The following is a 56639-nucleotide window of genomic DNA, read 5'->3' as shown; positions in this document are numbered from 1 at the left end:
CGACTCTGGTGCTCCGATGAGCACTGGGCCGCCGCGGACAAGGTGATGAACAAGGGCAAGTAGCCCCTTCCCGCCGCCCCTTCCCGCCGAAATGGCATTCCGGCAGACAAAGTTCGACTACCGGCCTGCTGGAATGCCGTTTCGGCGGGGGTCAGCCCAACTCCCGGACCGGATCGGCCCCGTCCCAGGAGGCAGCCTGCTCACGGACGTAGGCGCCCATACCGGCGGAGGCCTCGGTCAATTCCATGATCTCGACGATCGCGGCCCCGGTCGGCGGTTCGAAGTAGGCGAAGCGCACCCCCTCCCCCTCGCCGCCGGACCACACCTGCGGCCAGCCGGCCCCGGCCAGCTTGGCCATCACAGCGTCGAAATCTTCTGCCCAGTAAGCAAGTTGGTGAAATCCACCGCCGGTGGCGGTCAGGAACTCGGTGAAGATGCTGGGCGTCTCGTCCAGTTGTTGGATCAACTCGACCTGTAGGTCACCGCTGTTGGACAACGCGAGGGACAGTTTCACCTCGCACGGCGCATCCCGATAGGTCACCCGCTGCGGCAGGTTGCGGATCACGAACCACGGGCCGACGCCCATCTTGAGCCAGCCGGCGATGGCGTCGTCCAGGTCGGTCACCACGTACCCGATCTGGCGGACCTCGCCCGGTAGAACCTCGCCCATGCCGCCTCCTTGTGTCCGTGCTGTCTCAGCTGCGGTTTGCGAGCTTACCGAGAGCAGGTTCTCACTAGACGAGAATTGCATTTCCAGTTATCGTCAGCGACGTGTCAACACAGATTGCTCTGGCGCCCGAGATTTCGACGTGGCCGGACGCCGAACCTCAGCTGATCGGCAGCCGCTGCACCGACTGCACGGCCACCACCTTCCCGGCCCAGGCCCGCTGCCCCAAGTGCTCCGGCAGCAACACCGAACAGGTGCGCCTGCCCCGCCGCGGCACCGTCATCGCCTGGACCACCCAGGGATTTCCGCCCGGCGCCCCCTACAAGGGGCCCACCGGAAAAGCCTTCGTGCCCTTCGGCGTCGGACTGGTCGAACTCGCCGACGACACCGGCCCGGTGATTCGTGTCGAGGGCCGGCTCACCGAAAACGACCCTGCCAAACTGCAATTCGGCATGGACGTCGAACTCACCATCATCCCCTTCACCACAGACGAAGAAGGCAACGAGATTGTCACCTTCGCCTTCCAGCCCGTCTAGAAAGGCCGCGCAACATGACCAACGATGTAGCCATCATCGGCGTCGGCCTGCACCCGTTCGGCCGCTTCGACAAGACCGCGATGCAGATGGGCGCCGAGGCAATCCAATTCGCCCTCGAGGACGCCGGCCTGGAGTGGAAGGACATCCAGTTCGGCTTCGGCGGCAGCTACGAGGTGTCGAATCCCGATGCGGTGACCCGCCTGGTCGGGCTGACGGGCATCACGTTCACCAATGTGTTCAACGCATGCGCCACGGCCGCCAGCGCGATCCAGCAGACCGCTGACACGATCCGGTTGGGCAAGTACGACATCGGGATCGCGATCGGCCTGGACAAGCACCCGCGCGGCGCGTTCACCGACGACCCGGCCAAACTCGCCCTGCCGCAGTGGTATGCCGAGAACGGCCAGTTCGTCACCACCAAGTTCTTCGGCATGAAGGCCAACCACTACATCCACAAGCACAACATCTCCGAGGAGACGCTGGCGCGGGTGGCGAACAAGAACTTCCGCAATGGCGAGAAGAACCCGAATGCTTTCCGGCGCAAGGAGATTTCCGTCGAGGAGATCATGGCCTCGCCGGTGCTGAACTACCCACTGCGGCAGTACATGTTCTGTGCACCCGACGAAGGCGCTGCCGCGGTGATCATGTGTCGCGCCGACCTCGCGCACAAATACACCGACAAGCCGGTGTACGTGCGGGCCAGCGAGATCCGGACCCGGACCTTCGGCGCGTACGAGGTACACGCCACCTCCGCACCGCTCGACGAGGATCCCTCACCGACGGTATTCGCCGCCAAGGCCGCCTACGAGGCGGCCGGTATCGGGCCCGAGGACGTCGACATCGCCCAGCTGCAGGACACCGATGCCGGCGCCGAGGTGATCCACATGGCCGAGACCGGGCTGTGTGCCGATGGGGAGCAGGAGAAGCTGCTGGCCGACGGTGCCACCGAGATCGGCGGGTCGATCCCGGTCAACACCGACGGCGGCCTGATCGCCAACGGCGAGCCGATCGGCGCCTCGGGCCTGCGCCAGATGCACGAGTTGGTGCGTCAACTCCGCGGCGAGGCCGGCGAGCGCCAGGTGCCGGGCAACCCCCGCGTCGGGCTGGCCCAGGTCTACGGCGCACCGGGTACGGCCTCGGCCACCATCCTGTCGCTCTAGCCGTCCAGCCGTGAATGCCCCCCGCAACCACCGGTTCGGGGGGCATTCGCGACCGTTCGCGCAGGGGCGGGCCTCAGGCCGGCAGTTCCAGCGGCTGCGGCTCGCCTTCGAGGCGCCGCAACCAGTCCTCGCAGAACTTCAGCACCTCGGCGTGCCCCGCCGTCATGCCGAGCGCCTGCTCCATGACCATCACCCGCGACACACTGGCCGCGATGAACGTCCACACGATCGGCGGCACGTCGGACGCGTCGACGCCATAGCGCCGCAGCGCCCCGTCGATCGCCTTGGTTTCCGCTTCGCGGAACATCTCGGCGTAGCGGCCGATCTCGGCCCGCAGCGCAGGTCGGTGGTTGGCGAGCCCGGTCATCTCCATCGTCAAGCGCGTCGCGCTCGGGTCGGTGCTGAACCGCCACAGCGCCCACAGCGGCTGCGGCGAGTTGAGGGCCTCGGCCTGCGCCACCAGCCCCTCCTCGGCACGCCGCACGAACACTGCCAAGAACAGGTCGTCCATGGTGCGGAAGTAGTAGTGCACCAGCTGGGGCTTGAGACCGGCCCGCTCGGCCACCCGACGGGACGTGACCGCGACGTACCCCTCTTCGATCATCAGCGCCTCGGCGGCGTCGAGCAGCACGATCCGGTTCTTCGCGTCGGGCGCCCCGATCCTTCGCGCCGATGCCATCGATCCTCCTCACGACATGTCCACGACAACGTCTGGCTGATCGTAACTTTCGCCCAGCCAGGTGACCTTGACCACGACTCTAATGCCATGCTAAGCAGGTGCTCAGCAATTTTCGAGATTTTCTTCGCGCGGAGCAGCCCGTCGCGAAACCACCGCAGCGCATATCGATTTCGGGAGGCAGCCCACACCATGACCGATCCCAGCACCACCGATTACGACACCATCGACTACTTCACCGACCAGTCGCTGGTACCCGATCCGCACCCGTATTTCGACCACCTGCGCAGCAAGTGCCCGGTCGTGACGGAACCGAACTACGGCGTCATGGCCATCACCGGGTTCGAGGAGGCCACCACGGTCCTCAAGGACACCGACACGTTCTCGTCCTGTATCGCGGTGGCCGGACCGTTCCCGCCACTGCCGTTCACGCCCGAGGGCGACGACATCACCGAGCAGATCGCCGCGCACCGTGCCCAGATGCCGATGTTCGAGCACATGGTCACCATGGACCCGCCCGACCACACCAACGCCCGTTCCCTGCTCAACCGACTGCTCACACCGCGCCGACTGAAGGAGAACGAGGACTTCATGTGGCGACTGGCCGACCAGTGCCTCGATGATTTCATCGCCGACGGCAAGTGCGAGTTCCTCAGTGCCTATGCAAAGCCCTTCTCCCTCTTGGTGATCGCCGACATGCTCGGCGTACCGGAGGAAGACCACGAGGAATTCCGCACGGTGCTGGGCGCCCCCCGGCCCGGGGCCCAGGTCGGCTCCCTCGACGGCGACCTCGTCGCCAGCAATCCATTGGAATGGCTCGACGAGAAGTTCATCAGCTACCTCGAAGACCGGCGGAAGGAACCCCGTGACGACGTTCTGACGGCCCTCGCCACGGCGAACTACCCGGACGGATCCGTGCCGCCCGTCATCGAGGTGGTTCGGTCGGCGACCTTCCTCTTCGCGGCAGGTCAGGAGACCACGACCAAGCTGCTCTCGGCCTCACTGCGGGTGCTCGGCGACCGTCCCGACATCCAGCAGGCCCTTCGCGATGACCGTAGCCGGATCCCGACCTTCGTCGAGGAAGCCCTGCGGATGGACGCCCCGGTCAAGAGCCAGTTCCGGCTGGCCAAGAAGAACACCAAGCTCGGCGACATCGACGTGCCGGCCGGCACCACCATGATGGTGTGCCCGGGCGCGGTGAACCGTGACCCGGTCCGCTTCGAGGATCCACACACCTTCAGCCTGGATCGCAAGAACGTCCGTGAGCACATCGCGTTCGGCCGCGGCGTGCACAGCTGCCCAGGTGGCCCGCTGGCGCGCGTCGAGGGCCGGGTGTCGTTGGAGCGAATCCTGGATCGGATGGCCGATATCGGCATCGACGAGGCGTTCCACGGCCCCGCAGACGATCGTCGCTACAACTACGAGCCGACGTTCATCCTGCGCGGGCTCACCGAACTGAACATCACGTTCAAGCCCGTGCGCTGACGGACCGCACGACAGACGATTCCCGGGATCTCGCCTTCGCTGTATTTGTTATTCTCCGAATGCGAGAATCATAATCTCGCTGGCGAAGACGAGATTCCGGTTTCGACACGGTGGAGCCTGATCCCGTTCTATAGTCAGCCGACCAGTGCTCGATCCGTGGAGGTGTGCCTGTGAAGTCCAGCTTGGTCCGCGTGGCGATGAGTGCCGCGCTCGGGTTGGGGACAGCGATCGCACTGGCACCGCCGTCGCAGGCCATGTATTTCGGCAACTACAACCTGAACATCCCGGACCGCAGGGATTTCCACACCTGGATCTGGTCGGCGATCACGCCGTGCCGCGACCCGGGGTCCGACGTCCGGCAGACCGACTGCATCACTATCCGGACGATCCCGCAACCGGTCGCCAAGGCGGTGCCCAACACAGGAAACGCGAGGCTGGTCGACGGCCGGTACACGTTGACGATCGATGAGTTCTACGGTCTTCGGTGCGGAGATATCTACTACGGGCCGACCATCCCGACCCACGACGTCTACACGTGGGATGCCAACACCCTCGCGGGCGAGATGGTCTCGTCGTTCGACGCCGGTTGCGACGGCGCTCCCGGTGGCTCGTTCACCTACCCGTTCACCCTGACGAGGATGTGATCGATGCGCCACCCGACCAGCCGAGCCCTGACCATCACGATGGCCGCCGCGCTGGCGGCCGGTGCAATCGCCACGGCCGCACCGGCATTGGCCGACGATCCGCCGCCGCCCGGTCCGCCGTTGCACCACGTGCAGTACACCGTGACCGCCGATGCCCCGTACTGGGTTCACATCTACTACCGCGACTCCGAACCGGTGCAGTTCTCGGATTACAGCCACAATCCGTACGAGTTCAGTCCACGGGCCGACGTGGACGTTGCACCGGACAAGCCGTGGGTGCTCGACGCTCAGCTGGCCGATCCGGACCTGTGGGCCATGGTGCTGGTACAGAGCGGTGAGTCACCGAACTTTCCGACTCCCGGGTTCAACTGCAAATTGGCAGTCGACGGTGTGGTGGTCAAGACCAACAGCGGCCCCAAGGGCGCGCTGTGTTCCATCCGGAACTGGTAGACCCCAGCTCAAATCCGAAATGTCTTGGGGGGCGACGCGTTTCGCGTCGCCCCCCAAGGCATTTCTACAGTTCGTGACTCAGGCGTCGCCGCGAAGCCATCGCGTCTCGCCGTTCATCGGCACGCAGCTCAGGAACAATCCGTCGGGGGCCTGGGCCACCGAGTTCTGTTCGTTGATGCACAGACTGTTCTCGTCCCGGATACCAACCATCGGTGGAGACCGGAACCACCGCGGCTCATACCGCCGCGGCGAGCCGCAGAACACCAGCCGGCCCCACCCGTTGCGGGCGTCCACGCCGAACACGTAGTAGGAAGTGTTGTCACACGGGGCACCGAGCACCGCGTTCGGGTTGATGCCCGGCGTGCAGAAAGCGTCATTACATGTCTGCGGTCCCGCGTTTGCCTGCGGAGCAGCCAGCATCCCGGCGACAATCACTGAAGCGGTCGCCATTACCGTCACACGCACGTTGCTACTTTCGCATAGCTGGAAATTAAACTCTCAGTTTTGGAGAATATTACTACGAACGATTAGGTCAAGGCCCTGCCACCACCGGCCACCACATCGGAGCCACCGCGGAATCCATCGTGGACCAGGCACCGATAGTGATATTCTCCCAAACTGAGAACATGGCTACCGCATGACCAGGTCGGCCAGAAGGAGCAGTTCATGTCAGTCTCCCGGGTAAGTGCCGTTGCGGTAGCCATCGCCGCCGCGACAACCGTCGGCCTCAGCGGGGCGGCCCCGGCCAGTGCGGGCGAGCAATGGGGCATCAACGGCACCTTTGCCACATCGTCCAACGGCGAATGGGCCAGGATCAACGACCGCTACGAGAATCAGCCCTCGACCCGCAGCAACTGGACCATCTCGACCCAATGCATCTCGCCCACCGAATGCAGCGGCACGGTGAACAGCGACGCGGGCTGGTCTGCGCCGATCTACACCACGAACGGCCTCTGGTACGTCAAGCGGGTGGTACCCAACTGGCGTTTCTGCGCCGACGGCACACCCGTAGAGGGCATGCAGGTGTACAAGATCTACCCCGTGGGTTTCGACGGCCACGTGGACCTTGCCTCGAGCGAATACACCGGCGAGGACGTGACCACCGGACCGAGCGGTTCGTGCGGGCGTAATCAGTGGCCGGCCGTCCGGATGCCGTTCTATATGCGGCCCGCCTAGCCGAAAACCTAAGACAGACAAAAGAACCGGCCCCGGGCGATCGCCCGGGGCCGGTTCTCTTCGTGGTGACGCTAGGTCGGCATCAGGTCCTGCCACGTCTTCGGCGTGGACACCAGATCCGTCTGCTTGTACAGATTGCCGTCACTGCCCATGTACTCCCCCGTGCGCGGGTTGTACTTGGCGATCGCCACCGACGGCCCATTTCCAGCACCGCCTTTGAACGCACTCGGGGCAGCGCCGGGTTGTGTGGGCATGGGAAGCTCGGGAGCATCTGGAAATACCCCCTGTCCGTGGGGAACAGGCGGAAGCTCCGTCGCTTGCGGCTGATCCACGGCCGGCACCGGCACCGCGTTGGGATCGCCCGGCGGTGGCGGTGGCACGCCGGGCACCGGGGGCTCCAGGTACATCGGCTGCCCCGGCAGCATCGGCCCGGGATTGGTCCCGGCGAAGTTCGGTGCCGGCTGCGGTTCGGGCGCTGCGCCCGGCGGTGGGACGGTGACACCCGGCGGCAACGGCGTGCCTCCGAGCGGCCCGAAGATCTTCTCGTCCGGCAGCACCCGGGTATCCGGGGGAATGCCCTGGGCGATCAGATTGGGGTCGAGCGGATACGGCCCGAGCGCATGCTGACGCTGCGCCAGCGGCTGAAACCCCTTCGGGTCGTTACACAATTCGACCGTAGGAGCCCGCTTCCCGGGATGCCCCATGCACGGGTAGTTGCGGGCACCGCGCACGCCGATCGGTGAATCCTGCGGCAGCTTGCAGTAGATGTTGTCAGGGGTATCGATCACCGTGGTGTCGGCCGGTGAGCGCCAGGCCGACGGCGGCAGGAAGCCCACGGTGCACGTCGGCGGATCGCCCAGACCCAGTGAGAAGTCGGCCATCGGCAGACCGCTCGTGTTGTTGGTCGGCGCGTAGGTCTGCAACTGGGCGACGTACGGCGGCAACAACACCAGCAGCTGCTCGATCGACGGGTTGTAGGTGACAGCGATCTGACCGAACGTGGTCAGATTCGCCAGCAGGACCGGCAGTGTCGGCTTGATCTGCTCGAGCAGCTTGGTGGTCTCCTGGGCGAAACCCGGACCGTTGCGCAGCAGCGACCGGACCTCGGGATCGTTCTCGGCGACCTGCCCGGTGATACCGGCCATGCTGGCAGCCCAGGTCTTGATCGAATCCGTGGTCTGCGCCTGCGCGTCGAGGAAGGGCTTGGAGTCGTCGATCAACGCCCGCGTCTGATCGGAGACCGCATTGGAGTCCCTGGTGATCGTCGATGCCGAGTCGAGCAGCGAGCCGAAGTCGTAGCCGGTCCCGTTGAACGCGTCATAGGACTCGTCGAGCAGCTGGCTGAGCTTGTCCTTCGGGATGGTGTCCACGAGTGCGCTCAGCTGATCGAGCATCGGACCGACCTGCTGCGGGATCTTGGTGTTCGACAACGCGATCACCGAGCCGTTGTCCAGGTATGGCCCAGAGTTGGTGCGCGGCAACAACTCGACGTACTGCTCACCGACAGCCGACATGCTCCGAACCTCGGCCGCCAGATCGGCAGGCACCTTCGGAGAGCGGTCCAGGGACAGCGTCGCCTCGGCTCCCTTCTCGGTCAGCTCGACCGAGGTGACCTTGCCGATCTGCGAACCGCGATAGGTGACATTGCTGAACTGGTAGAGGCCACCGGTCGCCGGCAACTCCATCTTCACCGTGATGCGACCGATGCCGAGCAGAGTCGGCACCTGCATATAAGCGAACAGCATGACGGCCACGCCGACCACCGAGGCGACGGTGAACAGGATCAGCTGAGTCCGGATGAAGCGGGTGAGCATTTATCCGCCACCCCCTGTCGGTGGAGTAGGTGCAGTGGGCGCCGGCGCCGGATCCGCTGAACCGCCTTGCTGCGCATAAGGTCCGGCGAAGATCGATGTCGATCCGGCGGGCGGGGCCTCCGGTTGCGGCATGCCTCCCGGCATGGTCAGTGGCGCCGGTGGCACCACCGGGAGCACCGGACCGGAGTAGGTCGGCGCCGGGAGGCCCGGTGGAGGTGGTGCGTCGGGAGCCGGCGGGAACGCATCGGGCGGCGGCGGGGCAACGCCCGTCTTGAGCGGGTCGTAGGTGTAGTTCAGGTAACCCGGGTCACCTGGCACCGGAACGTTCTGCGCGTCGCCCTGCTCCCAACGGGTACCCATCATCAGGCTGCGTTTGAGATGCGGGATGGTGAGGTCGAAGTACGCGAACAGGTTGTAGTAGTCGCCGCGGATCACCCGGTCCATGAAGCTCTGGGTGAACGGGAAGTGCGGCGCGTATTCAAGCGCCGCAGTCAGGTCCGGCCCCACGTTGGCCAAGGCCTTCAGGGCGGGCTCCAGGTTCTTGAGGTTCCTGACCAGATCGGCCTGCGATTCGTTGACGAACTGGTTGGCAGTGGCGCTGAACGTACCCAGCTTCTGCAGCGCGGTGGTGAACCGCGGCCGCTCCTTGATCAGCACGTCGAGCGCGGGCGGGATCTTTTCCAGCGCCCGGGTGATCACATCGCGTTGCCCGGCAAAGGTCGAGGCGAGTTGGTTCAGGCCCTGGATGGAGGCAACGATGTTGTCTCGCTGGGCATCCAGTGCACCCACAAAGGTGTCCAGCCTGGTCAGCAGATCACGGAAATCAGTTTCCCGGCCGTTGATCGCGGCGCTGAAGTTGTGGATGATATCGCCCATCTGCCCCAGGCCGCCGCCGTTCACCACCGCGGCCAGCGAGGACAGCGTCTGCTCCGTCGTCGGATATGTCGACGAGTTGTTGAGTGCGATCGTGGCGCCCGGCGCGAGCTTCCCCACGGGCGCCTGACCGGACGGCGGGTTGATCGCCAGATGCATCGACCCCAGCAAGCTGGTCTGTCCGATGCTGGCCACCACGTTGGCGGGCACCACGACACCCGGCTTGACCGAGAATTCGACGTCGGCGTGCCAGTCCTTCACCGACAGGCTGCGCACGCTACCGACCACGACATCATTCATCATCACCGGCGAATTGGGTTCCAGTGTCGCCACATTCGCGATCTCGACGTGATAGACGCTGGAGTCCGCACCGCGGCCCACTGCCCCCGGCAGCGGCAGCGAGTTCACGCCTTGGAAGGCGCACCCGCTGGTGGTCAGCGCAATGCAGGATCCGACGGCGATCGCCAGTCGTACCGGCCTACCCCTGCTCATGCTGGTGGCGTCCCTTCTGCTGGTGACGGTGCCGCGGGCGCCGGGGCTTCGGCAGCCAGCGGACCGGGCGCAGGACCCGGCGGCGGACCCGGTTGTCCCCCGGTCGGATTGAGCATGTCCGACACCGTGTTCGGCATGTTGGGTGGATAGAACTCGCCCCCGGGCAGCAGCTGCTGAGCCCCTGGTGGCGGCTCCCCCGGCGCCCGACCGGTGAACGGCGGCGGCGGTTCGGGACCGGGGTTGTACGCCGAGATCGACGGCGGGGTCTCGGGCGGAGTGGGCTCCCCGCCCTCACCACCTGGTGCCAGCCGCGGCTCGGAGTACTCGATCTGCTCCGGGCTTGCCGACGGCATCAGGTACGGCGAGATCGGGAACGGCAGGTAGTTGAAGTTGATCAGCCGCAGCGCCGGCCCGAGGTACTGCGAGCAGAGCTTCGCGGTCTCCGGTGCCGTGGTGTTCTCCACGGCACCGATTGCGCCGCAGATGAACTCGACCGGGTTGGAGAAGTTGTTCATCACGAACTGGCCGACAGCGCTACCCGTGTCCGGGTTGTAGATGTTGTAGCCGTTCATGAACGCGTTGGGTGCGACGTGAAGCAGCTGCTCGATGTGCATCTTGTTGTCGACCAGGTTCTGCGTGACATTCGCCAGCCGTTGTACCTGCTCCGAGGTCTGATCGCGGGTGCCCGCGACGAACCGCTGCACCTCGACGACTGCCACCGACAGGTTGGTCAGCGCCGCGTCGAGGTCCCCTCGGCTGCCGTCGACCACGCTGGTCAGGGTGGCCAACCGATTCTGGAACTGCACCACCTGCTCGTTGCTGTCCCGCAACGCGGTGACGAACGTCTGCAGGTTCTTGATGATGTCGACGATGTTGCCGCTGCCCTCGGCCAGGACTCGGGCAACGCCCGACAACTGCGAAATCGTCTGGCGCAGTTTGTCACCGTTGCCGGCCATCGCATCGGCCGTACTGTTGATGAACCGGGACACCGAGGTCCCGTCGACACCGCTCTTGGGTCCGAGGTCGCTGGACAGCCGCATCAGCTGTTCCTTGACCTGATCCCACTCCACCGGAACGGCGGTGCGGTCCAGACCGATCTCCGCGTCGTCGGGCAGCGTCGGTCCGCTCGACCGGTAGGCGGGTGCGAGCTGCACGTAGCGGGCGGCCACCAGATTCTGGGCCACGATCACCGCTTTCGCGTCCGCGGGGATCGGCACGTCGTGGTCGACCTTGAGGGTCACGCGGGTCTGGGTGCCCTCCGGCTTGATCGATTCGATGGTGCCGACCTTGACCCCGGAGACCCGGACATCGTCACCCGGGTAGACGCCGGTAGCCGAGGTGAACAGTGCGGAGATGGTCTTCTGCCCGAAGAAGGCCTGACGCAGCAGCACTGCCGCACCGACGACCAGCAGTGCCACCAGCGCCACCGCAAGCCACTTACCGAGACGACTGCGGTTCATCAGCGTGAACCTCCGGGAATTCCGTTGTAGGGCAGCGGCAATTCGGCCCGTGGGCCGGCATTGTCGGGCGGTTGGCCGGCATTCGTCCCGCGCCGGAACCCGAACGCGTAGTCGAAGAACGGCTGCAACAGCTGAGCGGGCTGCAGATTGGGAACGTAGGCGTTGTAGTACGCGCCGTTCGCCAGAGTTTCCGCCTGGGACAGCTGGAACTTGTTCATGTTGGGCAGTGCCTTGGTGATGTTGTCGCGGTTGCGCTCCAGCATCGCGGTGACCGAGTTCAGCCGTTTGAGCGTCGGCGCCAGCTGCGCCTCGTTGTCTGCCACGAGACCACTGAGTTGCTGCGACACCGCCGAGGTGTTGGCCAGCAGGTCGACGATGGCCTGTCGCCGGTCGTTGAGTACACCGAGCAGATCATTGGCGTTGAGGATCAAGGTGTTCAGCTGATCGCTGCGCTGTGACAACACCACGGTCACGTCGCTGGCACTCTTGAGCAGGCTGGCCAGACTCTCGTTGCGGCCGTTGATCGATTTCGACAGCCGGCTCAGGCCGTCGAACGTCGGCCCGAGCTTCGGTGCGACCTGGTCGATGGTCGCCGACAGCGTGTCCAGCGACTGGTTCAGCGAAGCCGTGTCGGTACCCGCCGAGTTGGTGGTCAGATCACTGACGGCATCGGTCAGTGAGTACGGCGACGACGTACGCGACGTCGGAATCACGTCGGTGGTGCGCAACGTGCCGGCGCCGTCGGACTCCAACGTCAGCACCCGCTCACCCAGCAGCGAACCGGTGCGGATGTGCGCGGTGGTCAGCGACCCCAGGGGGTACTTGCCCTCCGTGGTGAACGTGACCAACGCGTCACCGTTCTGAAGCGAAACGTCGGTGACCGAACCGATCTTGATTCCGGAGAGCGTGACGTCGTTGCCGGTGGTGATCCCGCCGGCCTCGGTGAACAGGGCCTGATGGCGCACCGACGAGGCCCATTGCTGCAGCCGTTCGGGCTGTAGCCCGACGGCGATGATGAGCATCATCAGCACTACGCCGATGAAACCTGCCTTGATCAGGTTTGATTCGCGGTACTTAAGCATCAGGGCTCCGCGCACCTCCCGCCTTCTTGTTTGATCATCGGGAAGTGCGCTGTGCGCCCCTGCAGATCGGTGACACGGATGGAAAGTCCGCAGATGTAGTACATGATCCAGCTGCCGTAGGAACCCAGCCGGGCCAGTTTGCGGAAGTTGTCGGGAGCCTTCTGCAGGCCCCGATCCAGGACGATCTGGTGGTCGTCGAGCAACGGCGCCAAGCGGTTCATCTGGTCGACGGTGCCCTTGAGCGGCGGCCGCGCCTCGGTGAGAAGGCTTGCCAGCGAGGCGGTTCCGTTGTCGAGCTGGGTTACCGCTGTGCCCAGCGGGTCACGATCCTGCGACAGGCCGCTGATCAACTGCTCGAGACGATCGACCGTTCCGTCGAACTTCTTGCCGTCCTTGGCCAGGGTGCCGACCACCGAATTCAGGTTGTCGATCAGCTGCTGGATGACCTGGTCGTTGTTGGCCAACGTATTCGAGAAGGACGAGGTCTTACTCAGCAGCGAATCCAGGGTGTCGCCCTGCCCCTGGAAGATCTGGATCAGCGAGGAGGTCAGCGCGTTGACGTCCTGCGGGTTGAGGCCCTGGATCACCGGGCGCAGGCCGCCGAGCAACAGATCCAGGTCCAATGCACTTGCGGTGCGGTCCTTGGGGATCTGTGAGCCGGCGGGTAGGAGCTTCGTCGAGCCTGGGCTGTCGATCAGTTCCAGATATCGGTCGCCGACCAGGTTCAGATACCGAACCGCGACCTTGGTGCTGGTGGTCAGAGCAACGCTGCGGTCGGTGTCGAAGTCGACCTTGACTGACTTGTCCGATTGCAGCGAAACGTTTTTCACCGTTCCGACCCGAACGCCGGCCACCCGCACCGAGTCTCCGGCCTCCAGTCGTGAGGCATCTCCGAAGACCGCCGAGTATCCCGAGTAGGTACCGCCCCGGTACTCCGAGAACGTCATGAACAGGAAGGCCGTGAGGACGGCCATCACCACCGCGAAGGACGCGAACTTGATGAATGTGCTTCTGCCGCGCTTCATCCCGGTTGTCCGATCTGCATGGTGTTACGGGGCGGCCCGTCGATCGGGCCGAACAGCATCTGCTTGAGCCCGTCCGAGTTGAGCAGGATGCCCTGGTTGCCGTACTTCCACGGGTTGGCGTTGGTGTCGGTGACGAGGTACTTGGCCTTGTTGCCGAATCCGATGTACGGCAGGCCCATGCAGTGCGGGCCGCCCTTGGCCGCCACCTTGGGCAGGTTCTGCGGGTAGCGGTAACGCTCGATGCCGAGGGTGAAGGCCACGTTGACCACGACACCGGGTTCCATCTGGGGCGGCTGGTGGTAGAGGTACATCATGCCCTTGAGTCCGCACTCGATTCCGGGTGCGTACTCGTTGAGCAGATCGGTGGTGGGCGCCAACAGATTCAGCGTGGTGCTCAGTGCCTGCCGGTTACCGCCGATCACGTCGTTGCCCGCGTCGGCCAGGCCGATCGAGCTGACCAGGAAATTGTCGAGGTTCTGCTGCTCGGCCACGATGCTGTCGCTGAGCCGGTTGGTGTTGTCGACGGTCTTGAGCAGATCCGGCGCCGCGTCACCGTAGGCGCGCGACACCGCAGCCATGCTCTCGATGTCGCCGGTCAGGTTGGGCAGGCTCGGCTCGATCTTCTTCAGTACCGCGTCGAAGTCGGACAGGGACTGCCCCATCGCTTCACCGCGTCCGGAGAAAGCCGAGGACAGCGCGCCCAAGGTCTCGTTGAGCTTCGCCGGGTCGATCTTGTTGAGCACGTTGGTGAGTTGCTGGAAGACCGTGTTCATCTCGACGGTGACATGGTCGCCCTGCAGGGTCTGGCCGGGACGGAGCTTCTCGGACGAGGGATTCTCCGGTGCCACGAGTTGCACGTACTTGGCGCCGAACACTGTGGTCGATGCGATGTCGGCCTGAACGTTGCCGGGGATCAGGCGCAGCTGTGCGGGATTCATCGCCAGGTGAAGCACGGCCTTGCCGTCGGGACGCTGCTCGATCGAGCTGACGGTGCCGACCTGCACGCCGCGCATCTTCACCTTGGCGTCCGGATTCATCACCAGGCCGGCCCGATCGGAGATCAGGGTGATCGGCTCGGTCTTGGTGAAGCTGCCGCGGAACAGCGCGACCGCGAGGCCGAAGATCAGACCTATCGCCACGACGGTGGCCAGCCCGGCCAGTGGCCGAGCGGAGCCGCTCGCGCCGAAGCTGCGGCCGGGCCGCGCTGCCACCGGCGCGGCGCTACTTGTGGTTTCGGACCGGTGGGCTGGGCCCGGTCCAACGTTTCGTGTCAACTCTTCTCCCTAACCCGACAGGTTGAAGTTTCCGTTGGAGCCGTAGACCGACAGTGACACCAGCAGGGTCACCGAGACCACGACGATCAGAGACGTGCGCACCGCGTTGCCGACGGCCACCCCGACCCCTGAGGGCCCGCCGGAGGCGAAATAGCCGAAGTAGGTGTGGATCAGCAGGATGGTGATGGCCATCAGCACGGCCTGCAGGAACGACCACAGCAGGTCGATCGGATTGAGGAACGTCGTGAAGTAGTGGTCATAGAGACCACCGGACTGGCCGAGCAGCACCACGGTGGTGAACTGGGACGCCAGAAACGACAGGATCACCGCGATCGCGTACAGCGGGGTGATCGCGATCATCCCGGCCACGATCCGGGTGGACACCAGGTACTCCACCGGCCGGATCGCCATCGATTCCAGGGCGTCGATCTCCTCGTTGATCCGCATCGCGCCCAGCTGCGCGGTCACACCGGCACCGAAGGTGGCGGCCAGGCCGATCCCGGCCACCACCGGCGCGGCGATCCGCACGTTGATGAACGCCGCCAAGAACCCGGTCAAGGCTTCGATACCGATGTTGCCCAGCGAGCTGTAGCCCTGGATGGCCAGCACTCCACCGGTGGCCAGGGTCAAAAACCCCACGATCACCACCGTGCCGCCGATCATGGCCAACGTGCCGGCACCCATCGAGATCTCGGCGATAAGCCGGACCAGTTCCTTGCGGTAGTGCATGGCCGCGTGCGGGGTGCCCGCCAGCGCTTTGAGATAGAACAGCGTGTGATCGCCGATGCGGCTCAGTGTCGACACCGGCTTGTTGAACTGCCGGGTCACCCGCGGGTAGGTCGACCGCAGGATCGTCATGGTTCCCATTGCGTCCCCTGCCTCAGTGCGCCGTCATACGGATACCGATGGCCGTGACGACCACATTGATCACGAACAACGCCATGAAGGCGTACACGACGGTCTCGTTCACTGCGTTGCCCACCGCCTTGGCCCCACCGCCGCTGATCGTCAGCCCGCGATAGCAGGCCACCAGCCCGGCGATCAACCCGAACAACGCCGCCTTGACACACGAGATGATCACCTCGGGCACCCCGGTCAGCAGCGTGATCCCGGCTGCGAACGCGCCGGGGTTCACATCCTGGATGAATACCGAGAACACGTAGCCGCCCAGGATGCCGATGATCACCACCAAACTGTTGAGCAGCAGCGCCACCAGACCCGAGGCCAGCATCCGCGGAGTCACCAGACGCTGGATCGGGTTGATACCCAACACCTCCATCGCGTCGATCTCCTCGCGAATCGTGCGGGAGCCCAGATCGGCACACATCGCCGTCGCACCGGCGCCGGCCACGATCAGCACCGTCACCATCGGACCCAACTGGGTCACCGCACCGAAGGCCGCACCCGCACCCGACAGGTCGGCCGCACCCAACTCCCGCAACAGGATGTTCAGCGTGAAGCTGACCAGCACGGTGAACGGAATCGCCACCAGCAGCGTCGGCGCCATCGACACCCGCGCCACGAACCAGCACTGTTCCAGGAACTCCCGCCCCTGGAACGGCCGCTTGAAGATGAACCGGAACGCGTCCAGCGACATCGCGAACAAGGCTCCGACTGCCTGCATCGGACCCGAAATACTGCGCAGCGATACCCCGGTCGACCACTTATCCGCCATGAGCGCTCCTGTCCCGCCTGGTAGCTGCCGACGCCGCGTTCGGTGCGCCGATGTTAGGTGCTTGACCGCGCGGGTGCTCAGACAGCGCTACTACGTACGGTGCGGCCTGCGGCCCCGGCGGGGTCATGCCGCAACCTCGGACCCAGCGCGTGCCAACCGGCCGGTCGGGAGCCCGTTCGCCAACGAATCCATATGGGGCACAAAGCCTTTCGAGTGCCGGTCGATCCACGAACCGTCCAGCTCGGCACAGACTGGCAAATGCGAGGTGCGCTCGGACATTTGACGCACCTCCTGCTTCCCGCGGATCTTGTTGACTCCACCGGACCCACCGGTGAAGCCGGACAGACTCGTCCCCATGACCGCCCCCCGACTGCCTGATGCTATCGGACCCGCTATCTGTCGCGAGGGCAAATAACGCAGAACTTGCTCCGGTAGTTGACAATTGGGGCTGGCCTCGGCGGACGGTGGCACCGTGCGACCGTCCGCGCCGTGGGCTGCGACGGCAGCCGACGACGGACGAAGTGCGATGGCGACGATCGATGACATCTCCGACGGCAGCCTAGGTGACAGCGCCGGCGGTCTTAAGTTCGATGATGCGATCCCAGTCCAATCCGAGTTCGCCCAGGATGTCGTCGGTCTGTTCGGCGAATCCCGGCGCCGGCCCGGTGCTCGGCGCCGTGACGTCGAATTGCACTGGGTTGGCCACCAACTCGAGTTCGCCGGCCTGCACCAGGTACTCGTTGGCCCGGATCTGGGCATCCTGTGCCGCCTGCAGGGTGTCCTGCACCGGCGCCCACGGGCCGGCCAGCGTGGCGAATCGCTCGCTCCACTCTGGCAAAGTGCGCTTCTTCATCGCCTCGGTGAGGATCTCGACCGCATCGGGCGTGTTCTGCGCGAACGATTCGGCGGTGGCGAACCTCGGGTCGTCGATGTATTGCTCGAGGTCCATGTGCCGGCAGACGTCGGCCCAGAACTTGGTCGGTTGCATCATCACGAACGAGATGTAGCGATCGTCCGCTGTCCCGTAGAGACCCACGAGCGGATTGATCGGCGAGCCGTGCACGCCGGGCGGTGGGGTCACCATCAGTTGGTTCAGATGCTGGGTCAACGCCACGGTGTGACCCATCGACCACAGGCCGCTGCCCAACAGCGAGACGTCCACGATCGACGGCTCCCCGGTGCGTTCGCGCTTGAACAAGGCTGCGGCGATACCGCCGGCCAGGTTGGTGCCGGAGATCGTGTCGCCGTAGGCGGGTCCCGGCGGCGCGATCATTCCCTCCATGCCGGCCGGCGTGATCGTCGCCGCGGTGCCGGCCCGGCACCAGAAGGCGGTCATGTCGTAACCGCCCTTGACCGACTCCTCGCCGCGGGGGCCGAGGGCGCTACCTCGGGCGTAGATGATCTTCGGGTTGACCGCGCGGATGTCGTCGACGTCGATGCCGAACTTCTGCCGGTGCCCGGGCAGGAAGCTGGTGAGGAACACGTCGGCCTTCTTCGCCAGCTCGAGCAGTACCTCACGGCCCTCAGGCACCGACATGTCCAGCCCGATGCTGCGCTTGCCGCGGTTGGCGTGCTCGATGTTCGGGTTGGGATCGCCTTCGACGCGCAGCGGCCCGGTCTGGCGCAGACCCCGTTGCGGGTCGCCGGTGACGGCGTGCTCGACCTTGATGACGTCGGCACCCCACTCCCCCAGCACGGCTCCGGCCGAGGGGACGAATCCGTACATCGCGACCTCGAGGACGCGGATGCCCTGCAGTGGGCCTGTCATGGCAACACCCGGGCGAAAGTCTTGGCCTCCATGAACTCTTCGAGTCCCGCGGTGCCCATCTCCCGGCCGATACCCGACTGCTTGTATCCGCCGAACGGACTGTCGGGACTGAAGTAGTTGCCGCCGTTGATGGAGAAGGTCCCGGTCCGGATCCGACGGGCCACGGCCAGCGCTCGGTCCTCGCTGCCGAACACCGCGCCGGACAGCCCGTAGATCGAGTTGTTGGCGATGCGCACGGCATCGTCGTCATCGTCATAGGCGATGACGGCCAGCACCGGTCCGAACACTTCCTCCTGGGCGATCTCGCTGTCGGGATCGACATCGGCCAGCAAGGTCGGTGTGTAGAAGAAGCCGGGGTCGACCTTCTCGCCACCGGTGACCAGGGTGGCACCGGCCTCGACGGCGCGCTTGACCATGCCGTCGACCTTGTCGCGCTGCTTCTCGCTGATCAGCGGCCCCATGTAGGTCTTGGGATCGGTCGGGTCGCCGTAGCGCACCAGGCCGAAGTTGTTCTTGATCAGCTCGACGATCTCGTCCTTGTGCTTGGCAGGCACGAGCAGCCGCGAGGTCAGCGCGCAGCCCTGACCGGCGTGGGTGACCATGCTGAAGGCAGAGAACAGCGCTGCGGTGTTGAAGTCAGCGTCGTCGAGCACGATCGCGGCGGACTTGCCACCGAGCTCCAGGAACACCTTCTTCAACGTCTCGCTGGCCGCGGCCATGATGCGTCGGCCGGTGGGCGTCGAGCCGGTGAAGGTGACCATGTCGACATCGGGACTCGTGGTGAGCACCGCGCCCACCTCGGGGTCGGCGCCCGACAGGACGTTGACGACGCCGGCCGGGATGTCGGTGTGATCGGCGATCAACTCACCGAGCGCCAGCGTGATCAACGGGGTGTCCGGAGCGGACTTGAGTACGACGGTGCAACCGGCGGCCAGCGCGGGCGCGAGCTTGGCCAGGGCCAGCTGGTTGGGATAGTTGTAGGCGATGATCGCGGCCACCACTCCGGCCGCTTCCTTCTCGACCCACCGGTGGTGCTGCATGCCGCGGCTCTCGATGTTTCCGAGATCTTCGGTCAGCGGGTAGGTCTTGAGCAGGTCCGCGTAGTACCGCACGATGTCGATCGGACCGTCGAGCTGCGCGCCGGCGCACAGCGCCGCAGTGGCGCCCACCTCGGTGGTGGTCAGTGCGGCCAATTCGTCGCGATGCTCGACCAGGGCCCGGTGCAGCTGTTCCAGGCAGTGGACCCGCAGTTCGGTGTTGGTGGACCAGTCGGTGTTGTCGAACGCCTGCCGGGCCGCGGCCACGGCGGCCTGGGCGTCGGCGACCGTGGCGTCCGGCGCGTAGCCGAACACCTCACCGGTAGCTGGATTGACGGAAGGAAACGTCCGCGGCGTCTCGCGCAGCGCTCCGCCGATCAACAACTTCCGGTCAGCCCGCTGTTCTTGCGCGATGGTCGGCGCTTCCTTCTGCATCATCCTCCTCAGGCGATTCCCTACTGTGATGGAAACTGCATTCTCATCACCGGCGAATCATACATTCGCTCGATGAGAACTCAAGTGAAAGCTAGATCAGCTAGTCATGCCCTGTTCGCTGCGGATCCACCAGCTGCGCAGGCAGCATGCAGGTTACGCCCAGATCTTGCGGCGGGAGCCGGTCCGAGAGTACGGTTCTCATAATCGGAAGGATGATTCTTGAGCCTTGAGAAAGCCCGGCTGCGCCCGGCGACCGGAGAGCTGTCATGAAGAATGCCGTTGTCACCGGAGGAGGATCGGGTATCGGAGCGGCCATCGCCGCCCGGTTGCGCGCCGACGGCCTCAACGTCGCGATACTCGACCTGCAGCCCTCGGATGACGAATTCGCCCACGTCGCCGATGTGACCGACCGGGCCGCCGTCGACACCGCGCTCAACGCGGTTCGGGCGCAACTCGGCCCGATCTCGGTATTGGTCAACGCCGCCGGCCTGGACTGCTTCAAGCGCTTCACGGACGTCTCGTTCGAGAAGTGGCAGCAGATCATCGACGTCAACCTCAACGGCGTATTCCACTGCATCCAGGCGGCATTGCCCGACATGCTCGAGGCCGGCTGGGGCCGCATCGTCAACATCTCGTCGTCGAGCACGCATTCGGGCCAGCCCTTCATGTCGCCCTACGTCGCGGCGAAGTCAGCGGTGAACGGCCTGACGAAGAGCCTGGCGCTGGAACTCGGCCCAAGCGGCATCACGGTCAACGCGGTCCCGCCGGGCTTCATCGACACCCCCATGCTGCGCAAGGCCGAGGGCAAGGGCTTCCTCGGCGACACCGACAGGCAGATCGAGCAGACCCCGGTGCGGCGAATGGGCAAGCCGGAGGACATCGCCGCCGCGTGCGCATTCTTCGTCTCCGAAGAGGCGAGTTACATCACCGGCCAGATCCTCGGGGTCAACGGCGGCCGGAACACCTGACCCGCAGGCGCACCCGAACATCATTGAACGAAAGGACATATGCAGTGGGACGTGTAGAGGGCAAAGTCGCATTCATCACCGGCGCGGCACGCGGCCAGGGCCGCAGCCACGCGGTCCGGCTGGCCGAAGAGGGCGCTGACATCATCGCCGTCGACATCTGTAAGAACTACGACACCGTCGGCTACCCGATGGCCACGGCGGAGGATCTCGAAGAGACCAAGAACTACGTCGAGAAGACCGGCCGGCGCATCGTCACCGCCCAGGCCGACGTCCGCAACGAGGCCGAGTTGCGGGCCGCACTGGAGTCCGGGCTCGCGGAGTTCGGCAAGCTCGACATCGTCGTGGCCCAGGCCGGTATCGCGGCGATGAAGGGCCAGCCCGCGATGCAAGCCTGGACCGACGGCATCAACACCAACTTCGTCGGCACCATCAACGCCATCCAGGTCGCCCTGCCACACCTCAAGGAGGGCGCGTCGATCATCGCGACCGCATCGGCCGCCGCGCTGATGGACGCCCACAGCAAGCCCAACCCTGGCGCCGATCCAGGCGGCATGGGCTACATGATCTCCAAGCGGCTCATCTCCGAATACGTGCATGCACTGGCCACCGAACTGGCCGTGCGCGGCATTCGCGCCAACGTCATCCACCCCACCAACTGCAACACCAACATGCTGCAGAGCGAGCCGATGTACCGCTCGTTCCGGCCGGATCTGGAGAACCCGACCCGTGCCGACGCCGAGCCGGTGTTCGGTGTGCAGCAGGCCATGAAGGTGAACTTCATCGAGCCCGAGGACATCAGCAACGCGGTGCTGTGGCTGGCCTCCGACGAAGCCCGTTACGTCACCGGCATGCAGCTGCGGGTCGACGCCGGCGGCTACCTCAAGTGGTACGACTACCACGTCTGATCCGCGTTCAGTGATTCGAAAGGAGTTGTCGTAGTGAAGGTTTCGGTCGATGCCAGCCGTTGCCAGGGCCATACCCTGTGCTCGATGATCGCGCCCGACTCGTTCGTTCTCGACGACGTCGATGGTCACGCGTCACCCGTTTCGGACCTGGTACCCGCGGATCAGGAGGACGCGGTCCGCGAGGCCGCGCACTCCTGCCCCGAGCAAGCCATCGTCATCGAAGATTGATGCAGACCCGAATACTAAGGGAGACAACGCCGTGAGCACCGATGAGCCGCTTGCGCGAAGAGAGTTGAGCACAGTGGATGTCACGACCGACGACGACCGTAAGAAGAACAAGTACCACTTCGACCGGCATACGCCGGAATACCGGTTGCAGTTCGAGAAGATCACCGAGGAGATGCAGTCCCGCTGCCCGATGGCCTGGACCGACGTCTACAACGGTCACTGGGTGGCGGCCGACAGCAAGCACGTGTTCGAGCTGGCCCGCTGCCCCGTCGTCTCGAACCATCACGACATCAGCGGGGAGACGCCTTACCAGGGCATCACCATCCCCAAGGCCAGCCGCGCCACCGTCGTCCGCGGCGGCATCCTGGAGATGGACGAACCCGAGCACAGCGCCTACCGCGGTGCACTGAACCCGTATCTGTCGCCGGCCGCGATCAAGCGGTGGGTGCCGTTCGTCGACGAGATCACCCGGGCTGCCCTCGATGAGCACATCGAATCCGGCGAGATCGACTTCGTCGAACATCTGGCCAACGTGGTACCCGCGGTGTTCACCCTGGCCATGATGGGCATCGAGCTCAAGAAGTGGAACGTCTACAGCGAGCCCACCCACGCCTCGGTGTACACGCCCGAGCACTCGCCCGATCGCGAGAAGATCAACGAGCAGCATCGCGAGATGGGCATCGACATCATCAACAACATGATGGAGATCCGGGAGACTCCGCGGCCCGGGCTGGTCAACGCGATGCTGCAGTTGCGCATCGACGGTGAACCGGCACCGGACATGGAGATCCTCGGGAACCTGGGTCTGGTGATCGGCGGCGGGTTCGACACCACGACCGCGCTCACCGCCCATGCCCTGGAATGGCTGGGCGAGCATCCCGATGAACGCACCCGGCTGAGCAATGAGCGCGCCACCCTGCTCGACCCGGCCACCGAGGAGTTCCTGCGCTTCTTCACCCCCGCACCCGGGGACGGACGCACGTTCTCCGAGGACGTCGAGGTCGAGGGGCAGCAGTTCAAGCAGTACGAGCGGCTGTGGCTGTCCTGGGCGATGGCCAACCGCGACCCGTCGGTGTTCGAGAAACCCAACGAGATCGTCCTGGACCGGAAGGGCAACCGGCACTTCAGCTTCGGGATCGGCGTGCACCGGTGCGTGGGGTCGAACGTGGCACGCACGGTGTTCAAGTCGATGCTCACCGCGGTGCTCGACCGGATGCCGGACTATGTGTGCGATCCCGAGGGCACCGTGCACTACGACACAATCGGCGTCATCCAGGGCATGCGGAACCTCCCGGCCCGGTTCACCCCGGGCAAGAAACAGGGCCCCGGGCTGGACGAGACCCTGGAGAAGCTGCAGCGCATCTGCAATGAGCAGGAGCTGGCTCGGCCGATCACGGAGCGTAAGGAAGCCGCCGTCATCGACTGAGGCCGGTTTCGCGAGGACGCCTTGTCCGTCTGCCGCCTGTTAACCTCGAATGAGGTCGGGTCCGGCAAACGTGCAAGGCGTCGCCTTTTTGGGCGACCAACATGGGGGTTCCAACACGTGATCAAGTCTTCTCTCAAATACGTCGCCGCCGCTATCGGCGGGCTGGCGCTGTCCGTTCCGCTGGTCACGGGGGTGGCGTCCGCCCAACCCGATTTCAGCGGCGTGGTCAACACGACATGTAGCTACGAGCAGGTGATGGCGGCGCTGAACGCACAGCGTCCCGACCTGGCTCAGCAGTTCAACGCTTCCCCGTTCGCCCAGGGCGCGTTGCGCAACTTCCTGGCCTCCGGGCCTGCCGAGCGTCAGCAGACGGTGGCCCAGCTGCAGGCCAGCCCGGCCGCTCAGGAGTACTTCGGGCCGATCAACTCGATCGCGGGCAGCTGCAACAGGTACTGATCTCCGCATCGTCGCGCTGGAGTGGCCCGAACTCGACCGCCACTCCAGCGTGCCGGCTATCTCGGCTGGTTCGGGACCCCGGGGAACAGCTGCTCGGTCGTTCCGACGGTCACCCAGCCGCCCAGTTTGGTGACCAGGTGCGGCGCGAAGACCGCACCGTAGACCGCGTGCCCGACCACGACGACGGCGATCACCGACAGCACCGCTGACTGCAGCCGGGTCTTGGAGATCTTGTCGGCCCACATCTCGATGACGTTGCGGCCCGCGGAATCGGTGCGACCCAGCAGGTAGGTGAACACCATCATCTGGATGCCCATCGCGATGGCGTCGTAGATCGGGTACTGGTGTTTGGTCCCCTCCCACAGGCCGAGCCCCTCGATCACGTAGCCGTAGTAGAACAGGCCGAGCCGCGCGCCGATGATCGCGTTGAAGAACAGGGCCCAGCAGAACCCGACGGCGAACCCGACCAGCAACAACGTCTGCGGCCGGCGCCAATTCCACTTTCCGCTCGCCCGACGCCCGAGTGCTGCGCCGATGATGGCCGGCAGCACGAAGTACCCCATGTAGCCGACGGGGACGGCCGACGGCAGCCCGCCCCAGGTCATGTCGAGCGGCCACCACGCAGGCATCCGCGGCAGCGCGGGCGGAAACTGCGCATACATCGCCCAGTCGTACGGCGCCTCGATCCAGGAGAACGAGAGCGCCGAGATACAGAGCAGCAGCAACGGATGCAGGCGCCCGCGCCGGTAGCTCAGGTAGATGCCGATCGCCAGGAAGCCAAGGCCCGTGAGATAAGCGAACGTGACACCGGCCTTGATCAGAAGGTCGACACTCACTTCTCGACCTCCTGGCCCGGTGCCCGATGCGCTTCAGGATCGAAATGCAGCACCAGACCCACGATCAGGGCGATCAGGACGAACAGGCTGCCGAGCATGATGATTGCGCCCACTGCGCGTTACCGCCCAGGTCCGTTGGGCCACTTGAGCAGTGAGCCCGCATCCACGCGGATTTGTTGTCCGGTGATGTAGCGGCTGTCGTCGCTGGCGAGGAACACGCCGAGGTTGGCCATGTCCTCGGGTTCGATGTACGGAATCGGCATCGCTTGGAAGATGGTGAACAGTGGCTCGGCATCCTCGCGGGTGGCTTTCTTGCCCTGCTCGGTGAGATCGGGCCGGAACATGGAATACATGCCGTCGTTCTGCAACAGGTGCGTGTTGCAGTTGGTCGGGTGAATCGCGTTGACCCTGATCATTTTCGGGGCCAGATGCAGGCTCATCTCCTCGACGTACTCGATGACGACGCGCTTGCTCCACCCGTAGCCCGCCCCGCCCGGACCCATGTTGGGGTTGTCGGTGGTACCCCGGATCATGCCGGCGGTCGAGCCGGTGACGATGATCGACGATCCGTCGGGAAGGTGCGGGACCGTGACCGCGACGGTGTTCATCACGCCGACGAGGTCGACGTCGGAGGCGTCGACGAACTGCATCGGGTCCGGTCGGCCCATCGCCATCGGCAGGATGCCGGCGTTGGCGACCACGATGTCGATCTTGCCGAGGTCGGCGATTCCGGCCTCGACCGCGTCGCGCAGTTCGTGGCGCTCGCGGACGTCGGCCACGCGAGCGACGACGCGTCGGCCGAGTTCTTTGATCGCCCTTTCGGTTTCGGTGAGGTCGTCGGGAGTGGCCAACGGATAAGGGTTGGACGGGATGTCACGGCAGATGTCGACCGCGATGATGTCGGCGCCTTCCCGGGCCATCGCGATCGCATGTGCCCGACCTTGCCCGCGGGCGGCTCCGGTGATGAAAGCGACCTTGCCGTCGAGCTTTCCGGTCATGTGTGCTCCTACCTGTGCTGGCCGGTCAGGCGGCCGGTTTGAATTCGATGTGCAGTTCGCTGAGCCCGCGCATGATGAACGTCGGCTCATAGGTGTACCGACGGTCCTCGGCGGGGCCGTGATGCTCGGTGGAGATCGTGATGTCGGACATCCGGTCCAAGATGCGGTTCAACGAGATCCGGCCTTCCGCGCGGGCCAGTGGTGCGCCCGGGCACGAATGCACACCCCGGATGAATGCGATCTGTTCGCGCACATTCGTCCGGTCGGGGTGGAACACATTGGGGTCGGGGAACTTACGTTCGTCACGGTTGCATGCCCCAGGCAGCACCATCACGGTGGTCCCGGCAGGCACCTCGGTGTCACCGATGCTCGTGGTCCGGCTGGCCATCCTGAAGTGTGATTTGACCGGGCTCTCCAACCGCAACGTCTCCTCCAGGAAGGACGGAATCCTGCTCCGGTCGTCGCGCAGCATCGTCTCGAATCCCGGGTTGTCTCCGATGAATCGGACCGCCGAGCTGACCAACTTGGTCGTGGTCTCCGTTCCCGCCGCGAACAGGAACGTCGACAGGTTCATGACGTCCTCGATCTCGGGGGTCGATCCGTCTTCGTACTTCGCCTGGGCCAGCCCGGTCAGCACGTCGTCACGCGGTGCGCGCCTGCGGTCCTCGATGTAGGCGTAGAACTTGTCGTTGAGCCACTGCAGGGGATTGTGCGTCGTCGGTGCTTCCTTGCCGAGCTCGCCGACGGTCTCCAGCGCGAACGCCGCCTTGAACTCCTCGTGGTCCTCGCCCGGGACACCCAGCAGGTCGGCGATCACCAGAAGCGAGAACGGCTTGGCGTAGTCGGCCAGGAACTCGGCCGATCCGCGGTCGACGAACGTGTCGAGTTGCTGATCGGCCAGCCGCCACATGAAGTCCTCGTTCTCCTTGAGACGTTTGGGAGTGATCAGCTTGTTCATCAGCCCGCGGGTGCGGGTGTGCAGCGGAGGATCCTGCGACGTGATGTGCTCGCCCATCGGCACCGCGAGCCGGTGCTCCTCGATCAGATCCGAGACGTCGTCACTCTCCCCCGGTCCGAACGGCAGGCCGGAGAACGGCCCCGCCACCGAAACACACGACGAGAACGCCGGGTCCTTGTAGACGGCCAGTGCCTCGTCATAGCCGGTGACCGCCAGTACGTTGAACGGAGTGGCATGGGAGACGGGACACTTCGACCGCAGATGATCGAAGTAGGGATACGGGTCGGGCACCAGGGCCGGGTCGGTGAAGAAATCCACTGTCTCGAAATCGGTCACATCAGGTTCCTTTCTCCTCCGCGAGCAGACGCAAAACTGCCCAAAATCACGCGATTTCGTGCAGTTATGTGTCTGCTCGCCAGAGTTGTCATCCGAACAGCACCGGTAGCGATGTCGGCGAACGGAAGACCTGGCCACGGATGTGCGGATCGTCTCCGTCCGGGTCCAGCCGCAGGTTGGGCAACCGGTCCAGCAGCAGGTTGATGGCAGTGCGCATCTCGAGGCGCGCGAGGTGCATTCCCAGGCACACGTGCACACCGTGGCCCCAGCCGAGATTGCCCTTGGCGGTGCGGAAGATGTCGAACTCGTCGGGGTTTTCCCACCGATCTTCCTGTCGATTCGCCGAACCGAGCATCGGCATCACCGAACACCCCTCCGGGATGTGCACCCCACCCAGCTCGGTGGCACAGGTCGTGGTGCGGGTGATGGTCAGCAACGGCGGGTTCCAGCGCACAGCTTCCTCGATGGCCTGCGGCAGCAGCGATCGGTCGGCCCTGACCGCGTCCAGCTGCGTTGTGTCCGAGAGCAATCCGAACAGCAGGTTGCCCAGTGACCGGTATGTGGTCTCCACACCCGCGGGCAGCAGCAGTCGGAGGAACGAGAAGATCTCTTCGTCGGTGAGCTTCTCGCCGTCGATCTCCGCCTCGGTGAGCAGGCTGATCATGTCGTCCTTGGGCTCGGCACGACGGGCCTGCAGGATCGGTGCGAAGTACTCACACAGCGCAGCCGACGCCGCCAGCCCACGCTCCGGGTTCATGATCCAGCTCAGCAGCGAGATGGACCAGCGCTGGAACTGCGGATAGTCCTCCTCGGGCAGTCCCAACAACCCGGCGATGATGCGGCTCGGATAGTCGAACGTGAATTCCTTGACCAGGTCGACCTTGCCCCTGGAAGCGAAATTGTCGATGAGCTCGTTGGCGACGCGGCCGACAAGCTCGTCTTCCCAACGCGCCAAGGCCTTTTGCGAGAAGGCCTTCGATACCAGCGAACGCAGCCGGCCGTGCACCGGCTCGTCCATTCCCAGCATCACCCGCTCGCCGAGCACCGGGCCGAACGCCGCGATGACACCCGACGACGAGAACGTCAGGTTGTCGCGCAGCATCTGCTGGGCGTCCTCGTAGCGGTACACGATGAAGACGGGCTTGCCTTCCTCCCCCGGCATCGCGGACATGTCGATCCGCTGGATCGGTTCCTCGCGCCGAAGCCTTGCGAGTTCCGGGAACGGGTCCCGGACGTCACCGGAGACGGCGTCGTCGAACGAGCCGAAGTCCTCGAGGTCGTCAAAAAGCTGTTCCACAGACGTTCTCCTCTACTGCGCCGGGTAGGCGACTGATTTCACCTCGGTGTACTGGCTGAAGCCCACGACCCCGTTCTGGCGCCCGACGCCGCTGTTCTTGTAGCCGCCGAACGGGGTGTCGGCGCCGTATCCCGCGGTGCCGTTGAGCCCGATGAACCCGGCGCGGAGCCGGCGTGCGACGGCCAGCGACCGGTCCAGCGAGCCGGACATGACGTTGCCGGCGAGTCCGTACGGGCTGTCGTTGGCGATTCGGACGGCGTCGTCTTCGTCCTCGTAGGGAATGACAACGAGGACCGGTCCGAAGATCTCCTCCTGGGCGATGGTCATCGAGTTGTCCACATCGGTGAAAAGGGTTGGGTTGACCCAGAATCCCTTGGTATACAGATCCGATGCCGTCGGCGCTTCCGTACTGCCGACGAGCATGGTGGCGCCTTCGTCGACGCCGGTCCTGATGTAGCCAAGGATGCGGGACTGCTGTTTGGCCGAGATGACCGGACCGCAGAGCGTTCCGGGATCCTGTGGATCACCGGGGGCGATGTTCTCGTAGATGGCCTTCAGGATCGCGACACCCTCGTCGTAGCGCGAGCGCGGCAACAGCATTCGGGTGGGAGCGGCGCAACCCTGCCCGGCGTGCAGCAACGGGCCGATACCGATCAAACATGCAGAATTGAAGGCTGCGTCCTCCAAATCCTCCAACACGATGGTGGCGGACTTGCCGCCCAGCTCGAGAAACAGCCGCTTCATGGTCGCGGCACCTTTCTCCATGATCCGCTTGCCCACGGCCGTGGAGCCGGTGAACGAGATCATGTCGACCTTCGGCGACAGCGTCAGTTCTTCGCCGACCAGGTGGTCCGACGCCGTCACGACATTCACCACACCCGCTGGGATATCGGTGTTCTCGGCGATGAGCCGGCCGAGCCGGGTGGCGTTGAACGGTGTATCGGGCGCGGGTTTGAGCACCACTGTGTTGCCCGCAGCCAACGCCTGCCCAAGCTTGTTGACGGCCACCTCGAACGGGAAGTTCCACGGCACGATGGCACCGACCACACCGACCGGCTCGTGCCACACCTTGCGGGTGGTGTTCACCCCGGTGACGGATACCACCGTGTCGCCGAGATCGGTTTCCCACGGGAATGTCTCGATCAGCCGGGCCGGGTATTTGAGGCCGTCGGCGAGCGGGGCGTCGAGTTGCGGTCCGTGCGTCACCGCACGCGGGGCGCCGACCTCGCAGATGAGCTCCTCGCGCAGCTCCTCCACCTCGCGTTCGAGGGCCTCGTGCAGTTGTTCGAGGCACCGCTTGCGGAGTTGATGGTCGGTCGACCAGGCAGTGTCGTCGAATGACCGGCGGGCCGCGTCGATGGCCCGGTTCATGTCCGCCTTCGATGCGTCCGAGACCTCCCCCAGCACGTCTTCATTGGCCGGGTTGATGTTGGTGAACGTGCCGGCCTCGCCGTCGACGAGCTTGCCGTCGATCAGCATTCTCGATTCGAAGTGGACTCTTGACTGCTCAGCCATGGCCCGGGTTCTCCCCTCGTAGTGCGCCGAACCGCGGGATCCCCATCATCAGCCGGGTCATCTGGTGCAAGCCCGCCGTGGGCAGCAAGCGGTTGGCGATCAACAACATTCGTGCGTCCGGGCCGACAGCGGCCTTGACGAACGGCCGTCGGCTGTCGAGGGCTCTGGCCAGGCCCGAGGCGAACTTCTCGGGGGGCCGAGCGGCGCTCTTCATCATGGCCCGCCCCCGCTTGTCCATCGTGCGGTGATGCCGGGCATAGGGTCCGTCCAGGTCGCGGACGTCTGTCGTGCCCGCGTCGGTGATGATCTCCGTGTCATAGGTCCCGGTGACCAGAATCGTGACGCCGATCCCGAACGGGGCGACCTCCCCCGCCATCGATTCGCCCCACCTTTCCAGCGCCCCCTTGACCGCCGAATACGGTGCGGTTGCCGGCATTCCGCGTACACCGGCAGCACTGGAGATCAGCACGATGCGGCCCCGCCCAGCCTCTCGCATCGATGGCAGCAGCGCCTTGGTGAGCATCACCGGGCCGAAGACGTTGGTCGCGAACATCCGCTCCCACAGGTCTGGCGGCGTCTCTTCGACCATTCCCGCCGCCGAGATCCCGGCGTTGTGCACCACCGCATGTGGCGCGCCGACGGTTTCGGTGATGCTCTTCGCCGCCGCGGCGATCGATGCGGCGTCGGTGAGGTCGAGCTGGATACCGATGAGCCGCTCGTCGTCCTCGGCGGCTCCCGTCGCCGCCCGCAGCAGTGCCATTCCCCGATCCGGCGAACGCATCGCAGCCGCCACGCGCCACCCCTCGCGATACAGGCGCGTGGCGGATGCGAAGCCGAGCCCACGGGACGCGCCCGTGATGAGGACTGTCCGGGGCTCAGCCATTCTGGTTCCCCGTCGCGCACCGGTTGCTCTTCGACCCCAACTCGACGTCGGTGTTGCGGGCCGGGCCCTGCTGCCAGGTGGACCACTTGCCTACCGAATAGGGTCCCTCGGCTCCGTTCGCCCGGTAATAGCCCTGCGGGTCATAGATCTTCGCTTCGGGATACGGCCACGGACATGCCACCGAGGTGGCCAGCCCGCTGGCCTTGATCGCCCAGAACCAGCCGCCGTAGGCGAAGTACGACACGTTGATGATCGCGAACATCACCAGGAATGTGCCGAGCACGGGCTTCGACGGAAAGAGCCTCGCCTTCGCAGCGAGCTTCTCCGCCACCGATTTTCCCGTGTCGTCCCGGTACACCAGAATCGCCGCCGGGACCATCACGAAGGTCACCGACAGGGACTCCCAGATCAGCGGGAACTGAAAGGTGCTGCCGGGGAACAGCGTTCCGAACGGAATCGCCTGCGAGTAGATGTACAGCCCGGTGCGGACCAGGCTGACCTCGAGGATGGCGTCGAAGATGAAACCGATGACCAGTACCAGCGCGCCCAGGCTGATCAGCGGGTGCCGGGTGACGAACGCCTCCGGACCGTGTTTGGCCTGCAGCTTGCGCAGAATCCAGATCCCCGGGAAGTACGGCCCGAAGTAGAACAGCACGTAGCCGAAGACGATGAACGGTTCCACCGTCGGCGACATCATGACGAGGTACCAATTCTCCGGCCAGTGCAACAGCATCGGGTTGTAGACCGCGTACGGCGACCAGTTCATGATCGGGTCCTGCCAGACGATCAGCGTCGTGCACAGCACCATGAGCAGCACCGGGCTACCGGGGTTCTTACGCCAGCCGACGATGAACATGACGGTGAACACCACGACGATGATCACCGCGCCCACCTGCGGAATGATCTGCCAGCTGTCGAACGCGGTCAGGAACCCGACGGGACGTGGTCGGCCCTCGACGTTCGGATTGGCCACCCGCGGGTCGACGTCCGTACGCCCGACCGCGACGAACAGGCCGAGAAAACCGAGCCACGCGAGCAGTGCGATCATCCGGCCCCAGTTCGGGCCCTTGCGCACCGGCCGCTGCACCCGCGTATCGGGTGGTAGCGATTCCTGTGTGGTCATGTCACTCCTCCCCGAAGCGATCGACCAGGCGCGAATTGATGCCGTCCGCATCGAGCGTCCGGGCGACCAGGTAGCCCGATCCCATCCATGCCCTCCGGGTCCACTTCCCGAGGGACACCCGGGTTCCGGGCGCACCGGAAGCGGCCGGCATCATCTTCACGCGCTCGAGCGCCTCCTTGACCCCGCGCGGACTCAGCGGATGGGCATCGGTGAAGGCACGCACCAGCGTCGCGGCGACGTCGTGGTTGACCACCGTCACGCAGTACTCGGGACGACTTCCGTTGTACCGCTTGGCGTATCTATCCATCCAGGCCTGTCCGACGGGGTTGCCCTCGTCGTACTGATCGACCCCGATCCAGCCGAGGAACGCATTCCACATGATCGGGTTCACCCAGGCGTTCTGGAACGCGGTGGTGGTGAAGCGCGGCGGATCCCAGTTGACGGCCTCAAGCGCCGGGTTGATGAAGACGATGCCGAAACCGAACCCGAGATGCACGATCGCCTCGGCCTTGGCTTCGTGCAGTGTGCTGACCGCGGCGTTGATGTCCTGGGCGGTCTGCGCGATCGCCGCTTCGGCGACGATCCGAATACCCTTGCGGGCACATGCGGTTCGCAGATTCTTCAGATAGCTGTCGCCGATGAGGTTCTGCTCCACGAGCACACCGATGTCGGTCAGCCCTCGCTTCGCGACGAGATCCGCCAGAAAGATCGGTTCGTCCGTCATCGATCCCTGCGGGAAGGCGAACGTCCACTCGCCGAGCCAATCGTCGGTTCCCGTGACGCTGATCGCCGGCACCTTGAAGCGCTCTTCGATCGCTTCCCGCAGCGGCACGCAGTTGTCGGTGATGTTCGGCCCGAACACCACCAGGCAGCCCTCGTCGACGAGCTCGCCGTAGGCGTCGATCACGGCCTTCACCGAACCCTTCGGCAGCCCTTCCACCTCGCGGTAGATCATCTGCACCGGCCGGTCCATCAACCCTTGCTCGACGGCCTCTTCGAACACCAGGTCAAACGTCCGGGTGAACGAGGCCCGCAGTTCTTCCGGGAACCCGGGCGGCAACGTGAAGTCCATCAGGTAGCCGACCTTGATGGGCTCCGCAGTGCTCTCGTACGACATCTGACCTCCATGATGCGGCGTCCATCGCAGGGACCACCGGGGTCGACCTAATATTTGTTCTGAACGTAACGGGGCTGGCCCACCGCGTCAATCACCGGCTGCCGATTCGCCCAGGTAGACATCGATCAGCTCGTGCAGACCGCGGCTCACCGCAACGTCATCGGTCAACGGCCCGGCGATCGCCACCCTGGCCGCCACGGCGACGGGCAGGCCTTCGGCTATCAGCCGCCCGGCCGCGATCAGCACGCGGGTCGAGGCGACTTCACGCATGCCGCTGGTCTCCAGCCGCCGGATGGCCTGTCCGAACCGCACCAACTCGGCGGCCGTGCGCTGATCCACCCCCGCCTCGTGGGTGATGATGCCCTCTTCGACGTCGGGGGCCGGGAAACCGAACTCGATGGCCACCATTCGCTGCCGGGTGGAGTCCTTGAGGTCCTTGAGGACACTTTGGTAGCCCGGGTTGTACGACATCACCAGGCCGAACCCCGGCGCCGCGTCCAGCGTGATGCCCAGGCGCTCGATCGGCAGCTGGCGGCGGTAGTCGGCGAGTGGGTGCAACACCACCGTGGTGTCCTGGCGGGCTTCGACCACCTCGTCCAGGTAGCAGATCGCCCCCTCGCGCACTGCGCGGGTGAGCGGCCCGTCCACCCAGACGGTCTCGTCACCCCGGAGCAGGTACCGACCGACAAGGTCGGCGGTGGTCAGGTCATCATGACAGGCGACGGTGATCAGTGGCCGACCGAGGTCGTGAGCCATCGCCTCGACGAAACGCGTCTTGCCACACCCGGTCGGCCCCTTGAGGACAAGCGAAAGACCTTGGCGATACGCCGCCTTGAAAACGGTCTCTTCATTGCCGACGGGCTTGTAGTAGGGACGCTCACTCAAGGCCTGCGAACTGGCACCGTTCTGGTGAGCGAGCCCGGACTCGTTGACCATCGACACACCTTTCGTCGTATCCGCAACGCTGCGGTACTCCACGAGCCTAACGCGGAACAGATGTTTGTTTCAACCGTTTCCCGCCACGGCTGGCATCCACCGTCGACTCCAATGGCATTCCGGGACTTGACATCACGACACCCGGCGCCGAACCTCTCCGGAGCGGATCGCCGAGCGGAACATCGGGCCGATGACACCGGCGAGCTGATCGGGACCGGAGATGGTGGCGTGGGCGGTACTACCGAACACCCGGCGCAGCGACTCCACATCGGTACTGGCACCGATGGTCAGGCACACGGCGCCGGTACCTCGGCGCCGCGCCTCGGTCAGGGCGCGTCGCGCATCGGCGGCGCCGTACGCCCGCTCGTATCCGTGGTCGTAGGCCAGCCCGTCGGACAGCACCACCAGCAGTCGCCGCGAGGTGCCACCGCGCTCCTCCAACACCGCCGAGCCGTGCCTGATCGCCGCCCCGAGTCTCGAATACGAGCCTGGCTCAAGGCTGTTCAACCGCCGGATCACCTGCGCATCCAGATGGTCGTCGAACCGCTTGACCGGAACCATGGTCACCGCCGACCGGCCCTGGGAATAGTAGGCGTACAAGGACACCCGGTCGCCCAGATCGTGCAACGCCGCCATCAGGTGGGCGACCGCCGTGCGCTGCTGCTGGTGCACCGTACGGCCGACGGTGCCCGGCTCCGCGGTCGAGCCGGAGACATCGAGCAACAGCAGGACCGACAGGTCCCGCCGGCGCCGCAGACTGTCCAGGTACACAGCCTCGTCAGGGACCGATCCGGCCCGGACTTCCACGCGGGCCTCCAGCGCGGCGTCGATGTCGATGTCGTCGCCCTGCGGTTGGCGGTGGCGCCGATGCAGCCCCATGCCGAGGCGCGCCAACGGACGGCGCACGCTGATCGCATCCTCGATCTGCTGGGTGGCGTACGGCTTGATCTGCGGATCAGCCTCGCGAACCGTGCACCAGTCGAGCCGGTACACCTTGCGCTCGGCGTTCCATTCCGGGTACTTCACCCCTTCGGTCTTGATGTCGACGACTTCCTCCGAAGGGGTGGTGGCCAACGACGAGACCGCGTGCACCCCACGCTTCGTCGAATTGGTGCGGTGGGTCGGCGAGTCGGCACCGGGCGGCCCCCCGCCGTTGCCCCCCGTCTTGCGTGCCGAGGACAACAGCTTCTTGAGCCATTTTCCGATCGCCCCGCCGCCGCCGACCGGGCTGGAGAACAGATCGGGGTCATCGGAATCATCGATGTCGTTGTCGTCGAGTTCCTCAAGGTCCTGGTCACCTTGCCGCCGCGGGATATGGCCGACCGAGTGTTCATCCGCGGGCCTGGCCGCCGCGCATGCCGCCAGTACCTTCTTGGCGCGGATCACCCCGAACGCCGCCGGAGGGTCGGTCACCACGTCGCGGCCGCGGGCGAGCTCCAGGGACGCCGCCGGCGTGTCAGTGCGCTCACCCATGCTCCGGTCAACCAGGGCAGCAAGGGAATTCGGCAACAGGGTGCGATTGGCCAACAAGGCTCGATGGCCTTCGATCGCAAGGTAGCGCTTGGCCAGGCGACGATGGCGAACGAGTGCGCCGATCACCTCGGGGTCCAGGCTGCCTGCGGCGATCAGCGACGCCTGAACCGCCACCGACTCAAGCCGCGCGGGTGCCGGCGCAGCCGGGTCGACGAACACCGTCTCGCCGTCCGTCCACGGTCCGGTACCCGCATCGACGGCAGCCACCGCGACTGGGCGTGCCGCCAGCGCCGAGGCCAGCATGCCCAACCCGGAGAATCGATCCTTGCCACCGCCGTCCGACACCTGACACCCCCGCACCACTCGCACGCGTTGACCAAATATCTGTTCCACCGTAGAGTTCGGTCCCACCGGAGTCAATCGAACGAGCCGGCAACATCAACTGGCAAGGGCGGCAATGTGATCGACTTCAATACCCAGGTAGCCATCGTGACCGGCGCCGGGCGCGGTCTTGGCCGGGTTTACGCGCTCGAACTGGCACGGCTCGGGGCCGCTGTCGTGGTGAACGACCTGGGCGGCACGATGGCGGGCCAGGGCTCGGACGCCGCAGTGGCCGACCAGGTGGTAGAGGAGATCACGGCGGCCGGCGGCACCGCGGTCGCGTCCTACGACTCGGTCGACACCCCAGAGGGCGGTGCGGCGATCGTCCGCACCGCGGTCGAACGGTTCGGTCGGCTCGACGCCGTCGTGAGCAACGCCGGCATCTTCAACAGCATCCCCTTCGACGAACTGACCCCCGAGGATTGGCGACGCATGCTGAGCGTCCACCTCGACGGCGGCTTCTACCTGGCCCAGCCCGCGTACCGGGTGATGAAGAGCCAGGGCTACGGCCGATTCGTCTTCATCGCATCGTCGGCGGGAATGTTCGGTCAGCACCTGGAGGCGCATTACGCGGCCGCCAAGGCCGGCCTGGTCGGGCTCACCAACGTGATCGCCCTCGAGGGAGCTCCGCACGGCATCCTCGCCAACACCGTCCTGCCGTTCGGCATCTCCCGAATGGTCAGCGAGACCCTCGGCGACCCGAAAGTCCTTGAAGACAACGGATTCTTCAACGCGATCCGACCGGAACTCGTCGCACCGCTGGTGGTGTACCTGGCCAGCCGCGACTGCACGCTCAGCCACCAGAACTTCTCGGCCTGCGCGGGTCGATTCGCCCGCGTCTTCATCGGTTTGAGCGAGGGCTGGATGGCGCCGCCGGGCAGCACCCCCAGCGCTGACGACGTCGCCACCCGCCTCTCGGAAATCGCTGCGACAGAGCCGTTCACGATTCCGGGGTCGATCTACGACGAGGTGTTCGCGGTGACCGAACGGCTCGGCGTCACCACGTGAGCCCGGCCCGGCGTGATGAGCGGCCCGTCCGGCGCAACCTTCGTGAGGTCGGACGCAGCTGATCTACCGGCGCATTCGGCGGTCCGGGATACCCGGTGCACCAGCGCCGTTCTGGTAGCCTCTAACCAAATATTGGGTCAGACACCCAAATCGTATGACGGGAGCCAGCAATCATCGTGGAGCCGCTGTGGGCCGTCCCCAGGTAACGCCTGGGGAGCGCAAGACGCTCAAGCGCACCCCAGGTCGCGCAGCTGATGTCGGTGCCGCAGCCGAGGACCGCACGCGCCGCACCGAGATCCTCGAGACTGCCGCGTCGCTGATCGCCACGTCGGGCCTCCGTACCTCCCTGCAAGAGATCGCGGATTCGGCCGGCATACTTCCCGGCAGTCTGTACCACCATTTCGAATCGAAGGAAGCGATCCTGGTGGAGCTGCTCGAGCGGTATCACGAGGATCTCGACCGCATCGCCGAGCACGCGCAGACCCGGCTGGACGGTCCCGATCCGGCGTCGCCGTTCGACCGCATCGCCGCCCTTGGCTCGGATATCGCGCGCTGCGCTGTCGCCCACCGCGCGGCACTGCAGATGTCGTTCTACGAGAGCCCGAGCTCCAACCCCGACCTCGTCGCGCTGGCGCAGCGCCGGCCGACGGCGACGCTGGATGCCATGCAGCAGACCCTGCGGGCCGCCCGCTGGGCCGGTTACCTGCGCTCCGACGTCGACCTGGCCGTTCTGGCCGACCGGATCTGCCAGTCCATGCTGCAGGTCGGCCTCGATGTGATGCGCCACAACGCCGCACCGGAGAAGGTTGCCACCCTGCTGTGCCGGATTCTCCTGGAAGGCTTGTCGACCGGTCACCCCACCGACGCCGAACTCGATGCGTCCGTCCCGTTCGCGGCAGCCGATGCCGTGGTCCGCAGCTGGATCGAGGAGGCCCGGTCCGAGGCCGACGACAAGACCGCGCACATCCGGGCCGTGGCGCGGGCCGAGTTCGGCCGCCGCGGCTACGAGAGCACGACCGTGCGGGACATCGCCTCCGCAGCGGGCATGGGTACCGGCACGGTCTACCGGCTCATCGGGTCGAAGGACGAACTGCTCGCGGCGATCATGCAGTCTTTCGGCGAGAAGATCGCGGTGGGCTGGACAGAGGTCCTCGGGTCCCAGGGCACGACGGTCGAGAAACTCGACGCGCTCAGCTGGATCCACACCAACGCGCTCGACCAGTTCGGAGACGAATTCCGCATCCAACTGGCCTGGATGCGTCAGTCGCCCCCGGACACACCCAACCCCGGGTGGTTGTTCACCAAGCGTGTCAAGCAGGTGAAATCGCTTCTCGCCGATGGGATCAAGGCCGGCGAGATCAGCATCGACAGCCCGTCGAACGAAATGCTGGCCCGGTCGGTGATCGGGGTCGGCTGGATACCCGAGAACATCCTGCGAGAGCTGGGCACGCGCGCATCACAGATTCACGTCCGCGACACCAGCCTGCGCGGTGTGGTCGCGCGCTAGTCGAAAACAAACCGCGGCAACGTATTCGGGATATCGAGCGAGCTCAACAGGCCGGCAGGGGCATCGACGACGTAGGGAATCGCGTTGACCACCCGCATCGCGGTGGCGGCCATCGCGGCCCGCCCGGCACCGTGGCCTTCGTCCTCCCCCAGGTTCATCGCGCAGTGGATGTCAGGGTCACCCCCGATGTCCACCCGGTAGGTGGCGTCGAATTCCGACGCCGGCCAGTCGGGCGCGACGTCGCGTGACATCCGGATGACGTGTTCGATGACGATGGCCTCGCGCCCGTTCACCACGCCGGCCGCACGCGTGCAGACGGCTCCGCACGTCCCCGCGGCGATCGTGCCGAACGCCACCTCGATGTCGCGCTCGGTGATCCGCCGGTCCAGGGAGCCGCGAATCTCGGACACCTCGGCCCCGAGCGCATCGGCCATCAGGTGAATCGGCGCCTTCCACGCCATCTCGATGAATCCCGGTGTCTTGAGCATCGGTTCGAATTCCAGCTCGCGGCCGAATCCCATCCCGTCCATCATCACATCGGCCACCGGATAGTGGTCATTGAGGGACACCTCGGTAACCGTGATGCGGTCGATCTTCTTGGACTGTGTCGCCAGCGTGAGCGCCAGCTGATCTGAACCGAACCCGGGAAAGACTCCCGACGCGAAGAACGACGAATCGCCCGCCTTCGCCGCCACCTCCATTTGGTCGCGCCACTCAACGGAGTAGTAGGCGGGCGGGTACACAAGCCCGGTCGATGTCGTTGACACCACGTTGATCCCGGCGTTCAGCAGACGCAGATAGTCCGGCACCGCGCCGCCGTCACGGTCTGGCCCACTCGCCGCGTACACCACGCAGTCGGGGGCCAACTCGATCAGGGCGTCGGCGTCGTTGGTCGCTTGCACGCCGAGCGCGGCGCGCCCGGCCAACACGCCCGCGTCCTGTCCCACCTTCGCCGCCGAGTGCACCCAGACGCCGGCCAGTTCGAGATCCGGACGCCCGGCGATCGCGTCGATCGCTATCGATCCGACGCCGCCCGTCGACCAGACGACGATTCGCAAAGGTCTCGGCACCGAGTACTCCTCACTGTGCTGTTCGAGCAGGTCCGCCCGCATGCTCGACGGCGACCCCAGAGCAGCAGCAGTGCCAGCCGCTCATCGGCCGGCTGGCGGTGCGTGCCCTTCTGCACAACGGAGGCGTATCGGCGCTGCAGAGGTCAGGCGTCGGGATGTGCGCCGCACGCATGTCGAATCGCAGCGCGAACATCACGCCGACCATAACCTAAGTTTTGTTCCGCGTCACCCAAAAGTCGCGAGCAGACGCAAAACTGCCCAACTTCCGTGGAAATTGGGCGGTTTTGCGTCTGCTCGGCGGAAGAACTCAGCGCCGCGGCAAGCCGAGCACCTGGGTGGCGATGATGTTGCGCTGGATCTCGGAAGTCCCACCGGCGATGGTGCCGCCGAAACTCCTGGCGTAGCGCTCGAACCAGCTCGCGAAGTAGTGGTCGAGGTTCATGTGCTCGTACGGACCCGAGGTGGTCGGATGGATCAACCCGTCCGGGCCGGCCGCGGTCAGCGCGTTCTCGAACGCGTTGCGCTCGGCTTCGGAGCCGAACAGCTTGAGCACCGACACCGACGCGGTGTCCGCCTCGCCGCGCGAGGCCTTGGCCAGCGCCGCAGATCCCATGGCGCGCAAGGCCTGATAGTCCATGATCGTGGTGGCGTACTGGTCACGTTCCAGTTCGGTCTTGGGCTGGAAGTCGGCCAGCATGTTGTCGATCCGGTCGGCGAAGCCGAGCCACATCATGGTGCGTTCGTGGCCCAGCGATCCGTTGGCCACTCCCCAACCGCCGTTGAGCGGACCGACCAGGTTCTCGGCGGGGACCCGGGCGTCGGTGAAGAAGACCTCGTTGAAGTCGAGGTTCTCCTCGCCCGTCATGTCGGCGAACGGCCGGCACACCACACCGGGCGTGTCGGTCGGGATGATGAGAACGCTGATTCCCTTGTGCTTGGGCGCATCCGGGTCGGTGCGTACGAAGGTCAGCAGGAAGTCCGCGTCGTGGGCACCCGACGTCCATACCTTCTGGCCGTTGACCACGAAGTGGTCGCCATCGAGCACGGCGCGGGTACGCAGCGACGCGAGGTCCGAGCCGGCGCTCGGCTCACTCATGCCGAGCGAGGCGGTCTTCTCACCGCGTAGCACCGGCACCGCCCAGCGGTGCTTCTGCTCGTCGGAACCGAACGTAAGCAGTGATGCCGCAATGATGTTGACGCCCTGCGGGTTGAAGCTGTGGTAGATCCGGCGCCGGCACAGTTCGTCGAGGTGGACGAAGGTCTGCACCACGGTGGCGTTGCGTCCGCCGAACTCGGGCGGCTGGGCCGGTAGCAGCCAGCCGTTGTCGAACAGCAAGCGCTGCCAGTCGCGGGCCCACTGCGGCATGTGCGACACCGATCGGGGCCGCTCCAGCGTCTGCGCCTCCGACGGCAGGTTGGCATCGAGGAACGCGGAGAACTCGGCGCGGAACTCCTCGACGTCGGAATCGTATGTGAGCTGCATTTACAGTCCCCTGTAGGTCGTGCGGTACTCGGCGGCGATCAGCGCGCGGTGCTCGGCGGCACCGCCCAGCAGCAGCTCGCCGGCCTTGGCCCGCTTGAGGGCGAACTGCACGTCGTTCTCCCAGGTGAATCCCATGGCTCCGAACAACTGCAGCCCGTGGCGGAACACCACCGCCTGACACTCCCCGGCCGCGGCCTTGGCCATCGCGGATGCCAGCCGCCTGCGCGGGTCGTCGGCGGCGATGGTCAGCGCAGCGAAGTACGAAAGGGCCCTGGCTCTTTCGATGGCGACGTGCATGTCGACAGCCTTGTGCTGCACGGCCTGGAACGACCCGATCGCCACACCGAACTGCTGGCGCTGTTTGACGTGTTCGAGGGCCAGATCGAGAACCCGTTGGCAGGCGCCGACCATCGTGATCGCCATCCCGGTCAGGGCCAGGTGGCGCGCCTTCTCGGTGTCCACATGAACACGGTCCGTGTCATCGACATGGACGTTGTCGAACGACACCTCGGCGAGGTGCAACACCGGATCGAACACCGCGCTGTGCTTGACGGAAACCTGACCCGAATCGACCAGGAACACGCCGCCGTCGGTCACCACCGCCAGGTTCTGCGCCCGGTCGCCGTCCAGGACGTGATGGGCGGTGCCGGTCAGCACCCAGCCGGCGGCGTCGCGGTTCGCGCCCACACCGCTGTACACGGCTGTGCCGGCCCTGGCGGGGTCGAAGCGGTCTCCGGCCAACGGTGCGTACTGCGTCATGGTCGCCAGGTACGGCGTCAGATCCGTGGCCCGGCCCAGTTCCTCGAGCACGATGGCCAGTTCCACCGCATTCTCCGAGTCGGTGAGCTCCGTCCAGCCCTGGTCGATGTAGCTCTGCCACAGCGGCGCCGGGTCGACACCCTGTTCGGCCACCTCGCGGACCAGCGTGGCCGGGCACTGCTTGGTCACCGCGTCGCGCACGGTTTCCTGCCATAGCCGCTGATCGGCATCGAATTCGAGTAGCAACCGCCGCCTCCTACCGCACTGTCACGTTCGAAAGGAGAATAGCATTCTCTTTCTGTGGCGTGACCTTCTCCTCTAGCAAGTACCGGTTCTCGGCAGTAACTCGCTGTGCAGGTGACCAGCACTGCCGCTTACCTGCGACAAAGCACCGCAGCCTTCTGAGAACTATGTTCTTGCCATAGAAGAATATGGATCTAGACTGGCTGTAAGATCCGGCGCAGCAGGCACGTCGTCATGAGCGCGTGCGCAGCTGGTTCCGGACGGACATCGGAGGACAGTCTTGGCCATGGAGCAAGCAGACGGGACGCAAGTGCCCCTCATTGACGCGAGCGTGCACGTCTTCTTCGGTTCGAACAAGGACCTGCGGCAGAACTTCCTGAAGGAACCGTTCGCCAGCCGCGGCTTCCCCGATTACGAGATGAACTGGTACGGCGCCCCCGGCGGCGAGTACGCCAACGGCACAAAGGGTCCCGACCGCCAGTACCCCGGCTCAGACCCCGACATCGCCGCGCAGCACCTGTTCACCGACCGCGGCGTGGACATCGCGATCCTGCACCCGATGACCCGCGGCATCATGCCCGACCGCCACCTCGGCACCGCGCTGGCCGCCGCGCACAACGAGATGATGGTGACCCGCTGGCTCGAACACGACGAACACGGTGAGCGGTTCCGCGGCACCATCCGGGTGAATCCGGACGACATCGCCGGCGCCCTGCGCGAGATCGACAAGTACAAGGACCATCCGCGCGTGGTGCAGATCGGCATCCCGATGCAGTCGCGCGAGCTCTATGGCAAGCCCCAGTTCTGGCCGTTGTGGGACGCCGCCGCCGAGGCGGGCCTGCCGGTTGCCGTGCACATCGAGGGTGGCGCAGGCATCCAGTTCGCCCCGACGCCGTCCGGCAAGGCCCGGACCTACGAGCAGTACCTCGGATTCATGGCGATGAACTACCTGTATCACCTGATGAACATGATCGCCGAGGGCGTGTTCGAACGGACTCCCACCCTCAAGTTCGTCTGGGCCGACGGTGCCGCGGACCTGTTGACCCCGTTCATGTGGCGGATGGACTGCTTCGGCCGCCCGCACCTGGAACAGACACCGTGGGCACCGAAGATGCCCAGCGACTACCTGCCCGGCCACGTGTATTTCGTGCAAGGCGCGCTCGACGGCCCCGGCGACACCGAGTTCGCCGGCGAGTGGATGAGCTTCACCGGCAAGGAAGACATGGTGATGTTCGGTTCCAGCTACCCGCACTGGCAGCTGAACGAACCGACGATCCCGAGCGCGTTCAGCACCGAGCAACGCGACAAGTTGTTGTGGCGCAACGCCGCCAAGCTGTACGGCCTGGAGAGCGAATTCGTAACTGCCGGTTCATCGTCCGTAGTAGCGGCACAGTAGGTATCTGAGGGAGGCCATCATGACCATCACCACCAACCCACGGGTGCCCGCCGCCGAGCGGATAGCAGTGCGCTGCGTCGACTCTGACGTCCACCCCATGCCCAAGCGCGGACAGCTCCTCGAATACATCCCGGAGCCGTGGCGCAGCAAGTTCTTCATGAGCCATCCGGTCGGTGACCAGATCTACTACGACGCACCCGATTACGCGCACTCGTACGCGATGCGGGTGGACGCCTTCCCGCCGGACGGCGAGTTCGCCTGCAGCGACCCAGACATGGCGCTGCGCCAACTCATCATGGAGGCCGGGTCCGACATCGCGATCCTGGAGCCGACACACGGTGAGAGCCGCCTGGGCGAGGCCACCGCCGCCTACTGCACCGCCACCAACTCCTGGCTCGCCGACAACTGGCTGGACCCGCACAACAACTGGCATCAGCGCTGGCGCGGTTCCATCTGCGTCGCCATCGAGGAACCGCAACTGGCGGTTGCCGAGATCGAGAAATGGGCCGAACACCCGTACATGTCCCAGATCCTGATCAAGGCCGAGCCGCGGCCGTCGTGGGGTGACCCGAAGTACGACCCGGTCTGGGCCGCGGCCACCAAGCACGACATCACCGTGAGCTGCCACCTGTCCCGCGGTGAGTTCGAGAATCTGCCGTTGCCCCCGGTCGGACTGCCGAGCTACAACCACGATTTCATGGTCACGTACTCGCTGCTGGCGGCCAACCAGGTGATGAGCCTGATCTTCGACGGGGTCTTCGACCGGTTCCCGACGCTGCGCATCGTATTCATCGAGCATGCCTTCACCTGGATCCTGCCGCTGATGTGGCGCATGGACGCCATCTACGAGAAGCGCAAGAGCTGGATGGACATCAAGCGCAAGCCATCCGAATACGTCAAGGACCACATCAAGTTCTCGACGCAACCGCTGGACTACCCGGAGGACAAGACCGAGCTGTCCCGGGCGTTCGAGTGGATGGAGTGCGAGAAGATTCTGCTGTACTCCAGCGACTACCCGCACTGGACCTTCGACGACCCGCGCTGGCTGGTCAAGCACCTGCCCGAACATGCCCGTGAGGCCATCATGTTCCGCAACGGCATCGAGACCTACAAGCTGCCCGAGACCGTGCCGGTCCTCGAGGGACAGGTCCGAGTCTTCTGATGACCGAACCGGAGAAGCGCCCCCGGCTCGCACAGGGGCGCGAGCATGTCATCGGTACTGTCGACGAGATCCCGCCCGGCACACACAAACTCGTGCCGATCGGCCGCCATGGTGTCGGTGTGTACAACGTCAACGGCACGTTCTACGCGATCGCCAACTACTGCCCCCACGAGGGTGGTCCGCTGTGCTCTGGCCGCGCCCGGGGGCGCACGGTCGTCGACGACGACGTCCCTGGCGACGCAGTGATGGTGCGTGACAAGGAGTTCATCTACTGCCCCTGGCACCAATGGGGTTTCGAGTTGGCAACCGGCACCACTGCGGTGAAGCCCGAATGGAGTATCCGTACCTACCCGGTCCGTGTGGTTGGAGATGATGTGTTGGTGATGGCATGAGCGAGCTTGCGAACGAAGCAGTACTCCCCCTGGGAACCCCCGAGCTCAAGCGGGGCGAGAAGACCATCGAGATCAACGGCGGCAACGTCGTCTACGAGATCCTGGGAAAAGAGGGCGATTTCATCGCGCTCACCCCCGGCGGCCGGTTCAGCAAGGACATTCCGGGTCTGCGTCCGCTGGCCCAGGCGCTGGTCAAGGGCGGCTACCGGGTACTGCTGTGGGACCGGCCCAATTGCGGCCGCTCCGATATCCAGTTCTACGGCCAGAGCGAGTCGCACATGCGCGCCGAGACACTCTCGGCGCTGATCACCAAGCTGGGCATCGGCCCGTGCATCCTGGCCGGCGGTTCCGGCGGGGCCCGCGATTCGATGCTCACCGCGATGCTCTACCCCGAGGTCGTCACCAAGCTCGTGGTGTGGAACATCGTCGGCGGTGTGTACGGATCGTTCGTGCTGGGCTCCTACTACATCGTGCCGAGCATCCTGGCCGTCCGCGGAGCAGGCATGAAAGCCGTTGCTGCCATTGATGAGTGGAAGGAACGCTCCGGCGAGAACCCGGCGAACCGCGACCGCATCCTGGCTCAGGATCCCGATGATTTCCTCAAGCTGATGCTGCGCTGGCTCAACGCGTTCGTGCCGAAGCCCGGTCAGACCATCCCGGGCGTGGAGGACGAGATGTTCGACAACATCACCGTGCCGACACTCATCATCCGTGGCGGCGAGAACGATCTCGACCACCCCAAGCGCACCTCGCTCGAGGTCAGCTGCCTGATCAAGGGATCCAAGCTGATCGACCCGCCGTGGCCCGAGGATGCCTGGGAGCGCGCAGGCGAAGCCCGGGCCTCCGGAAAGGTAAAGCGGTTCAACATGTTCGACACCTGGGTGCAGGCCGCCCCGGCGATCATCGAGTTCCTGGGGTCTACCCCGTCGGAGCCCAGGTGAGCGCAGTGACGCCGACCTCACACCGCCCTGATTCGCACCTCGCAGTTCAGCGAAGCCTCCAGGGCGGTGTGGATGCGGCTTTCCGGGATGCGTGCCAGGTCAGCCCGGTCCAGGGTCACCGTCACCACATCCCAGCCTTCGACGTCGACCGATCGAACGATGTCACCCGACACGCCGAACCCGGCCAGCACGCCGCGGGCGTCCTCGTCGGTGCCGCGGCTGACGAAGGTGACCACACCGGCCGTTGGCGTGGTGCCAAACGCCTTGGCACACAGCTCCATCGCGATGGCCTGCAGCTCTGGTGCGTCGTCGCCGGCGATCAGCACCTCGACCTCGCGGCGATGCGCGGGCAGTCCGGCGAGCTGGTTGTCCAGCACCTCGGCGCCGCGCTCGGCCAGCAACCCACGAAGCGTTGCCATGCCGATGGATAGCTCCTGCTCCCCGAGCTCGCCAGCCGGGTCGACTCCGACGCGCACCACCGCAGTTCTCATGCCGGTAAGCCTAACCGGGGACGGGATGTGACATGACAGCCGAACTGACGGTCGCGGCATGGCCGGGAATCACCCCACGTCTCCTGCGCGACGGGCCAGAGGCACTCGACGTCTACCGGCAAGCCGGGGGCTATGTGCCCCTTGCCGATCCGGAGCTACTCGTGAACGAGGTCGAGGCCAGCGGACTGCTCGGCCGGGGCGGCGCAGCGTTCCCGATGGCGGTGAAGCTGCGCACTGTGCGCGACAACGGCCGAGAAGCCGCAGGCGCCGTGGTGATCGCCAACGGCGAAGAGGGAGAGCCAGCCTCGATCAAGGACCGCTGGTTGCTCCGCAACCGCCCGCATGCGGTGCTGGACGGCCTGCGGCTTGCCGCCGGGATCGTGGGAGCCGACCGCGCCGTGGTGTATGTGTCGGATCCCCAGGCCGCGGAGTGCGTCGCGCGCGCGATCGCCGAGCTCCCCGGCGAACTGGACGGGGTGGCAGTCGAATTGCTCACCGTCACTCCGGGTTACGTCGCGGGTGAAGAGACCGCCGCGGTGCACGTGGTCAACGGTGGACCGGCCAAACCCACCGACAAGCCGCCGCGCCCGTTCGAGGAGGGGGTGGCCGGGAAGCCGACGCTGATCAGCAATGTCGAGACGCTGGCTCACCTTGCCTATCTCCATCAACACGGCGCGCAGGCGTTCCGGGAACTGGGCACCGAGTCCTCCCCCGGTACCTTCCTGGCCACGGTCACCGGGGCCGGACGCGGGCCCGCGCTGTACGAACTGCCACACGGCATCGCGTTCGCTGATCTGCTGACCCTGCACGGGGTGTCCCCCGACAACGTCCGCGGAGCGCTGATGGGCGGCTACTTCGCCGGATTGGTCAACCGCGACATCGTCGGGGTCACACTGGATCACGAGTCCATACGGGCCCTCGGCAGCGGACTGGGCTGCGGCGCGATCGGCATCCTTACCGATGACTGCCCGGTTGCGGTCGCGGCGGCGGTGCTGGCGTACTTCGACCGCGAGAACGCCGGACAGTGCGGTTCGTGCTTCAACGGGACGGCCGCGATGGCGGCGGTGGCGACCGGTCTGCGCGATGGCAACGCCGGCCAGGCGGACCTGGACCGGCTCCGGCGCTGGTCGGTGGTATTGCGCGGCCGGGGCGCCTGCGCCACCCTCGACGGCGCCGCCAACGTGGCGGCGAGCCTGCTGGCACAGTTCCCCGATCTGGTGCGGCGACACCTCGAAAATGGCTGTCAGACCTGTCGTTCCGGTGCTTTCACCGCTGCGCGGCCGTATGAAGTGGAGTCCCTGGAGGCGGTGGTGTCGGTATGAAGGTCAAGCTCGATCGCACGTTGTGCGATGGCTTCGGGTTGTGCGCCAAGCACGCGCCCGAGTACTTCCCGCTGGACGACTGGGGCTACGCCTCACTCCAGGGCGACGGCCACATCCCTGCGGCCGACGAGGACGCGGTCCGGCGTGCCCTGCTGGACTGCCCCGTGCACGCGATCATCGAGCTCAAGGAGGCGCGCACCCATCAGGGGGCCGGGTGAGGCCGGCATTGACTCTTAGGGCTGGATCACCGATCCCGGAAACTGGTAACGTGATTCTCCACTCAGAATAACCCGCTTACCACCGGAGTCGAGTTGTCACAGATACCGGGACGTCCGCTCCCGACGGTCACCACGCTCAACGAGTACTTCTGGACCGCGGGCGCCGACGGGGTGCTGCGAATCCAGGAGTGCCAGGGCTGCAGCGCCCTCATCCATCCGCCGCAGCCGATCTGCCGTTACTGTCGCAGCCACAACATGGGTGTGCGCGACGTGTCCGGGCGTGCGTCGCTGGCCGGGTTCACGGTCAACCACCGGTTCGGATTCCCCGACATGCCCCCGCCATACGTGGTGGCCGAGGTGGCCATCGCCGAGGATCCCCGGGTCCGGCTGACGACCAACATCGTCGACTGCGATTTCGACGACCTCAAGCTCGGCATGCCGGTGGAGGTCGACTTCCAGCACATCGAGGACGTCTGGCTGCCGGTGTTCAAGCCGTCAGCCGACACCACCGCTACCCCGCCGGTCGCCGAGCCGGTCGCGCCCCAGGATGTCGCCAAGTACGTCCGGCCGATGCTGACCAGGGAGAAGTTCGAGGATCACTCGGCTATCACCGGCATCGGGATGTCCAAGATAGGTCGCCGCCAGATGGTGCCGCCGCTGGCCCTGACCATCGATGCGGCCGAGAAGGCCGTAGCCGATGCCGGTTTGACGTTCGACGACATCGACGGCCTGTCCACCTACCCGGGCCTGGCCATCGCCGGTATGGGCGAGGGCGGAGTAACCGCCCTGGAGGGCGCGCTCGGACTTCGGCCCACCTGGATCAACGGCGGCATGGACACGTTCGGCCCCGGCGGCTCGGTGATCGCGGCGATGATGGCCGTGGCCACCGGCATGGCGCGACACGTGCTGTGCTTCCGCACGCTGTGGGAAGCGACGTTCGGCCAGCTGGTCAAGGAGGGCAAGATGTCCCCTCCGATGGGTGGCCGCAGTGACAACTGGCAGCACCCGTTCGGTGCCACCTCGGCGGCACACACGTTGGCGCAGAACGCCGGCCGTCACTTCGACCGGTATGGCACCACGCGGGAAACCCTCGGCTGGATCGCACTCAACCAGCGCGCCAACGCCGCGCTGAACCCGACCGCCATCTACCGCGATCCACTGACCATGGACGACTACCTGTCGGCCCGCATGATCACGACCCCGTTCGGCCTGTACGACTGCGATGTACCGTGCGACGGCGCGGTGGCCGTCATCGTCTCGGCTGTCGACGCCGCGCGCGACCTGCCCAAGCCGCCGATCCTGTTCGAGGCCGTCGGCACCCAGATCGTCGAACGCCTCGACTGGGACCAAACCACCCTGACCCACGAACCCCAGGTGCTGGGTCAGAGCGCGCACATGTGGTCGCGAACCTCGTTGCGCCCCAGCGACGTCGACGTCGCCGAGCTGTACGACGGATTCAGCTTCAATTGCCTGTCGTGGCTGGAGGGCCTCGGCTTCTGCGGCATCGGAGAAGCCAAGGACTTCCTCGACGGCGGTCACAACATCGCCCGCGACGGCATCATCCCGCTCAACACCCACGGCGGGCAGCTCTCACACGGCCGCACCCACGGGATGGGCCTGATCCACGAGGCCGTCACGCAGTTGCGCGGCGAGGCCGGCGAGCGTCAGGTGGCCGACGCGCGTGTCGCCGTGGCCAGCAGCGGCGGCCTCACCCCGAGTGGCGTGTTACTGATGCGCAGGGACGACTGAAACATGCACGCACCCCATGAGTAGGACCGCCCCGCACCCCAGAGTGGTGATGGTTGACGGTGTTCCGATGTCGGCCCTGGTCGCGGAAGCTCCCGACCCGCGCGCAGTCGTCGTCGCGCTACACGGCGGAGCCACCACGTCGGCGTACTTCGACTGTCCCGGTCACCCGGAACTGTCGTTGTTGCGCATCGCGGTCGCCCAGGGATACACCGTAGTGGCGCTGGACCGTCCCGGCTACGGCGCGTCGGCGGCCTACCCGGATGCCATGGCGCGCCCCGAACAGCGGGTCGCGTTGGCGTTCGGCGCAATCCAGCGCATCGCCGGCACCGTCGACCTGTTCGTCCTGGGCCATTCGATGGGCTGCGAGCTGGCATTGCGCCTCGCTGTTCAGCAACCCGAGGTGCTCGGCGTGTCACTGGCCGGGACCGGCCGCCGGTATCACCCGAGCGCACAGGAGCTGCTGAAGGACGCCTCGCCGGTGAATCGGCCGCGTGGTCTGCGTGAGCTGTTGTGGGAACCGGCCCGGCTCTACCCATCCGATGTGATCGGCGCCGGACTGTCCGCGGGCGGCACCGCGTACGAGGGCGATGTCGTCAAAACCTGGCCGCGACAGGACTTTCCGGCACTGGCCGGACAGACGAGGGTTCCGGTGCAGTTCCTCGCGGGCGAGTACGAGAACGTCTGGGAGTCCGCCCCAGAGTCACTGGCCGCGATCAGCGCGATGTTCACCGCGTCGCCGCGGGTCGAGACCGGCGAACTGGCCGACAGCGGCCACAACCTCAGCGTCGGACTGACCGCGGCTGACTATCACCGCAAGGTGTTGGCGTTTGCCGATGAGTGCGTCGCCGATGATGCGAAAACCGAAGTGGAAGTGGAGGCAGGTTGATGCGAGTCGGATTTATCGGGCTGGGCAGCCAGGGGGTGCCGATGGCGCGGCGGATCGTCGAGGGCGGCTTCGAGACCACCCTGTGGGCTCGGCGCCCGGCATCACTGGAGCCCTTCGCCGACACCGGGGCCAAGACAGCGGGCTCCCCCGCCGAGCTTGCGGCCGCCAGTGACCTCGTCTGCCTGTGTGTCGTGGGTGACGACGACGTCCGCCAGGTGCTCGACGGTGAGACCGGCGTGCTGGCCGGGCTGGCGCCGGGCGGCGTCATCGCCATCCACTCCACCGTGCACCCGGACACCTGTCGCGAGATCGCGGAAAAAGCTGCCGCCCAGGGCATTTCTGTTGTCGATGCCCCGGTGAGCGGCGGCGAGCCCGCTGCCTCGGCCGGCACCTTGCTGGTGATGGTCGGCGGTGACGAGGAAGTTGTCGAGCGGGTGCGTCCGGTGTTCGCCACCTACGCCGACCCGATTGTGCACCTGGGCGGGGTGGGCGCCGGCCAGGTCGCGAAGATCTTGAACAACCTGTTGTTCAGCGCCAACCTGGGCGCCGCCATGAGCGCACTGGAACTCGGTGAGGCGCTGGGGGTTCCGCGTCAGGCGTTGTGTGAGGTGATCACGCGCGGATCGGCCACCAGCAAGGCGCTCAACAGCATCGCGATGTTCGGCGGGACGTTGGACAACCTGGCGCCGATCGCCGGCGCGCTGCTGCAGAAGGACTGCCGGCATGCCGCCAGCCTGGCCGATGACGCCTCGGCTCCCCAGGGGGCAGTGTTTGATGCCGCCGACAACGCCCTTGCCATAATGAATCATCCCCGCTGATGCGCATCGGTTTCATCGGGGCCGGCCGGATGGGCGCGCCGATGGTGCGCCGGCTGACCGACGCCGGACACCAGGTGCGAGCCCTGGGCCGCGACGACGAAAAGCGCGCTGCGGTAGCCGAACTCAGGGCCACACCGGTGAACGCGCCACGCGAGGCCGTCGAGGACGCCGACGTGGCAATCGTCTGCGTGTTCACCGACGAGCAGGTGCGGGAGCTTTGCCCGGATCTAATCGACGAGATGCCCGAAGGTTCGATTCTGGTGCTGCACACCACCGGCAGCCCCCGCACCGCCGAGGCCCTCGCCGAGCGCGGTGCCATTCGCGGCATCGCCGTCGTCGATGCCCCGGTCAGCGGCGGGCCGCACGACATCGCGGCCGGGACGGTCACCGTGTTCGCCGGTGGTCCCGAGGACGCGGTGGCCCGCGCCCGCGAGGTGCTGACCGCCTATGCCGATCCGGTGCTGCACGTCGGGCCCGTCGGTTCCGGTCAACGGGTCAAGCTGGTCAACAACGCGTTGTTCGCGGCACAGATCGGCGTCGTCGCCGAAGGCGTGCGCCTGGGCGATCGCCTGGGTATCGACGAGACGACACTGCTGACCGCACTCACGCACGGCAGTGCGGCAAGCCGTGCACTGGGCGGTATCGCTGCCACCGGGTCGGCCGACGCCTTCATCGCGCGCGTCGGCGAATTCATCGGCAAGGACGTCGCGGTGGTCCGCAGTACCGCGTCTGAACTGGACAGCGACCTCGGCCGGCTCGAGAGCCTGCTCGACGCCGCGATCAAGTGACCGAGCCGGACATCACGACCTGATCAGAACCTATTTTGTGCTTTTCAAACACTGTCAACAGGATTACTGTTAGCGTTACAGTTCAACAGTTTCCCGTAACGTGTCACGACACTTCCGGCCCAGCCCGCCGCGAAGGAGGAGCCAGCGAATGACCAAGGCCCAGGTGATCTTCGATCCGTTCTCCGAGGAGTTCTTCAACAACCCGTTCGACATGTACCGCCGGATGCGCCAGGACGCGCCGTTGTATTACAACGAGGACTCCGACTTCTACGCCCTGACCCGGCACGAGGACGTGGCGGCGGCGTTGAAGGACCACGAGGCGTTCTCCTCGTCACGTGGCTGCGACCTGGCCATGGTGCAGAGCGACGAGCCACCGCAGAAGTCGATCATCTTCATGGACCCGCCCGATCATCGGCACATGCGCAGCCTGCTGAACAAGGCGTTCACCCCGCGCATGATCCAGTCCCAGCGCGACACCATCGTCGAGCAGATCGATCACTTCCTCGGGAAGATCGGCTCCGACGAATTCGATGTGGTCCAGGATTTCTCGGGCCCGTTCCCGGTCGAGGTCATCACCCGGATGGCCGGCGTCGACCCTGAGTACCGCCAGCAGGTCCGGCACTGGATCGATATCAGCCTGTCCCGCGAGCCGGGGCAGATCGGCTACTCCGAGGCCGGCATGCAGGCCAACATCGACACCGGCATCTACTACTACGGGCTGGTGCAGAAGCGCCGCGAAGACCCGCAGGACGACATGATCAGCCGGCTGATCGCCGCCGAGATCCCCGGCGAGGACGGCCAGATGCGCCGCCTCGACGATATCGAGATCACCGGATTCGCCACCCTCCTCGGCGGTGCGGGTGCTGAGACCGTCACCAAACTCGTCGGCACCGCGATGGTGCTCTTCGCGCGTAACCCCGAGCAGTGGCAGAAGCTGCTCGACGACCGCGAGAAGATTCCGGCCGCGGTCGAGGAGCTGCTGCGTTTCGAGGGCCCGGTGCAGTACAACGTCCGCTACACGCTCAAGGAAGCCCACGTGCCCAGCGGGACCATCCCGGCCGGCAAGGCGGTGTTCCTGATCAGTGCCGCGGCCAACCGCGATCCCGACGCGTTCACCGATGCCGACACCTTCGACATCGAGCGTGACCGCACGGAGGCACAGAACCTGGGCCTGGGCTACGGCATCCACAGCTGTCTGGGGGCCGCCCTGGCCCGCATGGAGAGCGCAATCGCCCTGGAGAAGCTACTCGACTTCATGCCGCGCTACGAAGTGAAATGGGATCAGCTGCAACGGGTTCACATGCAGAACGTGGCGGGGTATTCACATGTGCCGGTGAAGGTGTTGAGGTGATGACCAAGAAAGTTCACGTCGATTTCGAGATCTGCGAGAGCAACGCGGTCTGCATGGGCATCATCCCGGAGGTGTTCGACCTCGACGATCAGGACTACCTGCACATCCTGCAGGAAGACGTGACGCCGGAGAACGAAGCGCTGATTCGCGAAGCGGTCCGGCAGTGCCCGCGGCAGGCGATCTCGATCAATGACGAATAGCCGGCCCATGCGGTTCGTCTTCGTACACGGCGGTTTTCATGCCGCCTGGTGCTGGGAACACACCATCGCCGAGTTGCAGAAACTGGGGCATGACGGTGTCGCGGTAGACCTGCCCGGGCACGGCGCTCGGGTCGCCGAGGAGTCGACGCTGGCCAACCGGCGGGCCGCGATCGTCGAGGTGATGCAGCCGGGCGATGTCCTCGTCGGGCACTCCGGCGGCGGGTTCGACGCCACTCTCGCCGCGGACGCGGCGCCGGAACTGGTGGGTCACATCGCATATCTGGCCGCGGCACTGCCCCGGGAGGGCCGGACATATCCCGAAGCCATGGCCATGCGGTCGGCCGACGATGAGTTGGGTGGCGAATTCGACGGTGATGTCGGCGAGATGCTGGGCTATCTGCATTTCGACGAGGAAGGTGCCATGCACTTCGCCGACTTCGGCGGCGCCTGGCGGTACTTCTACCACGACTGCGACGAGGCCACTGCCCGTTGGGCTTTCGAGCGTCTGGGCCCCGAGCGGTTCGGCGACACCACGGTGACGCCGGTGTCGGTGCCGCAGTTCTGGGCGGCCGATCTACCCCGCAGTTTCATCCGCTGCACCCAGGACCGTTCGATGCCGAAGTGGTTGGCCGACACGGTCACCCAACGTCTCGGAGTCGAGCAGCTGACCATCGACACGTCGCACTCACCGTTCCTGAGCCGCCCGCGGGAGCTCGCCGAGCTACTGGTGCACGCCACGACGACCACGCCGATCGCAGCCCTCACGCCGGCCTAGGTTCCCTCCCACTGCGCCGTTTTCGACGCCCAGGTCGCTTCGAGCGAAGAAGCACGACCCCAGCGTCGAAATCGGCGGCCCCGCATCGCCCGCGCTCGGTCCTCGTCAGGCAGCGATGACCGTCTGACCGAATTTCTCGGTGGCTTCGAGGGCGTGCGCGAGACTGTCGCCGGGCAGGGTGACGTGCAGCCAGGTCACCCCCAGCGCGGCAAGCTTGTCCACGCCGGCCAGGTATGCGTCGGCGTCGAAATCGTCGGCACCGGGATTGCCGCCCTCAAAGTTGTTGAACACGATGTCGATTCCGTCGGGATCGCGACCGGCCGCGGTCAGCCGCGCCCGCAGGTCCTCGATACCGGCCGCCAAGGCGTCCAGTGAATCCATCGCCGCGGTTCCCGCGGTCTTGGCCAGCCCGGCCGGCGCGGCGAACGGGCACCAGCCGTCGCCGTGCTTGGCCACCCGCGCACGTGCGGCAGACGTGTTGCCGCCGATCCAGATCGGCGGATGCGGGCTCGCCGCCGGCCGGGGGTGTGCGGTGATACCGCGGGCGCTGAAGGCCTTGCCCTCGAAGGTGTAATCATCGGTGGTCCAGATACCGCGGATGACCTCCAACGCCTCGTCGAACAGCCCGGCCCGCTCGTCGTAGGACACCCCCAGCGCGGCGAATTCCCGCTTGAGATAACCGACTCCTACTGCCAACGTGAACCGGCCACCGGACAGCAGGTCCAGGCTGGCACCGGATTTCGCCACCACGAAGGGATTCCGATAGGGCAGCACCACGATGTTGGGCACCAGCCGCAGGGTCGTGGTGTGCGCCGCGGCAAAAGCCATGGCCACGAACGGGTCCAGTGCGTCGTGGCCGCCGGCATCGAGCCAGCGCTGGGACGGGGCGGGATGGTCGGTGAAACCGAAACCGTCGAATCCCGCCGCCTCGGCCGCAGCGGCCATCGCCGCAACCCCGCTGCCACTCACCAGATCTGGGTGGTAAGGGTGGGTGTGCATCGGGTAGGTGATGCTGTACCGCACTGCGGCCGGCCCGGTCAGGAGGGGAAGCCGGAGAGGATGACGCCGTTGCACTCCGCGGCGCCTTGGCGCACCTTGGCGGCCGCCTGGTAGGCGTCGGAGTAGTACCACTCCCGAGCGGCGTCGACCGACTCGAACTCCAGCACCACGGTCTGGGTGCCGTGCCAGGCACCTTCGATCACCTCGGGCTTCTGATCGACGGCGACGATGGTGGCCCCGCCCATCGCCTTCGAGGCCAGCTTCGCGTACTCGCCCATGCCGGCCGGGTCCTTGATGTCCTCGGTGATGATGACGTAGCCCTTGGCAGATGCCATTACGAAACTCTTTCTCTAGTCGTTGATTTCACTGATCGCCCGTTCCGGGCAGTTGGCTATCGCCTCGCGGGCCGCATCCTCTAGCCCGGTGGGAACCTCTTCCGGATCGGCCACCGCCCACCCGTCGTCCGACATCTCGAAGACCTCGGGGCACAGCGTCAGGCACATGCCGTGTCCGGCACAGCGATCCTCGTCGACCCTGACCCGCATCAGCTGTCGAACTCCAGATGCAGCTCGGTCAGCCCGCGGAGGATGAAGGTCGGGATGTAGTCGTAGCGGCGGTCGCCGTCCGAACCGTGCCGGGCCTCGGAGATCCGAATGTCGGTGGTCCGGTCCAGCAACCGCTCGATGCCGACGCGGGTTTCGGCACGCGCCAACGGAGCGCCCGGGCAGCTGTGGATACCGCGCCCGAATGCCAGATGTTGGCGAGCGTTCTTACGCGCCGGGTCGAAGGTGTCGGGATCCTCGAATCGCCGCGGATCGCGGTTCGCCGCGCCGTTGAGCACCATCACCGTGGTGCCGGCGTTCAACTCGGTCTCGCCGATGGTCACGGGGCGGCGCGACAACCGGAAGTCGCCCTTGACCGGGCTCTCGATCCGCAGCGCCTCCTCGATGAAGTTCGGGATGAGGCTGCGGTCAGCCCGCAGCCGCTGCTGGATCCCGGGCTGTTCACCCAGGACCTTCAAAGCGGTGCTGAGCAGGCGGACCGTGGTCTCCTGCCCGGCCGAGAAGACGTTGGTCGCCACCCGGGCCACATCGCCGACGTCGGGGATGCTGCCGTCGGGGAACGTGGCTTCGGCCAGGCCGGTGAGCACGTCGTCGCGCGGGTTGGCCCGTCGATCCGACACGTAGTCGGAGAACTGGCCGTAGAGGAACTCGAGCGGGCTGTGGGACAGCGACTCCTTGCTCGTGCTGCCGATGCCGCCGCCGGAATTCTGTTTGATGCCATTGACGAAAGCTTCGCGATCCTCGGCTGGGATACCCAGCAGATCGGCGATCACCAGCAGTGTGAACGGACCGGCAAAGCCCTTGATGAACTCGCCCCCACCGGGCGCCAGATAGCTGTCGAGGACCTCGTCGGCCAACTGCCACATGGCGTCCTCGTTCTCCTTGAGGCGCTTGGGCGTGATCAACCGCATCAACAGCGAGCGGTGGTCGGTATGGGTGGGCGGATCCAGGGT

Annotated in this window: 58 protein-coding genes (2 of these 58 cut by a window edge); 27 read left to right on the top strand and 31 right to left on the bottom strand. The window is 65.7% G+C overall.

Annotated features, from left to right (window positions below; translation table 11 throughout):
* Positions 1–63 carry the 3' portion of an enoyl-CoA hydratase/isomerase family protein gene (locus G6N57_RS15995; protein ID WP_077741486.1) on the top strand. 654 nt of this gene lie to the left of the window's left edge, so 63 of the gene's 717 nt are visible here — the last part of the coding sequence; its start codon lies beyond the left edge, outside the window; its stop codon occupies positions 61–63.
* Between the two features lie 88 nt (positions 64–151).
* Here the strand turns inward: G6N57_RS15995 and G6N57_RS15990 are convergent, their stop codons facing one another.
* Entirely contained in the window at positions 152–670 is a 519-nt protein-coding gene (locus G6N57_RS15990) for a VOC family protein (RefSeq protein WP_077741487.1), read from the bottom strand.
* Between the two features lie 101 nt (positions 671–771).
* On the opposite strand from G6N57_RS15990, the gene G6N57_RS15985 reads away from it, so the two are divergent.
* Both G6N57_RS15985 and G6N57_RS15980 read left to right on the top strand, forming a co-directional pair.
* Positions 772–1203: a Zn-ribbon domain-containing OB-fold protein gene (locus tag G6N57_RS15985; protein WP_097926194.1), complete on the top strand. Its 432-nt coding sequence runs from the start codon at positions 772–774 to the stop codon at positions 1201–1203.
* 14 nt (positions 1204–1217) lie between these two features.
* Positions 1218–2363: a thiolase family protein gene (locus G6N57_RS15980; RefSeq protein ID WP_065461011.1), complete on the top strand. Its 1146-nt coding sequence runs from the start codon at positions 1218–1220 to the stop codon at positions 2361–2363.
* 73 nt (positions 2364–2436) lie between these two features.
* Here the strand turns inward: G6N57_RS15980 and G6N57_RS15975 are convergent, their stop codons facing one another.
* Complete coding sequence (locus G6N57_RS15975) at positions 2437–3042, bottom strand: TetR/AcrR family transcriptional regulator (protein ID WP_077741489.1); 606 nt, start codon at positions 3040–3042, stop codon at positions 2437–2439.
* A gap of 189 nt (positions 3043–3231) precedes the next feature.
* On the opposite strand from G6N57_RS15975, the gene G6N57_RS15970 reads away from it, so the two are divergent.
* The 3 genes from G6N57_RS15970 to G6N57_RS15960 all read left to right on the top strand — a co-directional run bounded on the left by G6N57_RS15970 (position 3232) and on the right by G6N57_RS15960 (position 5618).
* Positions 3232–4524 (top strand): cytochrome P450, encoded by a 1293-nt coding sequence (locus G6N57_RS15970; protein ID WP_077741490.1) that lies wholly within the window; start codon positions 3232–3234, stop codon positions 4522–4524.
* 170 nt (positions 4525–4694) lie between these two features.
* Positions 4695–5168 carry a hypothetical protein gene (locus G6N57_RS15965; RefSeq protein WP_097926193.1) on the top strand — a complete coding sequence of 158 codons (474 nt, stop codon included), beginning with the start codon at positions 4695–4697 and terminating at the stop codon, positions 5166–5168.
* Between the two features lie 3 nt (positions 5169–5171).
* Complete coding sequence (locus G6N57_RS15960; protein WP_077741491.1) at positions 5172–5618, top strand: Rv2576c family protein; 447 nt, start codon at positions 5172–5174, stop codon at positions 5616–5618.
* A 78-nt stretch (positions 5619–5696) separates the two neighbouring features.
* Here G6N57_RS15960 and G6N57_RS15955 read toward each other — a convergent pair whose 3' ends face one another.
* Positions 5697–6068 (bottom strand): hypothetical protein, encoded by a 372-nt coding sequence (locus G6N57_RS15955; protein ID WP_044524129.1) that lies wholly within the window; start codon positions 6066–6068, stop codon positions 5697–5699.
* Between the two features lie 216 nt (positions 6069–6284).
* On the opposite strand from G6N57_RS15955, the gene G6N57_RS15950 reads away from it, so the two are divergent.
* The gene (locus tag G6N57_RS15950) at positions 6285–6794 is read left to right on the top strand and encodes an Rv2253/PknI dimerization domain-containing protein (RefSeq protein WP_077741492.1); all 510 of its coding nucleotides are present in this window, start codon (positions 6285–6287) and stop codon (positions 6792–6794) included.
* A 71-nt stretch (positions 6795–6865) separates the two neighbouring features.
* On the opposite strand, the gene G6N57_RS15945 is transcribed toward G6N57_RS15950, so the two are convergent.
* From G6N57_RS15945 to G6N57_RS15900, 10 genes are all read right to left on the bottom strand, one after another.
* The gene (locus G6N57_RS15945; protein WP_065460934.1) at positions 6866–8608 is read right to left on the bottom strand and encodes an MCE family protein; all 1743 of its coding nucleotides are present in this window, start codon (positions 8606–8608) and stop codon (positions 6866–6868) included.
* Positions 8609–9973 (bottom strand): MCE family protein, encoded by a 1365-nt coding sequence (locus tag G6N57_RS15940; protein WP_077741493.1) that lies wholly within the window; start codon positions 9971–9973, stop codon positions 8609–8611.
* A complete protein-coding gene (locus G6N57_RS15935) occupies positions 9970–11433 on the bottom strand; it encodes an MCE family protein (protein ID WP_077741494.1) in 1464 nt (487 codons plus the stop codon). Before G6N57_RS15935 ends, G6N57_RS15940 begins: the two co-directional genes overlap by 4 nt.
* A complete protein-coding gene (locus G6N57_RS15930) occupies positions 11433–12515 on the bottom strand; it encodes an MCE family protein (protein WP_065460936.1) in 1083 nt (360 codons plus the stop codon). The genes G6N57_RS15935 and G6N57_RS15930 overlap by 1 nt, the downstream gene beginning before the upstream one ends.
* Positions 12515–13540: an MCE family protein gene (locus G6N57_RS15925; RefSeq protein ID WP_077741495.1), complete on the bottom strand. Its 1026-nt coding sequence runs from the start codon at positions 13538–13540 to the stop codon at positions 12515–12517. Before G6N57_RS15925 ends, G6N57_RS15930 begins: the two co-directional genes overlap by 1 nt.
* Positions 13537–14814, bottom strand: coding sequence for an MCE family protein (locus G6N57_RS15920; RefSeq protein WP_077741496.1), 1278 nt, complete (start codon positions 14812–14814; stop codon positions 13537–13539). Before G6N57_RS15920 ends, G6N57_RS15925 begins: the two co-directional genes overlap by 4 nt.
* Positions 14815–14823: 9 nt before the next feature.
* Positions 14824–15681 carry an MlaE family ABC transporter permease gene (locus G6N57_RS15915; protein WP_003880077.1) on the bottom strand — a complete coding sequence of 286 codons (858 nt, stop codon included), beginning with the start codon at positions 15679–15681 and terminating at the stop codon, positions 14824–14826.
* 13 nt (positions 15682–15694) lie between these two features.
* A complete protein-coding gene (locus tag G6N57_RS15910) occupies positions 15695–16489 on the bottom strand; it encodes an MlaE family ABC transporter permease (RefSeq protein ID WP_036448721.1) in 795 nt (264 codons plus the stop codon).
* Positions 16490–17048: 559 nt separating this feature from the next.
* Entirely contained in the window at positions 17049–18257 is a 1209-nt protein-coding gene (locus G6N57_RS15905; RefSeq protein ID WP_077741498.1) for a CaiB/BaiF CoA transferase family protein, read from the bottom strand.
* Positions 18254–19732, bottom strand: coding sequence for an aldehyde dehydrogenase family protein (locus tag G6N57_RS15900; RefSeq protein WP_077741499.1), 1479 nt, complete (start codon positions 19730–19732; stop codon positions 18254–18256). The genes G6N57_RS15905 and G6N57_RS15900 overlap by 4 nt, the downstream gene beginning before the upstream one ends.
* A gap of 263 nt (positions 19733–19995) precedes the next feature.
* Here G6N57_RS15900 and G6N57_RS15895 point away from each other — a divergent pair, with 263 nt between their 5' ends.
* The 5 genes from G6N57_RS15895 (at position 19996) to G6N57_RS15875 (ending at position 23712) form a co-directional block, all read left to right on the top strand.
* The gene (locus G6N57_RS15895) at positions 19996–20697 is read left to right on the top strand and encodes an SDR family NAD(P)-dependent oxidoreductase (protein WP_077741500.1); all 702 of its coding nucleotides are present in this window, start codon (positions 19996–19998) and stop codon (positions 20695–20697) included.
* Positions 20698–20741: 44 nt separating this feature from the next.
* Positions 20742–21602, top strand: coding sequence for a mycofactocin-coupled SDR family oxidoreductase (locus G6N57_RS15890; protein WP_077741501.1), 861 nt, complete (start codon positions 20742–20744; stop codon positions 21600–21602).
* A gap of 33 nt (positions 21603–21635) precedes the next feature.
* Entirely contained in the window at positions 21636–21830 is a 195-nt protein-coding gene (locus G6N57_RS15885; protein ID WP_064886231.1) for a ferredoxin, read from the top strand.
* Between the two features lie 64 nt (positions 21831–21894).
* Positions 21895–23256 (top strand): cytochrome P450, encoded by a 1362-nt coding sequence (locus G6N57_RS15880; RefSeq protein ID WP_077741502.1) that lies wholly within the window; start codon positions 21895–21897, stop codon positions 23254–23256.
* 117 nt (positions 23257–23373) lie between these two features.
* On the top strand, positions 23374–23712 hold the full coding sequence (locus G6N57_RS15875; protein ID WP_077741503.1) for a hemophore-related protein: 339 nt from the start codon (positions 23374–23376) through the stop codon (positions 23710–23712).
* 56 nt (positions 23713–23768) lie between these two features.
* Here G6N57_RS15875 and G6N57_RS15870 read toward each other — a convergent pair whose 3' ends face one another.
* The 10 genes from G6N57_RS15870 to G6N57_RS15825 all read right to left on the bottom strand — a co-directional run bounded on the left by G6N57_RS15870 (position 23769) and on the right by G6N57_RS15825 (position 35487).
* Positions 23769–24548 (bottom strand): spirocyclase AveC family protein, encoded by a 780-nt coding sequence (locus tag G6N57_RS15870; protein WP_077741504.1) that lies wholly within the window; start codon positions 24546–24548, stop codon positions 23769–23771.
* A 119-nt stretch (positions 24549–24667) separates the two neighbouring features.
* Positions 24668–25546 (bottom strand): mycofactocin-coupled SDR family oxidoreductase, encoded by an 879-nt coding sequence (locus tag G6N57_RS15865; RefSeq protein ID WP_077741505.1) that lies wholly within the window; start codon positions 25544–25546, stop codon positions 24668–24670.
* A 25-nt stretch (positions 25547–25571) separates the two neighbouring features.
* Complete coding sequence (locus G6N57_RS15860; protein WP_077741506.1) at positions 25572–26840, bottom strand: cytochrome P450; 1269 nt, start codon at positions 26838–26840, stop codon at positions 25572–25574.
* Between the two features lie 88 nt (positions 26841–26928).
* On the bottom strand, positions 26929–28137 hold the full coding sequence (locus G6N57_RS15855; protein WP_077741507.1) for a cytochrome P450: 1209 nt from the start codon (positions 28135–28137) through the stop codon (positions 26929–26931).
* 12 nt (positions 28138–28149) lie between these two features.
* Entirely contained in the window at positions 28150–29652 is a 1503-nt protein-coding gene (locus G6N57_RS15850) for an aldehyde dehydrogenase family protein (protein WP_077741508.1), read from the bottom strand.
* Complete coding sequence (locus tag G6N57_RS15845; protein WP_077741509.1) at positions 29645–30535, bottom strand: SDR family oxidoreductase; 891 nt, start codon at positions 30533–30535, stop codon at positions 29645–29647. The genes G6N57_RS15850 and G6N57_RS15845 overlap by 8 nt, the downstream gene beginning before the upstream one ends.
* On the bottom strand, positions 30528–31658 hold the full coding sequence (locus G6N57_RS15840; protein ID WP_077741510.1) for a spirocyclase AveC family protein: 1131 nt from the start codon (positions 31656–31658) through the stop codon (positions 30528–30530). Before G6N57_RS15840 ends, G6N57_RS15845 begins: the two co-directional genes overlap by 8 nt.
* A 1-nt stretch (position 31659) precedes the next feature.
* Positions 31660–32775: an ABC transporter substrate-binding protein gene (locus tag G6N57_RS15835; protein WP_077741511.1), complete on the bottom strand. Its 1116-nt coding sequence runs from the start codon at positions 32773–32775 to the stop codon at positions 31660–31662.
* Between the two features lie 87 nt (positions 32776–32862).
* A complete protein-coding gene (locus G6N57_RS15830; protein WP_077742065.1) occupies positions 32863–33711 on the bottom strand; it encodes a CbbQ/NirQ/NorQ/GpvN family protein in 849 nt (282 codons plus the stop codon).
* 132 nt (positions 33712–33843) lie between these two features.
* Complete coding sequence (locus G6N57_RS15825) at positions 33844–35487, bottom strand: nitric oxide reductase activation protein NorD (RefSeq protein WP_407665987.1); 1644 nt, start codon at positions 35485–35487, stop codon at positions 33844–33846.
* A gap of 156 nt (positions 35488–35643) precedes the next feature.
* On the opposite strand from G6N57_RS15825, the gene G6N57_RS15820 reads away from it, so the two are divergent.
* Together G6N57_RS15820 and G6N57_RS15815 are read left to right on the top strand one after the other, a co-directional pair.
* Positions 35644–36573 carry an SDR family NAD(P)-dependent oxidoreductase gene (locus tag G6N57_RS15820; RefSeq protein ID WP_077741513.1) on the top strand — a complete coding sequence of 310 codons (930 nt, stop codon included), beginning with the start codon at positions 35644–35646 and terminating at the stop codon, positions 36571–36573.
* A gap of 187 nt (positions 36574–36760) precedes the next feature.
* A complete protein-coding gene (locus G6N57_RS15815) occupies positions 36761–38080 on the top strand; it encodes a TetR/AcrR family transcriptional regulator (protein WP_077741514.1) in 1320 nt (439 codons plus the stop codon).
* Here G6N57_RS15815 and G6N57_RS15810 read toward each other — a convergent pair.
* The 3 genes from G6N57_RS15810 to G6N57_RS15800 all read right to left on the bottom strand — a co-directional run bounded on the left by G6N57_RS15810 (position 38077) and on the right by G6N57_RS15800 (position 41638).
* Positions 38077–39150 (bottom strand): NAD(P)H-dependent amine dehydrogenase family protein, encoded by a 1074-nt coding sequence (locus G6N57_RS15810; protein WP_097926202.1) that lies wholly within the window; start codon positions 39148–39150, stop codon positions 38077–38079. The two genes, G6N57_RS15815 and G6N57_RS15810, sit on opposite strands and share 4 nt — an antisense overlap.
* A gap of 307 nt (positions 39151–39457) precedes the next feature.
* Positions 39458–40633 carry an acyl-CoA dehydrogenase family protein gene (locus tag G6N57_RS15805; protein WP_036448664.1) on the bottom strand — a complete coding sequence of 392 codons (1176 nt, stop codon included), beginning with the start codon at positions 40631–40633 and terminating at the stop codon, positions 39458–39460.
* Positions 40634–41638: an acyl-CoA dehydrogenase family protein gene (locus G6N57_RS15800; protein WP_077741516.1), complete on the bottom strand. Its 1005-nt coding sequence runs from the start codon at positions 41636–41638 to the stop codon at positions 40634–40636. It abuts the gene before it with no gap.
* A gap of 283 nt (positions 41639–41921) precedes the next feature.
* On the opposite strand from G6N57_RS15800, the gene G6N57_RS15795 reads away from it, so the two are divergent.
* The 4 genes from G6N57_RS15795 to G6N57_RS15780 are packed head-to-tail and all read left to right on the top strand — an operon-like array spanning position 41922 to position 45526.
* A complete protein-coding gene (locus G6N57_RS15795; RefSeq protein ID WP_077741517.1) occupies positions 41922–43031 on the top strand; it encodes an amidohydrolase family protein in 1110 nt (369 codons plus the stop codon).
* Positions 43032–43050: 19 nt separating this feature from the next.
* Entirely contained in the window at positions 43051–44193 is a 1143-nt protein-coding gene (locus tag G6N57_RS15790; protein ID WP_077741518.1) for an amidohydrolase family protein, read from the top strand.
* Positions 44193–44585 carry a Rieske (2Fe-2S) protein gene (locus tag G6N57_RS15785; RefSeq protein ID WP_075921067.1) on the top strand — a complete coding sequence of 131 codons (393 nt, stop codon included), beginning with the start codon at positions 44193–44195 and terminating at the stop codon, positions 44583–44585. Before G6N57_RS15790 ends, G6N57_RS15785 begins: the two co-directional genes overlap by 1 nt.
* Complete coding sequence (locus G6N57_RS15780; RefSeq protein WP_077741519.1) at positions 44582–45526, top strand: alpha/beta fold hydrolase; 945 nt, start codon at positions 44582–44584, stop codon at positions 45524–45526. The genes G6N57_RS15785 and G6N57_RS15780 overlap by 4 nt, the downstream gene beginning before the upstream one ends.
* A 17-nt stretch (positions 45527–45543) precedes the next feature.
* On the opposite strand, the gene G6N57_RS15775 is transcribed toward G6N57_RS15780, so the two are convergent.
* Positions 45544–46017 (bottom strand): hypothetical protein, encoded by a 474-nt coding sequence (locus tag G6N57_RS15775; protein WP_077741520.1) that lies wholly within the window; start codon positions 46015–46017, stop codon positions 45544–45546.
* Between the two features lie 32 nt (positions 46018–46049).
* Here G6N57_RS15775 and G6N57_RS15770 point away from each other — a divergent pair, with 32 nt between their 5' ends.
* The 9 genes from G6N57_RS15770 (at position 46050) to G6N57_RS15730 (ending at position 54124) form a co-directional block, all read left to right on the top strand.
* Complete coding sequence (locus G6N57_RS15770; RefSeq protein ID WP_077741521.1) at positions 46050–47339, top strand: NADH-ubiquinone oxidoreductase-F iron-sulfur binding region domain-containing protein; 1290 nt, start codon at positions 46050–46052, stop codon at positions 47337–47339.
* Positions 47336–47557 (top strand): ferredoxin, encoded by a 222-nt coding sequence (locus tag G6N57_RS15765; protein WP_077741522.1) that lies wholly within the window; start codon positions 47336–47338, stop codon positions 47555–47557. The genes G6N57_RS15770 and G6N57_RS15765 overlap by 4 nt, the downstream gene beginning before the upstream one ends.
* Before the next feature lie 93 nt (positions 47558–47650).
* On the top strand, positions 47651–49306 hold the full coding sequence (locus G6N57_RS15760; RefSeq protein WP_077741523.1) for a thiolase C-terminal domain-containing protein: 1656 nt from the start codon (positions 47651–47653) through the stop codon (positions 49304–49306).
* 67 nt (positions 49307–49373) lie between these two features.
* Positions 49374–50192 carry an alpha/beta fold hydrolase gene (locus G6N57_RS15755; protein ID WP_272936936.1) on the top strand — a complete coding sequence of 273 codons (819 nt, stop codon included), beginning with the start codon at positions 49374–49376 and terminating at the stop codon, positions 50190–50192.
* Positions 50192–51010 carry an NAD(P)-dependent oxidoreductase gene (locus tag G6N57_RS15750; protein WP_077741525.1) on the top strand — a complete coding sequence of 273 codons (819 nt, stop codon included), beginning with the start codon at positions 50192–50194 and terminating at the stop codon, positions 51008–51010. Before G6N57_RS15755 ends, G6N57_RS15750 begins: the two co-directional genes overlap by 1 nt.
* The gene (locus G6N57_RS15745; RefSeq protein WP_077741526.1) at positions 51010–51798 is read left to right on the top strand and encodes an NAD(P)-dependent oxidoreductase; all 789 of its coding nucleotides are present in this window, start codon (positions 51010–51012) and stop codon (positions 51796–51798) included. Before G6N57_RS15750 ends, G6N57_RS15745 begins: the two co-directional genes overlap by 1 nt.
* 148 nt (positions 51799–51946) lie before the next feature.
* Positions 51947–53149, top strand: coding sequence for a cytochrome P450 (locus G6N57_RS15740; protein ID WP_077741527.1), 1203 nt, complete (start codon positions 51947–51949; stop codon positions 53147–53149).
* Entirely contained in the window at positions 53149–53349 is a 201-nt protein-coding gene (locus G6N57_RS15735; protein WP_077741528.1) for a ferredoxin, read from the top strand. Before G6N57_RS15740 ends, G6N57_RS15735 begins: the two co-directional genes overlap by 1 nt.
* Positions 53350–53356: 7 nt before the next feature.
* Positions 53357–54124 (top strand): alpha/beta fold hydrolase, encoded by a 768-nt coding sequence (locus tag G6N57_RS15730; protein ID WP_077741529.1) that lies wholly within the window; start codon positions 53357–53359, stop codon positions 54122–54124.
* A gap of 105 nt (positions 54125–54229) precedes the next feature.
* Here G6N57_RS15730 and G6N57_RS15725 read toward each other — a convergent pair whose 3' ends face one another.
* The 4 genes in view from G6N57_RS15725 to G6N57_RS15710 are tightly spaced (at most 38 nt apart) and all read right to left on the bottom strand, a layout consistent with a single transcriptional unit that may run on beyond the window.
* On the bottom strand, positions 54230–55123 hold the full coding sequence (locus G6N57_RS15725) for an LLM class F420-dependent oxidoreductase (RefSeq protein ID WP_407665936.1): 894 nt from the start codon (positions 55121–55123) through the stop codon (positions 54230–54232).
* A 38-nt stretch (positions 55124–55161) separates the two neighbouring features.
* Complete coding sequence (locus G6N57_RS15720; protein ID WP_003880116.1) at positions 55162–55458, bottom strand: DUF1330 domain-containing protein; 297 nt, start codon at positions 55456–55458, stop codon at positions 55162–55164.
* Positions 55459–55473: 15 nt separating this feature from the next.
* Positions 55474–55668, bottom strand: a complete 195-nt coding sequence (locus tag G6N57_RS15715) for a ferredoxin (protein ID WP_077741531.1) — start codon at positions 55666–55668, stop codon at positions 55474–55476.
* On the bottom strand, positions 55668–56639 hold the 3' portion of the coding sequence (locus G6N57_RS15710; protein WP_077741532.1) for a cytochrome P450. Its footprint extends 309 nt past the window's final position; the window shows 972 of its 1281 coding nt (coding positions 310–1281); the start codon falls outside the window, past its right edge — the gene reads right to left on this strand; its stop codon occupies positions 55668–55670. The genes G6N57_RS15715 and G6N57_RS15710 overlap by 1 nt, the downstream gene beginning before the upstream one ends.

The sequence above is a fragment of the Mycolicibacterium boenickei genome, from assembly GCF_010731295.1.
In the GTDB taxonomy this organism is placed as follows: Bacteria; Actinomycetota; Actinomycetes; order Mycobacteriales; family Mycobacteriaceae; genus Mycobacterium; species Mycobacterium boenickei.
This window is presented reverse-complemented; position numbering and strand designations above follow the sequence as displayed.

Excerpts from the sequence above, each read along its gene's own strand:
- G6N57_RS15990 (WP_077741487.1), bottom strand. The coding sequence starts at position 670 with ATGGGCGAGGTTCTACCGGGCGAGGTCCGCCAGATCGGGTACGTGGTG.
- G6N57_RS15980 (WP_065461011.1), top strand. The coding sequence starts at position 1,218 with ATGACCAACGATGTAGCCATCATCGGCGTCGGCCTGCACCCGTTCGGC.
- G6N57_RS15975 (WP_077741489.1), bottom strand. The coding sequence starts at position 3,042 with ATGGCATCGGCGCGAAGGATCGGGGCGCCCGACGCGAAGAACCGGATC.
- G6N57_RS15970 (WP_077741490.1), top strand. The coding sequence starts at position 3,232 with ATGACCGATCCCAGCACCACCGATTACGACACCATCGACTACTTCACC.
- G6N57_RS15960 (WP_077741491.1), top strand. The coding sequence starts at position 5,172 with ATGCGCCACCCGACCAGCCGAGCCCTGACCATCACGATGGCCGCCGCG.
- G6N57_RS15955 (WP_044524129.1), bottom strand. The coding sequence starts at position 6,068 with ATGGCGACCGCTTCAGTGATTGTCGCCGGGATGCTGGCTGCTCCGCAG.
- G6N57_RS15950 (WP_077741492.1), top strand. The coding sequence starts at position 6,285 with ATGTCAGTCTCCCGGGTAAGTGCCGTTGCGGTAGCCATCGCCGCCGCG.
- G6N57_RS15945 (WP_065460934.1), bottom strand. The coding sequence starts at position 8,608 with ATGCTCACCCGCTTCATCCGGACTCAGCTGATCCTGTTCACCGTCGCC.
- G6N57_RS15940 (WP_077741493.1), bottom strand. The coding sequence starts at position 9,973 with ATGAGCAGGGGTAGGCCGGTACGACTGGCGATCGCCGTCGGATCCTGC.
- G6N57_RS15935 (WP_077741494.1), bottom strand. The coding sequence starts at position 11,433 with ATGAACCGCAGTCGTCTCGGTAAGTGGCTTGCGGTGGCGCTGGTGGCA.
- G6N57_RS15930 (WP_065460936.1), bottom strand. The coding sequence starts at position 12,515 with ATGCTTAAGTACCGCGAATCAAACCTGATCAAGGCAGGTTTCATCGGC.
- G6N57_RS15925 (WP_077741495.1), bottom strand. The coding sequence starts at position 13,540 with ATGAAGCGCGGCAGAAGCACATTCATCAAGTTCGCGTCCTTCGCGGTG.
- G6N57_RS15915 (WP_003880077.1), bottom strand. The coding sequence starts at position 15,681 with ATGGGAACCATGACGATCCTGCGGTCGACCTACCCGCGGGTGACCCGG.
- G6N57_RS15910 (WP_036448721.1), bottom strand. The coding sequence starts at position 16,489 with ATGGCGGATAAGTGGTCGACCGGGGTATCGCTGCGCAGTATTTCGGGT.
- G6N57_RS15905 (WP_077741498.1), bottom strand. The coding sequence starts at position 18,257 with ATGACAGGCCCACTGCAGGGCATCCGCGTCCTCGAGGTCGCGATGTAC.
- G6N57_RS15900 (WP_077741499.1), bottom strand. The coding sequence starts at position 19,732 with ATGATGCAGAAGGAAGCGCCGACCATCGCGCAAGAACAGCGGGCTGAC.
- G6N57_RS15895 (WP_077741500.1), top strand. The coding sequence starts at position 19,996 with ATGAAGAATGCCGTTGTCACCGGAGGAGGATCGGGTATCGGAGCGGCC.
- G6N57_RS15865 (WP_077741505.1), bottom strand. The coding sequence starts at position 25,546 with ATGACCGGAAAGCTCGACGGCAAGGTCGCTTTCATCACCGGAGCCGCC.
- G6N57_RS15850 (WP_077741508.1), bottom strand. The coding sequence starts at position 29,652 with ATGGCTGAGCAGTCAAGAGTCCACTTCGAATCGAGAATGCTGATCGAC.
- G6N57_RS15845 (WP_077741509.1), bottom strand. The coding sequence starts at position 30,535 with ATGGCTGAGCCCCGGACAGTCCTCATCACGGGCGCGTCCCGTGGGCTC.
- G6N57_RS15840 (WP_077741510.1), bottom strand. The coding sequence starts at position 31,658 with ATGACCACACAGGAATCGCTACCACCCGATACGCGGGTGCAGCGGCCG.
- G6N57_RS15835 (WP_077741511.1), bottom strand. The coding sequence starts at position 32,775 with ATGTCGTACGAGAGCACTGCGGAGCCCATCAAGGTCGGCTACCTGATG.
- G6N57_RS15830 (WP_077742065.1), bottom strand. The coding sequence starts at position 33,711 with ATGGTCAACGAGTCCGGGCTCGCTCACCAGAACGGTGCCAGTTCGCAG.
- G6N57_RS15825 (WP_407665987.1), bottom strand. The coding sequence starts at position 35,487 with ATGCTGGCCTCGGCGCTGGCGGCACGCCCAGTCGCGGTGGCTGCCGTC.
- G6N57_RS15805 (WP_036448664.1), bottom strand. The coding sequence starts at position 40,633 with ATGCAGCTCACATACGATTCCGACGTCGAGGAGTTCCGCGCCGAGTTC.
- G6N57_RS15795 (WP_077741517.1), top strand. The coding sequence starts at position 41,922 with ATGGAGCAAGCAGACGGGACGCAAGTGCCCCTCATTGACGCGAGCGTG.
- G6N57_RS15790 (WP_077741518.1), top strand. The coding sequence starts at position 43,051 with ATGACCATCACCACCAACCCACGGGTGCCCGCCGCCGAGCGGATAGCA.
- G6N57_RS15785 (WP_075921067.1), top strand. The coding sequence starts at position 44,193 with ATGACCGAACCGGAGAAGCGCCCCCGGCTCGCACAGGGGCGCGAGCAT.
- G6N57_RS15780 (WP_077741519.1), top strand. The coding sequence starts at position 44,582 with ATGAGCGAGCTTGCGAACGAAGCAGTACTCCCCCTGGGAACCCCCGAG.
- G6N57_RS15775 (WP_077741520.1), bottom strand. The coding sequence starts at position 46,017 with ATGAGAACTGCGGTGGTGCGCGTCGGAGTCGACCCGGCTGGCGAGCTC.
- G6N57_RS15770 (WP_077741521.1), top strand. The coding sequence starts at position 46,050 with ATGACAGCCGAACTGACGGTCGCGGCATGGCCGGGAATCACCCCACGT.
- G6N57_RS15765 (WP_077741522.1), top strand. The coding sequence starts at position 47,336 with ATGAAGGTCAAGCTCGATCGCACGTTGTGCGATGGCTTCGGGTTGTGC.
- G6N57_RS15755 (WP_272936936.1), top strand. The coding sequence starts at position 49,374 with ATGTCGGCCCTGGTCGCGGAAGCTCCCGACCCGCGCGCAGTCGTCGTC.
- G6N57_RS15750 (WP_077741525.1), top strand. The coding sequence starts at position 50,192 with ATGCGAGTCGGATTTATCGGGCTGGGCAGCCAGGGGGTGCCGATGGCG.
- G6N57_RS15745 (WP_077741526.1), top strand. The coding sequence starts at position 51,010 with ATGCGCATCGGTTTCATCGGGGCCGGCCGGATGGGCGCGCCGATGGTG.
- G6N57_RS15740 (WP_077741527.1), top strand. The coding sequence starts at position 51,947 with ATGACCAAGGCCCAGGTGATCTTCGATCCGTTCTCCGAGGAGTTCTTC.
- G6N57_RS15735 (WP_077741528.1), top strand. The coding sequence starts at position 53,149 with ATGACCAAGAAAGTTCACGTCGATTTCGAGATCTGCGAGAGCAACGCG.
- G6N57_RS15730 (WP_077741529.1), top strand. The coding sequence starts at position 53,357 with ATGCGGTTCGTCTTCGTACACGGCGGTTTTCATGCCGCCTGGTGCTGG.
- G6N57_RS15725 (WP_407665936.1), bottom strand. The coding sequence starts at position 55,123 with ATGCACACCCACCCTTACCACCCAGATCTGGTGAGTGGCAGCGGGGTT.
- G6N57_RS15720 (WP_003880116.1), bottom strand. The coding sequence starts at position 55,458 with ATGGCATCTGCCAAGGGCTACGTCATCATCACCGAGGACATCAAGGAC.
- G6N57_RS15715 (WP_077741531.1), bottom strand. The coding sequence starts at position 55,668 with ATGCGGGTCAGGGTCGACGAGGATCGCTGTGCCGGACACGGCATGTGC.